Raw genomic sequence first — 55,608 nt, 5'->3', positions numbered from 1 at the left:
ACGATTTCAAGCTCGGCCAGGTCAAGGACGTGCTGATCGGCAAGCTGGCCAAGCGCAACGTCGACGTGCGCTTCCTCGACTACGGCAAGGTCGAGAAGATCGGCGGCGACAAGGTCAAGCAGATCGTCACCGTGAAGAAAGGCGTGACGGGCGACCTCGCGAAAAAGATCGTGCGCCTCGTGAAGGACAGCAAGATCAAGGTGCAGGCGAGCATCCAGGGCGACGCGGTGCGCATCTCGGGCACGAAGCGCGACGACCTGCAGAGCACGATCGCGATGCTGCGCAAGGACGTGACCGACACGCCGCTCGACTTCAACAACTTCCGCGACTGAGCGGCCGCCGGCCCGTCGCGTCATCCGGCCGGGCCCCGCACACGCGGCGCGCCCGGCGCGCGGCCAGCGCCGCGCGTTCTCAGGCCTTCCCGCCGTCCGCGGCCGCCTTCTTCTTGTCGCCGATCCGGCTCTCCTGCCCCGCGAGCAGCTTCGAAATGTTGCCGCGGTGACGCCACACGAGCAGCACGCTCATCGCGAGCACGGCCCACGCGACCGGGTTATGGCCCGGCGTGCCGAACAGGAACACGTCGAACACCGGCGCGAACACGGCCGCCACCAGCGCCGCGAGCGACGAATAGCGGAAGAAGAACGCGACGATCAGCCAGGTCAGCGCGGTCGCGAGCCCGAGCACCGGGTGCACGGCGAGCAGCACGCCGGCCGCGGTCGCCACGCCCTTGCCGCCCTGGAAGCGGAAGAACACCGGGTACAGGTGGCCGAGGAACACGGCGATCGCGACCCACGCGACCGCGACGTCGGGCAGGCCGAAGTGACGGGCGAGCCAGACGGCGATCCAGCCCTTGAACGCGTCGCCGACGAGCGTCAGGATCGCGGCCTTCTTGTTGCCGCTGCGCAGCACGTTGGTCGCGCCGGGATTCTTGGATCCGTACGAACGCGGGTCGGCCAGGCCCATCACGGAACTGACGACGACGGCGAACGACACCGAACCGATCAGGTAGGCAACGAGGGCGGCGAGCAGGATCTGCATGCGGAGGACTCTTCTTTCAACGTATCGGGAAAGGGATGGCCGTGCGCGGCAAGCCGGCAGGCCGAAACGGCGCCCATTCTACCGAACGGGCGCGGCGTGCCACGAAGGTGAAACCCTCAGTCGACGCTCGCGCACTGCACGGGCCGCGCGCCGAGCAGCGACGTGAGCACCGCCGGCGCGAGGCTGACCAGGTAGCCGCGCCGGCCGCCGTTCAGGTAGATCGTCGGCAGGTCGAGGATCGTCGCCTCGACGTAGACGGGCATCGTCTTGCGCGTGCCGAACGGCGACGTGCCGCCGACGAGATAGCCCGAATGGCGATTCGCGACCTCGGGCTTGCACGGCTCGACCCGCTTCGCGCCGATCTGCCGCGCGAGATTCTTGGTCGACACCGTGCGGTCGCCGTGCATCAGCACGATCAGCGGCTTCGCGTGTTCGTCTTCCATCACGAGCGTCTTCACGACGCTGTGCTCGTCGACGCCGAGCTGGCGCGCCGATTCGCCGGTACCGCCGTGCTCGACGTATTCGTACGGATGCTCGCCGAATGCGACGCCATGACGGCGCAGCAGTTGGGTCGCGGGGGTTTCGGACACGTGTCTGGATTTGCTCATGGCGGCATTTTAATGGCGAACGATCGACGCTCGCGCAATCGCGTGCCGGCGCCGACGGTATACTCGCGGCCCGTTTTCCGCCGGCCCGCCGCATCGCGGTCACGATCATGCCCATCATCATTGCAGACATCGTGAAGCGCTATTGCCCGATTGGCCAATTGTGGCGCGCGCGCCGTCATGGCACGATCGTTCGCAAATATCGTCGGCCCGCCGCCGGCCCCTCATCTGGAGACGCCATGTCCTCGCCCGTCCGTTCATCCGAATCGCTCGATGTCGATGCGCTGCTCGCCGCGCTGCCGCGTCGCATCGCCGACGTGCCCGCGCGCCGGGCCGCGCAGTCGCCCGCGCAGCCGGCGCTGATCGAGGATGCGCGCCGCCTGTCGTACGGCGATCTGGCGCAGGCCGTCGATGCGGCGGCCGCGCGGCTGGCGAGCCTCGGCGTGCAAGGCGGCGACCGCGTGATGATCGTCGCGGAAAACTGCGTCGCGCAGATCGTGCTGCTGTTCGCGGCCGCCCGCCTCGACGCGTGGGCGCTCGTGTCGAACGCACGGCTGTCGGCCGCCGAACTCGATGCGATCGCCGCGCATGCACGCCCTAAGCTGACCGCGTTCACGACGGACGCCTCACCCGACGCCCGCGCCCACGCCGAGCGGATCGGCGCAATGCCGGCCGGCGCGCTGCCGGTCGACATCGGCGCGTGGTCGTATCGCGTCGACGCGAGCGCGCCCGCCGAACCGGTGGCCGCCGACGGCGCCGCCCAATGCGCGGCGCTGATCTACACGACCGGTACGACCGGCACGCCGAAAGGCGTGATGCTGTCGCACCGCAACCTGCTGTTCATCGCGGCGACGTCGAGCGCGCTGCGCCGCGTGTCGCCGGATGACGTCGTCTACACGGTGCTGCCCGTGTCGCACGTGTACGGGCTCGCATCGGTGTGCCTGGGCAGCCTGTATGCAGGCGCGACGCTGCGGCTCGCGCCGCGCTTCTCGCCGGAAGCCGTCCGCGTCGCGCTCGCCGACGAAGGCGTGACGATCTTCCAAGGCGTGCCCGCGATGCACGCGAAGCTGCTCGAACACCTGCACACGCACGGCCACGCATGGCGCGCGCCGCGGCTGCGCTTCGCATATTCGGGCGGCTCGCCGCTCGATGCGAACCTGAAGGCGCGCGTCGAGCGCCTGTACGGCGTGCCGCTGCACAACGGCTACGGGATGACCGAAAGCAGCCCGACGATCACGCAGACGCCGCTCGACGCGCCGCGCACGGACAGTTCGGTCGGCGTGCCGATTCCGGGCGTCGACGTGCGGATCGTCGCGCCGGACGGCACCGACGTGCCGCCGGGCGAAGTCGGCGAGATCCGCGTGCGCGGGCCGAACGTGATGCTCGGCTACTACCGCAACGCGGATGCGACGCGCGCGGCCGTGTCGCCGGACGGCTGGCTGAGCACCGGCGATCTCGCGCGGCAGGACGCGGACGGCGCGGTGACGATCGCGGGCCGCAGCAAGGAGCTGATCATCCGCTCGGGCTTCAACGTGTATCCGGTCGAGGTCGAGCAGGTGCTGAACGCGCATCCGGACGTCGTGCAGGCGGCCGTGATCGGCCGCGCGATCGACGGCAACGAGGAAGTGCTCGCGTTCGTCGAGCGCGTGCCGGGCGCGGCGGTCGACGAGGCGGCATTGCACGCATGGTGCGCGGACCGGCTCACCGCTTACAAACGCCCTGCGCACATCCGCGTGCTCGATGCGTTGCCGGCCGCATCGACCGGCAAGGTGCTCAAGCACCGGCTGCGCGAGCTCGTCTGACGCGCCCCGCGATGCGCGGCGCAGTCCGCATCGGCGCCCCGCCCCACCACGCTGCGTCGAACGCCCGCGTCGCGCGTCAGCCGCGCGGGTGATGCTGCGCGTGCAGCGTCTTGAGCCGCTCGCGCGCGACGTGCGTATAGATCTGCGTGGTCGAGATGTCGCTGTGGCCGAGCAGCAACTGCACGACGCGCAGGTCGGCGCCGTGGTTCAGCAGGTGCGTCGCGAACGCGTGCCGCAGCGTGTGCGGCGACAGGTGCGCGCGCACGTCGGCCTGCTGCGCGTGACGCTTGATGATGTTCCAGAACTGCTGGCGCGTCATCCCGTCGCCGCGCGCGGTCACGAACAGCGCATCGGCCGCGCGTGCGCCGAGCAGCGCGGGCCGCGCGTCGCGCAGGTAGCGTTCGATCCAGCCGTGCGCGACTTCGCCGAACGGCACGAGCCGCTCCTTCGAACCCTTGCCCATCACGCGCACGACGCCTTCGTTGAGGCCGACTTCGACGGTCTTCAGCGTCACGAGCTCGCTCACGCGCAGCCCGCTCGCGTACATCAGCTCGAGCATCGTGCGATCGCGCAGGCCGAGCGGCGTGCCGATGTCCGGCGCGCCCAGCAGCGCCTCGACCTGCGCCTCCGACAATGTCGACGGGAACCGGGCCGCCTGTTTCGCGGACGTGATCCGCAGCGTCGGGTCGGCGCTCGCGCGATGCTCGCGCACGGCCCAGCCGTAATAGCGACGGAACACGGACAGTCGCCGGTTCGACGACGTCGCCTTGCCGTCGCTGCGCGCGGCGATGTAGCCGGTCACCATCGCCTCGTCGGCGCCGTCGAGCGGCGCGGCATGCGTCGCGGCCAGCCATTGGGAAAACAGCACCAGATCGCGCCGGTACGCATCGAGCGTGTTGCGCGCGAGGCCGTGTTCGAGCCACAACGCATCGCAGAACACGTCGATCGATGCGCGGCTCGCGAGCAGCGCGGGCGATGCCGCGACGGCATCGTCGTCGGTTTCGGGGATCGTCACAGGTTCGCTCATCGGTACGGCACACCCTCGTGCGTCAGCAGCCAGCGCTTCACTTGCTGGTAATAGCCGTTGTCGTCGTGGTTCGCGAACCCGCCGAGGCCACCCGCCGCGACGACGCGATGGCACGGGATCACGAGCGGGAAGTAGTTCGCGCCGCACGCCTGGCCAACCGCGCGCGGCGCGCTGCCGATCCGCTTCGCGACCTGGCCGTAGGTGAGCACCGTGCCGGGCGGGATATCGCTGATCACGTCCCACACGCGATGCTGGAATGCGCTGCCGACATCGGCGAGCGGCAGGTCGAAGCGTGCGGACGCGCGCTCGAAATAACGTTCGATCTGCTTGACCGCGCGCTTCGCGAGCGCCGAATCCGGATCGACCGACTTCATCGATTCGGGCAGATAGACGATCTCGCGCACCACCGCGGCATCCGTACGGATGCCGACCTTGCCGAACGGCGCGTCGATGACTGCGTTGAACATTGCCTTCTCCTGACCGGGGGATGCGCGCGGCCCTGCCCGCGCGCCGACGACACTTTACGCCGCCTTCACGCGGCTCGCAGCGCCCATTCGACATGCTCGCGCACGAGCGGCGACGGATCGTCGGCCCGGGCGCGCAGCGCGGCGACGATCGCGTCGCGCGCCGCCGGCGAGAGCCGGTCCGCACCCGCGCGCAGCGCATTGCCGAGCCCGACCGCGAGATTGCGCAGCCAGCTTTCGTAGCCGATGCGCCGGATCGCACTGCCCTGCATCCGCGTGTCGAACGTGTCGGCATCCCACGCGAACAGCTCGACGAGCGTCGCGCGATCGAGACCGTGCCGCACGTCGAAATCGGCGACGGGCGCGGCCTGCGCGAACTTGTTCCACGGGCACACGAGCTGACAGTCGTCGCAGCCGTACACGCGATTGCCGATCATCGGCCGCAGCGGCTCGGGAATGCTGCCTTTCAGCTCGATCGTCAGGTACGAGATGCAGCGGCGCGCATCGACGCGGTACGGCTCGACGATCGCGCCGGTCGGGCACGCGTCGATGCAGCGCGTGCAGTTGCCGCAATGCGCGCCGGGCGTCTCCGGCGCGCGGTCGGGCGCCGTATGCGCGTCGGTCGGCAGCGGCAGGTCGACGTATATCTCGCCGAGAAAGAACAGCGAGCCGGCATCGCGCTGCAACAGCAGCGTATGCTTGCCGCGCCAGCCGACCCCGGCCTTCTGCGCGAGCTCGACCTCGAGCACCGGCGCCGAATCGGTGAACACGCGGTAGCCGAACCCGCCGATCTCGTGCTCGATACGCTCCGCGAGCATCTGCAGCCGGTTGCGCAGCACCTTGTGATAGTCGCGGCCGCGTGCATAGATCGACACGACGGCCGCCTGCGGATCGTCGAGCCGTGCCCGTTCGCGGGCGCGCCAGTCGTGCGGCACGAGCGCGCCGGGCTCGCCGCCGGGCGCGCCGTCAGCGAGCGTTTGGGCCGGCAAATAAGCGAGCCGCACGGAAATCACGCGTCGCGTACCGGCCACAAGTTCGGCCGGCCGCGCGCGTTTCATCCCATGTTTCGCCATATAATCCATTTCGCCGTGGTATCCGGCTTCCAGCCAGGCGGCGAGGCCCGCTTCGGCATCCGAGAGATCGGTATCGCTGATGCCGATCGCCCCGAAACCCAATTCGCGCCCCCACGCCCTGATGCGAGCGGCGAGCGCAGTCAACGCCGCATCGTCGAGCGCGCACGGCGCCGCGCCTTCGTCACGAGTCGAAGGCCTGTCGGATGCGGCGCGTTCCGGTAGTCGGTTCATCGCACTATTTTACGAGAATGCCAGCCACGCCCAGCCAACCGCCTCACGACGCCACGTTGCCCGCCCCGCTCGCGGAGCGCGTGATCGCGCTCGCCGACGAAGCGGCAACCGAGGCCTTCGGCACCCGCTTCGCGCACGCGCTCGATGCGGCGCGCCTCGAACTCGACCGCGCGCATGTGTTCGACGGGCTGCAGATCCAGCTGGTCGGCGATCTCGGCGCGGGCAAGACGACCCTCGTGCGCGCGATCCTGCGCGGCCTCGGCCACCAGGGCCGCGTGCGCAGCCCGACCTATACGCTCGTCGAGCCGTACGCGCTCGAACGCAGCGATGGGGAACTCGAGGTCTATCACTTCGATCTGTATCGATTCAACGATCCGGCCGAATGGTCCGATGCAGGCTTTCGCGAATATTTCAATTCCAGCGCGATCTGCCTCGTCGAATGGCCGCAACAGGCGGGCGCCCTGCTCGGCGTGCCCGATCTGGTTTTCTCGCTCGACGTGGATGGCGACGGCCGTGCCCTCACCGTCCGGGCGTACAGCGCTTCAGGAAAGGCATGTCTCGAAAGATGTTGATCAAACCGTTCCGCTCGATCGAATCGGCGGCCACCGCGACGCACAACTGGCGGCGCCGCCAGATCCTGTGCGCGGGCGCGTCGACGCTGGTGCTCGGCCTCGTCGCGCCGCGGCTCGCGCACGCGTCGTCGGTGCTCGGCGTGCGCGTGTGGCCCGCACGCGATTACACGCGCGTCACGATCGAATCCGACCAGCCGCTGCAGAATAGCCAACAACTGCTGCAGGGTCCCGACCGTCTCGTCGTCGACCTGAGCGGTCTCGACCTCGACCAGGCACTGCGCGACCTCGTCTCGAAGATCGCGCCGAACGATCCGCAGATCCAGTCGGTGCGCGTCGGCCAGTATCAGCCGCACGTCGTGCGGATGGTGTTCGATCTGAAAGGCTCGGTGAAGCCGCAGGTGTTCACGCTGCCGCCCGTCGGCACGTACAAGTACCGGCTGGTGTTCGACCTGTATCCGGCCGTCGCGCCCGATCCGCTGTCCGACCTGATCGCGCAGACGGAACGCAAGGAACAGGCGCTCAACGACACCGCGCGCGCGCAGCAGATGCAGCCGCCGTCCACGCTGGCGGGCCCCGGCACCCCGCCGCCCGGCGCGGGCGACAACAGCGACGCATTCTTCCAGCGTTTCGCGCAGAACACGCCAACCACGCCGCACACGCCGCCGGCGGCCGGCACGCCGTCGACGCCCGCGAAGCCGGCCGTCAAGCCGCCGCCCGTCATCGCGCGCCGCGACGACAGCGACGACGACGGCGACACCTACAAGTTCACCGCGCCGAAATCCGGCAAGGGCGGCACCGTGCGTCTGCTGACGGTCGCGATCGACCCGGGCCACGGCGGCGAGGATCCGGGCGCGATCGGCGGCAACGGCACGTACGAGAAGCACATCGCGCTCGACATCGCGAAGAAGCTGCGCGCGAAGATCGACGCCGCGCCGAACATGCGCGCGATGATGACGCGCGACGCCGACTTCTTCGTGCCGCTGAACGTGCGCGTGCAGAAGGCGCGCCGCGTCGGCGCGGATCTCTTCGTGTCGATCCACGCGGATGCGTTCACGACGCCGTCCGCGCGCGGCTCGTCGGTGTTCGCGCTGTCCGACCACGGCGCGACGAGCGCCGCGGCGCGCTGGATGGCGAACAAGGAGAATTCGTCGGACCTGATCGGCGGCATCAACATCAAGACGGCGGACGCGGCGGTGAACCGCGCGCTGTTCGACATGTCGACGACCGCGCAGATCCGCGACTCGCTGCGCTACGGCAACTACGTGCTGAAGGAAGTGGGCGGCATCAACAAGCTGCACAAGGGCTCGGTCGAGCAGGCCGGGTTCGCGGTGCTGAAGGCGCCCGACATTCCGTCGATCCTCGTCGAGACCGCATTCATCAGCAACCCGGACGAAGAGCGCCGGCTCAACGACGACAGCTATCGCGACGAGATGGCCGACGCGATCTTCCGCGGCATCAAGCGTTATTTCGCCGCGAATCCGCCGCTCGCGAAGAGCCGGATGGCCTGAGCGCCACCGCTCCCCCCGCCGGCACGCAGCGCGTGCCGGCGCGTCACGACGCCGCGAAGCGGCTCAGCAGTTTCCCGCCGAACACGTTCACCGCGAGCCCGCCCATCACGAGTGCGGCGCCGATCAGTTGCGTTTGCGTCAGATGCTCGTCGAGCAGCAGCGCCGACGACGCGAGCCCGACGATCGGCACCAGCAGCGAGAACTGCGCGACCTGCGCGGCCGGGTAGCGCGACAGCAGGCGGCTCCACAGCCCGTAGCCGAGCAGCGTCGCGACGAATGCGAGATAGACGACCGCGAAGATCGACGCGCCGTTCAGTCCGGCGAGCGCGGTCGCGATCCGCTGCGGCCCCTCGAACCACAGCGACAGCAGAAAGAACGGCACCGGCGGCACGAGGCTCGCCCATACGACGAGCGACACGAGGTTCGCACGCCCGACCTTCTTCGTGACGATATTGCCGAAGGCCCACATCGCGGCCGAGCAGATCGTCAGCAGGAAACCCGCGAGCGTCATCGCGCGGCCGCCTTGCGCGGCGATCACGACGAGCCCGCCCGCGGCGATCGCGAGCCCGATCAGGTTCTGCACGCGCAGCCGCTCGCCGAGGAACAGCATCGCGAACACCAGCGTGAAGAACGCCTGCGACTGCAACACGAGCGACGCGAGGCCGGCGGGCATGCCGACGTACATGCCGGTGAACAGGAACACGAACTGGCCGAGCTGGATCGTCGCGCCGTACAGCACCAGCAACCGCCACGAAATCTGCGGCCGGCGCACGAAGAACACCGCGGGCACGGCCGCGAGCGTAAAGCGCAGCGCGCCGAGCAGCATCGGCGGCATGCCGTGCAGGCCGACCTTGATCACGACGAAGTTCACGCCCCACGCCAGGATCACGACCAGCGCGAGCAGCAAGTCCTTCGGGGCCATCATCGGTGTCTCCCTCGATTGTCGAATCATTGTTGTGAAGCCGGCCAGTCTACCGGGTTTCGCCGGCCGGCCCGATACCCGCACGGCCCGCATGGAATCGGCGGCGCGCGCAGCGGCTTGCGCCACGCCGCGGATGCCGCACGACGCATGCCTGCCGCGGCCGCAGCGCGCGCATTTCGTGTTCCCCGCGCTCCGCGTCGCGCGCGCGCCGCCGCGCCGCCAGTACAATGACCGGCAATCCAGCCGTTCCCCACGAGGCCCGCCATGACCGACTCGATCAAAGCCCTGCTGAAGCCGCACGTCCGCGACATCGGCAACCTGCAGGTACGCCGCACGCTGCCCGCGCTTGCCGCACGCCTCGTCGGCCCGTTCATCTTCTTCGATCACATGGGGCCCGCGACGCTGCCTGCCGGCACGGGGCTCGACGTGCGCCCGCATCCGCACATCGGACTTGCGACGGTCACCTACCTGTTCGACGGCGCGATCCTGCACCGCGACAGCCTCGGCTCGCTGCAGGAAATCGTGCCCGGCGACGTGAACTGGATGACGGCCGGCCGCGGCATCGTCCACTCCGAGCGCACGCCGGACGCGCAACGCGCCAGCGGCCACACCGTGCACGGCATCCAGACCTGGGTCGCGCTGCCGCAGGCGCACGAGACGACCGAACCGTCGTTCGAGCACCATGCGGCCGACACGCTGCCCAAGCGCGACGCCGACGGCGTGGCGCTGACGGTGATCGCCGGCGACGCGTTCGGGCTGCATTCGCCCGTGACGACGTTCTCGCGCACGCTGTACGTCGCGGCCGAATTCGCGGCCGGCGGCCGGCTCGAACTCGATGCATCGCACGAGGAGCGCGCGGTCTACGTGGTCGACGGCGAGCTCGCGATCGACGGCACGCCGGTGCCGGCCGAACAGATGGCCGTACTCGTGCCGGGCGCGACGGTCACGCTGACGAGCGCCAGCGGCGCGCGCGCGATGCTGCTCGGCGGCGACCGGATCGACGGCGAACGCTACATCGAGTGGAATTTCGTCGCGAGCAGCCGCGAGGCGATCGAGCGGGCCAAAGCGGCCTGGACGCGCCAGGAAATGGGCAAGGTGCCCGGCGAGACCGAATGGATTCCGTTGCCCGAAGCGAAACCGCGTTGAAAAAGCCGCGCGCCGCCCCCATCCTGACGATATTCGAACGGAAGAGAACGCCATGGACACCACGCTTGCCACATTCGAGAAAGACGTCATCGAGGCGTCGCTGGACACGCCCGTGCTGGTCGACTTCTGGGCGCCGTGGTGCGGCCCCTGCAAGACGCTCGGCCCGCTGCTGGAAAAGCTCGAAGCCGATTACGCAGGCCGCTGGAAGCTCGTGAAGGTCAACGTCGACGAGAACCAGGAACTCGCCGCGCACTTCCAGACGCGCAGCATCCCGCACGTGATCGCGTTCGCCGACGGGCGCCCGGTCGACCAGTTCGTCGGCGTGCTGCCCGAAGGCCAGTTGCGCGCGTTCCTCGACCGGCTGCTGCCGGCCCCCGAGGAAGCCGAGCGCCGCGCCGCGCAGTATGCGATGGCCGAACAGCGCTTCGACGAGGCGCTCGGGCACCTCGAAGCGGCGCTCGCGCTGAACCCCGGCTACGACGACGCGCGTCTCGACCTGATCGAACTGCTGCTGGCGCGCAACGAAGTCGACGCCGCGCGCGCCGAGACCGAGCGCCTGTCGCCGCAAACCGTGCAGAACGGCGACCCGCGCTACCAGGCGATCAAGACCCGTTTCGACGCACTCGAAGCCACGGCCGACCTGCCGCCGACCGATGCGCTCGAAGCGCGCATCGCGGCAAACCCGGCCGATCTCGACGCACGCTTCGACCTTGCGCAGAGCCTGATCGCGCGGCGCGCGTACGAAGGCGCGCTGGAACAGTTGCTGGAAATCGTGACGCGCGATCGCACGTACGGCGATGATCTCGGCCGCCGCACGATGATCTCGGTGTTCGAGCTGGCCGGCGATCGCCCCGACCTCGTCGCCGGGTGGCGACGCAAGCTGAGCATGGCGCTCAACTGATGCACGACGCGCCGGGCCGCGCTGGCCCGGCCGACTTGCCGTATCGCTCGCGGCGCGTTACCCGCGCCGCGGCATCCGTCTTTCCTGCCCGCGCGTCGCGCGCTCAGCCGGCCGCCTGCGCCGCGATCGCACGCAGCGCATGCGCGGCCGCCGCGAACCCGAAGCTCGCGGTCACGCACACGCTCGAACCGAAGCCCGCACAGTTGAGCCCCGCGACGTGCGCGGCCGTGGACGGCTCGGCGCCGTCCTCGATGTCGCAGGCCGCCGCTTCCGGATAGATCAGCGGCTCGTCCGAATACACGGCGCTGACCTTGAAGCGCGCCTTCGGCCCGCGCGGAAAACCATGCTGCTTGCGCAACTGCGCACGCACCTTCGACAGCAGCGGATCCTGGATCGTCAGTGCGAGATCGTCGATGCGGATGCGCGTCGGGTCGAGCTGGCCGCCCGCGCCGCCGACCACGATCAACGGCTGCCGCTTCGCGACGCACCATGCGATCAGCGCGACCTTCGTGCGCACGCTGTCGATCGCGTCGATCACGTAGTCGAAGCCGCCGCCGAGCAGCGCGTCGAAGTTGTCGGGCTCGACGAAATCCTCGATCCGGTTCACGCGGCACGCGGGATCGATCAGCGCGATCCGCTCGGCCATCGCGTCGACCTTCGGCTTGCCGAAATTGCCGTCGAGCGCATGGATCTGCCGGTTCGTGTTGCTTTCCGCGACGTTGTCGAGATCGATCAGCGTCAGCGTGCCGATCGCGTTGCGCGCGAGCGCCTCGGCCACCCACGACCCGACGCCGCCGATCCCGATCACCGCGACGTGCGCCCGCTCGAACGCGGCGGCGGCCGGCGCGCCATACAGGCGCGCGACGCCGCCGAAACGCCGCGCGCGATCCACGTCAAGCTGGATTTCCGGTGTCGGGGTAAGATCAGAAGAACTGGGCGGGGCAGCGTCGGCGGAGGACATGGCAGCAAGGAAAACGTAAGTCGTGCAGCCCTCTATTTTGCCTGAACTCCCCGTCCGCACGCGCCACTGTGCACGCACGATTCTCGCGCGTTCGCTATACTGGCCCCAGATTGAAGCGTTTGCATAACATGACGACTCTCGCCGATCTCCGCATCAACTATTCACGTGCTTCGCTCGACGAAGCCGATGCCGCCCCCGACCCCTTCGCCCAGTTCGATCGCTGGTTCAAGGAGGCGCTCGCCGCCAAGCTGCCCGAGCCGAACACGATGACGCTCGCGACCGTCGGCGCCGACGGCCGGCCGTCGGCCCGGATCGTGCTCATCAAGGGCGTCGACGAACGCGGGTTCGTCTTCTTCACCAATTACGAAAGCCGCAAGGGGCACGATCTCGCCGTGCATCCGCAGGCCGCGCTGCTGTTCTACTGGATCGAGCTCGAGCGCCAGGTGCGCATCGAAGGCCGGATCGAGAAAACCAGCGCGGAAGAAAGCGACCGCTATTTCGCGTCGCGCCCGCTCGGCTCGCGCATCGGCGCGTGGGCGTCGGAGCAGAGCGCCGTGATCGACAGCCGCGCGACGCTCGAAGCGCGCGAAAAGGCCGTCAGCGAACGCTACGGCGACAACCCGCCGCGCCCGCCGCACTGGGGCGGCTACCGGCTCGTGCCCGACTCGATCGAGTTCTGGCAGGGGCGCCCGTCGCGGCTGCACGACCGCCTGCTCTACACGCGCGACGCCGCGGCGTCGCCGGGCTGGACGATCTCGCGCCTGTCGCCCTAAGCGCGGCGCCGGCGCACGCCGGTCGTGTCTCGTGTTGCATCCGGGTGCCCGCGCCGCAAGCGGCGGGCGCCGGTCAGGATACTTGGCTGTATTCGATTCAACGAACAAACGGAGAATCCAAATGTTCTGGGAAAAGAAGCTGGCACAGTGGGCGGATGAAGTACGGGCAAAAGCGAACATACCGGCGCGCCTCGTGCTGTGGAACGGCGATCAACTCGATTTCGGCACCTTCAGCGCACCGCAGGTCACGCTGAAGGTGAACAGCGCGTCGGCATTGCCGCTGCTGCTCGAACCGAGCCTCGACAATCTCGGCGAGGCGTACGTGAAAGGCAAGATCGACATCGAAGGCAAGCTGTCGGACATCATCAACATCGGCTACTCGCTCGCGCGCAGCACCGTGACCAGCGCAAGCAAGCTCGCCCGCGTGAAGCGCTACTTCAATCACACGAAGAGCACCGACAAGAAGGCGATCCAGTACCACTACGACGTCTCGAACGAGTTCTACCAGCTGTGGCTCGACGAGAACATGGTGTACTCGTGCGCGTACTTCGAGAACGGCGACGAGGATCTCGCCACCGCGCAGATCAAGAAGATCGACCACATCCTGACGAAGATCCAGCTGCAGCCCGGCCAGCGCCTGCTCGACATCGGCTGCGGCTGGGGCGCGCTCGTGCTGCGCGCCGCACAGAAGTTCGGCGCGACGTGTCTCGGCGTGACGCTGTCGCAGAACCAGTTCGACCTCGCGACCGCCCGCGTGAAGGCCGCGGGGCTCGAAGACAGGATCGAGATTCGTCTGCAGGATTATCGCGAGATCGAAGGCCAGTTCGACCGCATCACGAGCGTCGGGATGTTCGAGCACGTCGGCCGCAAGAACCTGCCGCTCTATTTCTCGCGCATCCGCGAGCTGCTGACCGACGACGGCATCGCGATGAATCACGGGATCACGTCGACCGACGCGGAAAGCGGCGAAACGGCGCTCGGCGGCGGCGAATTCATCGATCGCTACGTGTTTCCGGACGGCGAGCTGCCGCACATCAGCCTCGCGCTCGAAGCGGCGCAGCGCGGCGGACTCGAGGCGGTTGACGTCGAAAGCCTGCGCCGGCACTATGCGCGCACGCTCGATATCTGGACGGAAAATTTCGAAGCAAAAGCCGAAGAGGCGCGAAAGCTCGTCGACGACGAAAAATTCCGCATCTGGCGCGTGTATCTGGCCGGCTGCGCGTATGCGTTCGAGCACGACGACGTGTCGATCTTCCAGATCGTGTGCCGCAAGGCCGGACGCAGCGCGAAAACGCTGCCGTGGTCGCGGCGCTACATGTACGAACACGCGCTGCCGCGCTAGGCGGCGCCTTACGCTGGGCATGCATGGGTGACGGCAGGACGCGGCGCAAGGCGCCGCCGCAACGACAGCAGCACGACGACGCCAACGAGTCGCACGCCGACGGACAGTTCGACCTGTTCGGCGTGCCGACGGACGCCGCACGCGCGTCGCCCGCGCACGACGACAACGCCGATGAATCCGTGACGCCGGACGCACCGGACCACGCACGACCACCCCCGCCCGCCCGTTCGACCTCCCGCCCCGCCGCCGACGACGACGCGCCTGCCCCGTCGTCCGGTTTGCTGTGGGACGAACCGTCCCCGCCGGCCGCCGCGCCGAAAAAAGGCCGCCGCAAGCGCGGCGTGCTGCCCGCGCCGATCCCGGCCGACGTGGCCGCCGCCGCGGCCGGCCTGCCGCCGAACGTGCGGCTCGGCACGTCGTCGTGGTATTTCCCCGGCTGGAACGGCATCGTCTACGACGGCGATTTCGCGCAGACGAAGCTGTCGCGCGAAGGGCTGCAAGCGTACGGCGCGCATCCGCTGCTGAGGAGCGTCAGCCTCGACCGCTCGTTCTACGGCCCGCTGTCGGTGGCCGACTACCTGCGCTACGCGCAGCAGGTGCCAGACGATTTCCGCTTCGTCGTGAAGGCGCCGGCCGCGGTGACCGACGCGGTGATCCGCGGCCGGCGCGGCGAGCCGTCCGGGCCGAACCCGACCTTCCTCGACGCACCGCTCGCGACCCGCGAATTCGTCCAGCCGTGCCTCGACGGGCTCGGCCGGAAAGCCGGCGTGCTCGTGTTCCAGTTCTCGCCGCTGCCCGATCAACTGCTCGCGGCGCCGGCCGCGCTGATCGACCGGCTCGCGGCGTTCTTCGCGGCGCTGCCGCCGCTGCCGCCGGATGCCGACGGCCCGCGTTACGCGATCGAGATCCGCGACGCGAGCCTGCTCACGCCGCGCTTCATCCGCGCACTGGCCGCGCTCGGCGTGCGCTACTGCGTCGGCCTGCACGCGCGGATGCCCGACCCGCTGCGCCAGGCCGCCGCGCTCGCACTGCTCGACGGCGACGCGCCGGGCCCGCTGATCGTGCGCTGGAGCCTGCACGGCGGGTTCAAGTACGAGCAGGCGAAAGCGAAATACGAGCCGTTCGACAAGCTCGTCGACGAGGATCCCGCCACCCGCTCGGCGCTCGCCGAACTGGCCGCGCGCTACGCACTGGCCGGGCAGCCGGTGATCATCACGATCAACAACAAGGCGGAAGGCTCCGCGCCGCTGTCGTGCATCGCGCTCGCGCGCGAAATCGCCGCCGCGTGCGCGCAGTGGCGCAACGAGGCGGCGTGATCGCGGCGTGCGCCGTCGACGCTCACGCGCCGCGCAGCGACTTCAGCCGGTGCGCGAACTTCTGCCGGAATTTCGCGAGCTTCGGCCCGATCACGACCGAGCAGTAGCCCTGCCCCGGATTGCGCGCGTAATAGTTCTGATGATAGTCCTCGGCCGGCCAGTAATTGCCGTCGAGCGGCACGACCTGCGTGACGATCGGCTGGCCGAACACCTGCTCGCGCTCGAGCTCGCGGATCACGTCGAGCGCGGTATCGCGCTGCGCATCCGAATGCGTGAACACGACCGACCGGTACTGCGTGCCGACGTCGTTGCCCTGCCGGTTCAGCGTGGTCGGATCGTGCGTCGCGAAGAAGATCTCGAGGATCTCGCGATAGCCGATGCGCGCCGGATCGAACGTCACGTTGACGACTTCCGCGTGGCCCGTGTCGCCTTCGCAGATGTCGCGATAGCCGGGATTGCGCGTATGGCCGCCCGCGTAACCCGACTGCACGGCCGTCACGCCGTCGACGTCGAGAAACACGGCCTCCGTGCACCAGAAACACCCGCCTCCGAGCGTCGCGGTTTCAAGCATCTCGTTCCCCATGAAATCAGTCCCTCGTGGATGACGGCAGCCGGCACGCCCGTGCCGGCGCCATCGTTTCGCGTCGCCGTTGCCCGCCCGCGAGGGGGAGGCAGCGGCACTTCGTCAAGTATCTCACTCGCGCGCGCAACTGGCAGATCGGACAGGGCGCCGCACGCGCCCCGCCGCGTGTTTCTCGTCTACACTTAGGCACGCGCAAGCGACGGCCAACCCGTCGCGCCCGCCCAGCGTCCGATGCATGCCCGACCCCGATGCCACCATCATCTGCCGGAACATCGATATGCACGCCTTAACAGACATCGCCTGCGTCGCGGGCCCGGTCGCCGCTCCGTCGATCGCACCATCGCAGTGGCACGTGCCGGTTTCGCGGAGCGCGCCGCGCGGCACCCCCTCGCCTTTTCCCGCTTTCACGACCTGATGCACGGCATCGCGCGCGTCGCCGACGCGCGCGGCCACCGCAGTCCGCGCGTCCGCAACGAACGGCCGTGCGTCCACGATCCGACACCATCCGGAGGACATCACCATGAGCATGCGGCCCGACCCGACGTTTCACGCTTCGCCCGAACTTGCGATGCAGGCGCCGGCGGAGGAGTTTGCCTATACGTTGTTGCTGAGCCCCGATTTTTCCAGACCCGACGCGCTTGCCGTGATCGACGTGAAGCCCGGTTCGTCGACGTACGGCAAGATCGTGCACACGGTGACGATGCCGAACACCGGCGACGAGTTTCACCACTTCGGCTGGAATGCGTGCTCGTCGTCGCTGTCGCCGCTGACCGGCCATGCGTTCCTCGAGCGCCGCTTCCTGATCATTCCCGGCCTGCGCTCGTCGCGCATCTACGTGATCGACACGAAGCCGCATCCGACGCAGGCGCGCATCCACAAGATCATCGAGCCCGACGAAATCTTCGCGAAGACCGGCTATTCGCGGCCGCACACCGTGCATTGCGGACCCGAGGGCATCTACGTGAGCACGCTGGGCGGCGCGGGCAAGGACGGCACCGACGGCGCGCCCGGCATCTTCATCATGGATTGCGAGACTTTCGACGTGCTCGGCCGCTGGGAGATCGACCGCGGCCCGCAGGACAAGCATTACGACTTCTGGTGGAACCTGCCGCGCGACTACATGGTGTCGAGCGAATGGGCGCTGCCGCCGCAATTCGAGAACGGGATCGTCCCGGAGGACCTGCTCGCGAACAAGTACGGGCACCGGCTGCATTTCTGGGACCTGCGCGCGCGGCGCAACGTGCAGACGATCGATCTCGGCGCGCAGCACCAGATGGCGCTCGAGGTGCGGCCCGCGCACGACCCGGTGCGCGAATACGGATTCGTCGGCGTCGTGGTCGATACGACCAATCTCGAAGGCTCGATCTGGACCTGGTGGCGCGAAGGCGGCAAGTTCCATGTGAAGAAAACCGCGACGATCCCGGCCGAACCGGCCGCGGCCGACGAGCTGCCGCCGCTGCTGCAAGGATTCGGCGCGGTGCCGCCGCTCGTGACCGACATCGACCTGTCGCTCGACGATCGCTTCCTGTACGTGTCGTGCTGGGGCACCGGCGAGATGCGCCAGTATGACGTGTCGGACCCGCACCACCCGGTGCTCGCGGGGTCGGTGCGCATCGGCGGCATCGCGCGCCGTGCACCGCACTCGAACGGCCGCACGTTCGCGGGCGGCCCGCAGATGGTCGAGATCAGTCGCGACGGCCGGCGCGTGTACTGGACCAACTCGCTCTATTCGACGTGGGACGACCAGTTCTATCCGGACGGCGTGCCGGCCGCGCAGGTGCTCGCGCACGCGGGGCCGGACGGCGGGCTGACGCTCGCCGACGACTACTGGGTCGAGTTCCCCGACGGCTACCGCGCGCACCAGATCCGGCTCGAAGGCGGCGACTGCTCGACCGACTCGTTCTGCTATCCGTCGGTCAAGCGTTGAGCACCGGCCTTCACGCGTCGTTCGCGCTGTGGGCGGCCGTGCTCGCGAGCGGCGTCTATCACGGACTCAACCCGGCGATGGGCTGGCCGCTCGCGGTGTCGAACGCGCTGATGACGCGCCGCGGCGGCGCGCTCGTCGCGGCGCTCGGCTATCTCGCGCTCGGTCATGCGCTGGCCGTTTTCGCGGTGATGCTGCCATTCGGGCTGCTCGCCGCGCTGCTCGCGTGGCAGTCGGCGATCCGGATCGGCGCGAGCGCGCTCGTGATCGGCTTCGGCGCGGTACTGCTGATCCGGCGCCGACATCCGCGGGCGCTCGCACGGATTCCGCCGGCGCGGCTCGGCCTGTGGTCGTTCGCGGTCGCGCTCGCGCACGGCGCGGGGCTGATGCTCGTGCCGATCTACCTCGGCCTGTGCGGGCTCGACCGGGATGCCGGCCACCGCGCGGCGGCGCTGCTCGTCGATGCGCACCTCGGCATGGCGCTCGTCGTCGCCGCCGTGCATGCGGCCGCGATGATCGCCGCCGGCGGCGGGCTCGCGTGGCTCGTGTACCGTTATCTCGGGCTGAAGTTCGTGTCGCGGAGCTGGTTCAATCTGGATGCGGTGTGGGCGTCGAGCCTGATCGTGACGGGAGCGTTGTCGCTCGGGCTGGCGGCGGCGCGATAGCGCGGGCAGCGATGGCTCGCTGGCGCAGCGAGGTGCCGGGCGCAACGGCCGCACCGTTAAAAAACGTGACGGAACGGCGCTGCCGGCCGCGCGCCGCAGTGTTCGCTACGCCACCCTGCCGTCGCGATGCGCCGCCCGACCGGGTCCGGCGACTTCGATTCCGTTAAAATCGGGCCATGCGCACCCCTTTCCAATCGACCGCCTCGTCGTCTTTCGTCCGCCGCGCCCGTCACGCCCGTGCCGTGTCGCGCCCGCCCGTCCCGTTCCGGATGGCTGCCCGATGAGCCACGCCAATCCGCCGGATTTCGACTCGGCCGCCTTCCGGCAGGCGCTCGGCCAGTTCGCGACGGGCGTGACGGTGATCACGACGCGCGCGCCGTCCGGCCAGCTGATCGGCATCACCGCCAGTTCGTTCAATTCGGTGTCGCTCGATCCGCCGCTCGTGCTGTGGAGCCTCGCGCACAAATCGGCGTCGACGCCGGTGTTCCGCGGCAACAGCCATTACGTGGTGAACGTGCTCGCGGCGTCGCAGTTGGACCTGTGCAAGCGCTTCTCGACCTACAAGGGCGACCGCTTCGAAGGGATCGCGCATGCGGCCGGCAACTCGGGGATGCCCGTGCTCGACGGCGCGCTCGCATGGTTCGAATGCCACAACCGCAGCCGCTACGACGAAGGCGACCACGTGATCTTCGTCGGCGAAGTGGAACGCTGCGGCGTGCGCGCCGTAACGGAAACGGCGCCGCCGCTCGTGTTCCACGGCGGCGGCTTCCACGGCCTCACACCGCTTTGATCGCCCCCGTGCGCGCCAGCCCGACCGGCGCGCCGGCTTCGTCCTTCAGCGTCTGCAGCACGATGTTCGACCGGATGTCCATCACGCCCGGCGCCTTGTAGAGGCGGTTCAGCACGAAATCCGAATAGTGCTTGAGGTTGTGCGCGAGCACGCGCAGCAGATAGTGGCTCTCGCCCGTCACGACGAACGCGCCGACCACCTCCGGCCATTCGCGCAGCGCTTCCGCGAAGCGCTCGTGCCATTGATTCTCTTCGTTGCGCATCGACACCTGCACGAACGCCTCGAGCTCGAAGCCGAGCTTCTCGCGGCTCAGGCACGCGCGATAGTGCTCGATCACGCCCTGCTCCTCGAGCAGGCGCATGCGGCGCAGGCAGGCGGATGGCGAAAGCGAGATGCGTTCGGCCAGGTCGAGATTGCTGATTCTGCCCTCCTCCTGCAGTACCGCCAGAATCCGGCAGTCGGTGGCATCGAGCGTGATCGCGTGCATTTTTGGTCCCCGTTTTCCCTCTGAGTCGAATTATCTGCCAATCCGGCGGATTGTCCATGTTTATTTCGCAAGCACTTTCTGCGAGCGTCCACCTATCATTCGAAGGATCGACTCACGCTTCGTCATGCCATGGACACACTCTGGGACATCTCACCGCCCGTCAGCCCCGCCACCCCCGTGTGGCCGGGCGATACGCCGGTTGCCGTCGAGCGCGTATGGCGGATGGAGGCCGGTTCGCCGGTCAACGTCGCGCGCCTGACGCTGTCGCCGCACACGGGCGCGCACTGCGACGCGCCGCTGCACTACGACGCCGACGGCGCGCCGATCGGCGCGGTGCCGCTCGACACCTATCTCGGCCCGTGCCGCGTGATTCATTGCATCGGCGCATCGCCGGTCGTGCGGCCGGCCGACGTGGAAGCCGCGCTCGACGGCGTACCGCCGCGCGTGCTGCTGCGCACGTATGCGCGCGCCGCGGTCGAGCAATGGGACAGCAATTTCTGCGCGGTCGCGCCCGACACCGTCGACCTGCTCGCCGCGCACGGCGTGAAGCTGATCGGCATCGATACGCCGTCGCTCGACCCGCAGGAATCGAAGACGATGGATGCGCATCGCCGCGTGCGCGCGCACCGGATGGCGATCCTCGAAGGCATCGTGCTCGACGACGTGCCGCCCGGCGACTACGAACTGATCGCACTGCCGCTCAAATTCGCGACGCTCGACGCGAGCCCCGTGCGTGCGGTGCTGCGCGCGCTGCCCGCGCACGCTTCCTGATTACCCGACCTACGACCTCACATCATGATGATCAAGACCCGTGAAGACGCGCTCGCGCTCGACCGCGACGACCCGCTGGCCCCGCTGCGCGACCAGTTCTCGCTGCCGGACGGCGTGATCTATCTCGACGGCAACTCGCTCGGCGCGCAGCCGCGTGCATCGGCCGCCCGCGCGCAGCAGGTGATCGGCGCCGAATGGGGCGAAGGCCTGATCCGCAGCTGGAACACGGCCGGCTGGTTCGCGCTGCCGCGCCGCCTCGGCGACAAGCTCGCGACGCTGATCGGCGGCGCGCCCGGCGAGACGGTCGTCACCGACACCATCTCGATCAACCTGTTCAAGCTGCTGTCGGCGATGCTGCGCCACCAGGCCGAGCGTGCGCCCGAGCGCCGGGTGATCGTGTCGGAGCGCTCGAACTTCCCGACCGACCTGTACATCGCGCAGGGGCTGATCGACCAGCTCGGCGGCGGCTACACGCTGCGCCTGATCGACGATCCGGCCGACCTGCCCGGCGCGCTCGGCGCGGACACGGCCGTCGCGATGATCACGCACGTGAACTACCGCACCGGCTACATGCATGACATGCCGGCCGTCACACAGCTGGTGCATGACGCCGGCGCGCTGATGCTGTGGGATCTCGCGCACTCGGCCGGCGCAGTGCCGGTCGACCTGAACGGCGCGCGCGCGGACGGTGCGGTCGGCTGCACGTACAAGTACCTGAACGGCGGCCCCGGCTCGCCCGCGTTCGTGTGGGTGCCGCAACGCCATCTCGCGCATTTCTCGCAGCCGCTGTCCGGCTGGTGGGGCCACCGCGCGCCGTTCGCGATGCAGCCGGGCTTCGCGCCCGATCCGGGCATCGCGCGCTTCCTGTGCGGCACGCAGCCGATCGTGTCGATGTCGATGGTCGAATGCGGGCTCGACGTGTTCCTGCAGACCGACATGGACGCGATCCGCCGCAAGTCGCTCGCGTTGACCGATGCCTTCATCGCGCTCGTCGAAGCGCGCTGCGCGGGCCTGTCGCTGAAGCTCGTCACGCCGCGTGCGCATCACCAGCGCGGCTCGCAGGCGAGCTTCGAGCATCCGCACGGCTACGAAGTGATGCAGGCGCTGATCGCGCGCGGCGTGATCGGCGACTACCGCGAGCCGTACGTGCTGCGCTTCGGCTTCACGCCGCTCTATACGCGCTTCGCCGACGTGTGGGATGCGGTCGAGACGCTGCGCGACATCCTCGCCACCGACGCGTGGAAGGCGCCCGAGTTCGCCGAACGCGGCGCGGTGACCTGACCGGTTCTGCGCGGCGCGCCGCCGTTGCATGCGGTGCGCGCGCCGCGCATTCATCATTCAAATCTGGAGAAAGTCGTGAATTCTGGTCATATGCAGCCCCCCGGCGGCGATGCGCCGGCAGGCTGCCCGTTCTCGGGCGCACGCGCCGCACAACCGGCGCAAGCCGCGCACGAAGCCCCGCACGTGCCGGGCGAGGCCGACGCTCAAGCCGGCTGGCACAACGCGCAGCTCGATTTCTCGAAGTCGATGAGCTATGGCGACTACCTGTCGCTGAATTCGATCCTCGACGCGCAGCATCCGCTGTCGCCCGATCACAACGAGATGCTGTTCATCATCCAGCATCAGACGAGCGAGCTGTGGATGAAGCTCGCGCTGTTCGAGCTGCGCGGCGCGCTCGATGCGGTGCGCACGGACGCGCTGCCGCCCGCGTTCAAGATGCTCGCGCGCGTGTCGCGCATCCTCGAGCAGCTGGTACAGGCGTGGAACGTGCTGTCGACGATGACGCCGTCCGAGTATTCGGCGATGCGGCCGTATCTCGGCCAGTCGTCGGGCTTCCAGTCGTACCAGTATCGCCAGCTCGAATTCCTGCTCGGCAACAAGAACGCGCAGATGCTGCAGCCGCATGCGCACCGGCCGGACATCCTCGAACAGGTGCGCGCGACGCTCGAGGCGCCGTCGTTCTACGACGAGGTCGTGCGCCTGCTCGCGCGGCGCGGGTTCCCGATCGCGCCCGAGCGGCTCGAGCGCGACTGGACGCAGCCGATGCGGCACGACGAGACGGTCGAAGCCGCGTGGCTCGAGGTCTATCGTCATCCGCAGCAGCACTGGGAGCTGTACGAGATGGCCGAGGAACTGGTCGATCTCGAGGATGCGTTCCGTCAGTGGCGCTTCCGTCACGTGACGACGGTCGAACGCATCATCGGCTTCAAGCAGGGCACCGGCGGCACGAGCGGCGCGCCGTACCTGCGCAAGATGCTCGACGTCGTGCTGTTCCCCGAGCTCTGGCACGTGCGCACCACGCTGTAACGCACGTCACGCGCCCGCCGTCACGACGACGGGCGGGCGAGTTCCTCCCCTTCGCGCGGCGGCGCGGGCACGCGCGACAGCCGCGGAATGTGCCGCCGCACCGCGAGCAGCGCGACGCACACCACGCCCATCGCCACGGCCAGCATCGTCAGATACGCGCCCGCGCCGCCCGCCGTGATCACGATCGCGCCCGCGAATGCGCTGAGAATCGCGCCGAGCCGGCCGAACGCGAGCGCACTCGCGGTGCCTGTCGCACGCACGGCCGTCGGATAGATGTACGCGCACAGCGCATACATCGTCGACTGCACCGCGTTGACGAATAGCCCGTGCAGGCCGAGCCCGACGATCAGCCAACCCGTATGGCGGCTCGCATCGACACCCATCAGCCACACCGCGCTCGCCGCGCCGCCGATGCTGCACAGCGCGAGCGGCCAGCGCGAGCCCGCATGCGCGATCGCCCATGCGCACAACAACGCGCCGATCACGCCGCCGAGGTTGTACGCGGTGAGCCCCGAGCCCGCGACCGACACGCTCAACCCGCTCGCCGCGAGCATCGTCGGCAGCCAGCTGAACGCCGCGTACACGGCGAGCAGGCACATGAAGAACGCGCACCACAGCGCGATCGTGTCGCGCGCCTGGCCGCTCGCGAACAGCGCGCCGAAGCCGCCGCGGCTGCCCGGCGCGCGGGCGTCCTTCGTATCGGTGAACACGGTGCCCGGCGCGACCGGCCGCTGCATCCGCGCGAGCAGCGCGCCGAGTTCCGGCCAGCGTGCGGGGCGTCGCGCGAGATAGCGCGGCGACTCGGGCAACGCGCGCACCAGCACGAAGCCGAGCACGAGCGGCAACGCGCCACCCGCGAAGAACAGCCCGCGCCAGCCGTAGCGCGGCAGCACCTCGTGCGCGAACAGGCCGGCCAGCATCCCGCCGAGCGGCACGCAGACGATCGTCGCGGTCACCATCATCGTGCGGCGCCGCGCGGGCGTGTATTCGGCGGTCATCGTCGTGGCCGTCGGCAACGCGCCGCCGATCCCGAGCCCGGCGCAAAAGCGCAGCATCGCGATCGTCGCGACGTCGGGCGCGAACCCGATCGCGCAGGTCGCGAGGCCGAACAGGAACACGCTGCCGATCACGGCCTGGCGGCGGCCGAAGCGGTCCGCGACGAGCCCCGCGCACGCGCTGCCGATGCCCATCCCGACCAGCCCCGCCGCGACGGCCGGCGCGAACGCGCCGCGCGTGATACCCCATTCGCGGATCAGCACGGGAATCGCGAAGCCGATCAGCTGGCCGTCGAACCCGTCGAGCACGATCGCGAGCGCGGCGAGCAGCACCACGCAGCGCTGCATCAGCGTGAACGGCCCGTCGTCGAGCGTCGTGCCGATGTCGATCGACGGCGGCCGCCGGCCATCCAGTGCGTCGTGCGTGCTCATGCGGCCTCCCGGGCGCCGCACGTCGGCGGCAACGTGCGCGAACGGCGCGCGGCAAGACAACGGCATTCGATGGTTTTCATGGCGTCTCCGGTTGTCCGGGCTGGCGCGCATGCGTGCCCGGATCTCGTGCTGTGCATCGACCGGCGCCCGTGCATCGGCGTCGGCGTCTTGTTCCACCCTTCACGACCCGGCGCCGTCGCCCCACGGGCGCGGCCTCCGTATCGTCATGCGGCGCGAGCCGGCCGCCGGCCTGTGGCTCAGTTCGTCCGTGCGTCGATCAACCGGACGAGCGCGAGCAGCGTCTCGGCATGCGGCACCGCGACGCCCGCTTCGCGCGCGGCCGCGACGACCTTGCCGCTGATCGCGTCGATTTCGGTGCGGCGGCCCGCGAGCACGTCCTGCAGCATCGACGGGCGATGGCCGCGATGGTCGCGGATCGCATGCTCGACGTTGCGTGCGACGCGCTCGCCGTCGACCGCAATGCCCTTCGCGCGCGCGACGGCGGCCGTCTCGGCCGCGATCGCCAGCGCGAGCCGCGGCCCGTCCTGATGATGGCCGAGCTGATCGACGGTGCAACCCGTCGTCGCGCACAGCGTGTTGAGCGCCGCGTTGAACGCGACCTTCTCCCAGATCGCGGCCCACACGTCGGCATCGAGCGTGCAGGCGAGCCCCGCGCGCGACAGCGTGTCGGCCACGGCCGTCGCGAACGGGCGTGCCGCGCCGTCGGCCGTCATCATGCGGATCGTGCCGGCGCCGTGCGAGCGCACGTGCGCGGGCCCGGCCGCATCGGCCGGCCACGTCGTCACGCCGACCAGGATGCGCTCGAGCGGCACGAACGCATTCAGCGTCTCGACGTTGCCGAGCCCGTTCTGCAACGTCAGCACGAACGTGTCCGGCGTCAGCAGCGCGCGCACGCCGTCGAGCGCGGCGCGCGTGTGCAGCGATTTGGTGAAAACGATCAGCAGATCGAACGGTGTGTCGGGCGCGGCGGCCGCGGCCGCATTCGCGGCGTCCGGCCGCACGGCCTGCAGCGTGCGAATGCGCCGTTCGCCGCGGTCGTCGTCGATGCGCAGCCCGTCGCGGCGGATCGCATCGAGATGCGCATCGTTCACGTCGATCAGCGTGACGGCTTCGCCGCTTTCGGCCAGCCGCGCGCCGAACAGCGAGCCCATCGCGCCGGCGCCCAGAATTGCAATTCTCATCGTCGGCGGCCTCGTCAGAACGGATAGTGGCGCGGCGCCGTCTGCACGGTGATCCAGCGCAGGTCGGTGAACGCGGCGATGCCTGCCTTGCCGCCGAAGTGGCCGAAGCCGCTGTCCTTCACGCCGCCGAACGGCATCTGCGCCTCGTCGTGCACGGTCGGGCCGTTCACGTGACAGATGCCCGATTCGATGCGCGCCGCGACGCGCAGCGCCCGCGCGACGTCGCGGCTGAACACGGCCGACGCCAGCCCGAACGCGTTGTCGTTCGCGCAACGGATCGCGGCCTCCTCGCCGTCGACGCGCACGATGCCCTTCACCGGGCCGAACGATTCTTCCGCGTAGATGCGCATCGCCGGCGTCACATGGTCGAGCAGCGTCGCCGGGAACAGCGTGGTGTCGGCCTTGCCGCCGCACAGCAGCGTCGCGCCGTGCGCGAGCGCATCGTCGATCAGCGCGTTGCAGCGCTCGACCGCCTTCGTGTCGATCAGCGAACCGAGCACGACGGGCCCGTTGCGCGGATCGCCGAGCGGCAGCGACGCGGCCTTGTCGGCGAGCTTCGCGACGAACGCATCGGCGATCGCCGCGTCGACGACGATGCGCTCGGTCGACATGCAGATCTGCCCGGAATTCGCGAATGCGCCGAATGCGGCCGCGGCGACCGCCGCGTCGAGATCGGCATCGTCGAGCACGACGAACGGCGCCTTGCCGCCGAGTTCCAGCACCGACGGCTTCAGGTGACGCGCGCACGCTTGCGCGACGATCCGCCCAACCCGCGTCGAGCCGGTGAAATTCACGCGGCGCACGGCCGGATGCGCGATCAGCGCATCGACGACGGCGCCCGCATCGTCGGGCGCGTTCGTCACGAAGTTGACGACGCCCGGCGGCAGTCCGGCCTCCTGCAGCGCCTCGACGATCAGCCCGTGCGTGACGGGACACAGCTCCGAGCCCTTCAGCACGACCGTGTTGCCGCACGCGAGCGGCAGCGCGAGCGCGCGCGTCGCGAGGATCACCGGCGCGTTCCACGGCGCGATGCCGAGCACGACGCCTGCCGGTTGCCGCACGCCCATCGCGAGCGAGCCCGGCACGTCCGACGGAATCAGCTCGCCGCCGACCTGCGTGGTGAGCGATGCGGCCTCGACGAGCCCGCTCGCCGCGAGGTGAACGTTGAAGCCGGCCCACAGCGCGGACGCCCCCGTCTCGGCCGCCATCGCCGCAACGAACTGGTCGTGCTTCGCTTCGAGCGCGGCGGCCGCCTTCAGCAGCAAGGCGCGCCGCGCGCCGGGCCCGAGCGCGGCCCAGTCGGGAAATGCACGGGCAGCCGCATCGGCCGCCGCGCGCGCATCGTCGACGGTGCATGCGGGCGCTTCGGACGCGACTTGGCCGTCGAGCGGGTTGCGGCGCACGAAGGTCGCGCCGCCGGACGAGTGGCGGCGTTCGCCGCCGATCAGCATCGCTACGGTTTGCATGGCATCTCCGGAAGGACGCGCGCGGCGCGTCACGCAATCTCGACTTCGACGACGACCGGCGTCGCGGCACGCAGCGCGTCGGTCAGCGTGTCGCGCAGCTTCGCCGCTTCGGCGACGCGCACGCCGCGGCAGCCCATCCCTTGCGCGAGCGCGACGAAATCCAGGTCGGGCAGCTCGGTGCCCTGCACCGGGTCGCCCGGACCAAAGCCGAACACGGGCGCGAAATCCTGCAGCGCCGCGTAACGCCGGTTGTTCAGGATCACGAACGTGATCGGCAGTTTCAGCTGCGCGGCGCTCCACAACGCCTGGATCGAATACAGGCTCGAGCCGTCGCCGATCAGCCCGATCACGCGCCGGCCCGGCTGCGCGAGCGCGACGCCGACCGCGGCCGGCATCCCGTAGCCGAGCCCGCCGCTGTCCATCGTGTAGAACGTGCCGCTGCGCGTGAACGGCAGATGCTCCTGCATCACCGGCCGCGCGCTCGGCGCCTCCTCGACGACGATGTCGGACGCGTCGCGCACGTCGGCGAGCGTCTGCAGCGCGAACGCGACCGACATGCGCTCGCCGGCGGCGGGCGCGTCGACGCGTACCCGCGGCGCGCGCGCCGCGGGCATCGGCCGCTCGGGCGGCGCCGGTCGCGCGAGCAGGTCGCGCGCGGCGAGCCGCAAATTGCCGACGACCGCATCGCCCGACGGCGTCCACGCGGCGACGCCCGGATCGTCGACGAGCTGCACGAGCGTCGCGCCCGGCGGCACGTGCGGGCCGAAGCCTTCGATGTGATAGGTGAACGCGGGCGCGCCGAACGCGAACACGAGATCGTGCCCGTCGAGCCGCGCGACGATCTTCTCGCGAATCGCGGGCAGGAAGCCGGCGAACAGCGGATGGTCTTCCGGAAAGCTGCAGCGCCCCGACATCGGCGCGACGTACACGCGCGCCCGGTGCCGCTCGGCCAGGCGCACGACGTCGTCCCATGCTCCCGCGCGATCGACGGCCGCGCCGACCACGAACGCCGGGCGCCGCGCGGCGTCGAGCGCGTCGCCGAGCCGCGCGAGCGCGTCGGGATCGGGCCGCACGATGCTGCTGACGTCGCGCCGCGGCAGCCGTTCGGCCGGCTGGTCCCAGTCGTCGACCGGGATCGACACGAACACGGGGCCGCGCGGCTCCTGCATCGCGATGCGGTACGCGCGCGCGATCGCGGCCGGCACGTCCTGCGCCCGCGCCGGCTCGATGCTCCATTTCACGTACGGCTTCGGCAGCTCGGCGGCCTGCGTCGCGCCGAGGAACGGATCGAACGGCAGAATCGCGCGCGCCTGCTGGCCCGCGGTGACGATCAGCGGGGTGCGGTTCTTGAACGCGGTAAACAGATTGCCCATTGCGTTGCCGACACCCGCCGCCGAATGCAGGTTGACGACCGCCGCATTGCCGGTGGCCTGTGCATGGCCGTCGGCCATCCCGACCACGACGGCTTCGTGCAGGCCGAGCACGTAGCAGAAATCGTCGGGGAAGTCGCGGAACATCGGCAGCTCGGTCGAACCGGGATTACCGAACACGCGGTCGATGCCGAACTGACGGAGCAGGTCGACGACCGCGTCGCGGACGGTGATCGATGCGGAAAGGGGCGGATGGCCGGACATGCTCGGGTGTCTCCTCGATGACTGGGCGGTTTCCACAGTATCGAAGTGCAAGCCATTCTCGGATACTGTATTTTCTGCAAAAAGCCATTACGATCCGGCATGACTTTCGATCTCCGACAATTACGCGCGTTCACGACGATCGTCGCGTCCGGCAGCCTCGGCCGCGCGGCCGACGCGCTGCACGTCACGCAGCCGGCGTTGAGCCGGATCCTGAAGCGGCTGGAGGAACAGGTCGGCGCGCCGCTGTTCGAGCGCCATTCGAAGGGCGTGCAGCTCACCGCGTTCGGCGAGGCGCTGCTGCCGCATGCGACGCTGCTGCAGCACGAGGCCGAGCATGCGCGCGAGGAGCTCGACGCGATGCGCGGGTTCGCGAAGGGCACGATCAAGGTCGGCGCGGTGGGCAGCATCGCGAGCCTCGTGCTGCCGATCGCGGTCGGCCGCGTGCTCGACCGCTGGCCGAACCTGCGCGTCGAGATCATCGAAGGCGTGTGGGACCGGCTCGCGGAAGGGCTGATCAAGCACGAGATCGACCTCGCGCTGTCCGCGCACGGGCCCGATACCGACGAGATCGTCGCGATTCCCGAGTGCCGCTGGGAAGATCGCAGCCATATCGTTGCGGCGCCGCACCATCCGCTGCGCGCGCTCGGCCGCCCGCCGACGCTCGCCGATACGCTGCACGCGCGCTGGGCGATTCCGCCGCGCGGCACCGCGCCGTTCGACCACATGCGCGCGACCTTCGACGCGCACGGGCTGCCGCTGCCCGACATCGCGGTCGAGACGCGCTCGGTCACGACGCTCAAAAGCCTGGTCGCGCACGCCGGTTTCCTGAGCTGGATGGCCGAGCCGATGGTCGGCGCCGAGCAGCGCGCCGGCACGATCGACACGCTGCCCGTGCGCGAAGTGGTCGCGGTGCGCACGCTCACCGCGTTCCGGCGCCGCCACGGCATCCTGCCGGGGCCGGCCGGCAAGCTGCTCGACGAACTCGTCGCGCTCACGCGCGAAGGACGCTGACGTTCGTTTCCTGCCGGCTCCGCGTCCGCCCGGCCCGCGCGCCGCCGCAGCGCACCATCGAAATGCCGCGTCCCCGCCTTGACTTTCGTTCGCCCGAATACGATCATTCGCTCACATAAAGAGCAAATGATCGTATTCGACAGGACAGACAGGCAGGAAAAGGAGACACCGGATGAGCGAATCGCCCTCCGCCCACGCGCCCGTGCTGCTGCACATCGGCGCCGGCTCGTTTCACCGCGCGCATCAGGCGTGGTATCTGCACCGCGTGAACGCCGCCGTGCCGACCAACGAGCGCTGGTCGCTGACCGTCGGCAACATCCGCGACGACATGCGCGCGACGATGGACGCGCTCGCCGCGCAGCACGGCGCGTACACGCTCGAAACCGTCACCCCGCAGGGCGAGCGCGCGTACGAGACGATCCGCGCGATCACGCGCGTGCTGCCGTGGTCGATCGACCTTGCCGCACTGATCGACGCCGGCGCCGATCCGGCCTGCCGGATCGTGTCGTTCACCGTCACCGAAGGCGGCTACTACCTCGACGAACACAACCGGCTCGACGTCGCGAACGCCGATCTCGCCGCCGACCTGCAGGGCGCGCGCACGACGCTGTACGGCGCGCTCGCGGCGCTGCTCGCCGAACGCGTGAAGCGCGGCGCGGGCCCGCTCACGCTGCAAAGCTGCGACAACCTGCGCAACAACGGCGCACGCTTTCGCGCCGGCATGCGCGAATTCCTCGAACGGCGCGGCGAAGGCGGCCTGCTCGCGTGGTTCGATGCGCACGTCGCGACGCCCAGCGCGATGGTCGACCGCATCACGCCGCGCCCGACCGCCGACGTGCGCGAGCGCGTCCTCGCGGCCACCGGCGTCGACGATGCGTGCCCGGTGATGGGCGAATCGTTCATCCAGTGGGTGATCGAGGACCGTTTCGCGGCCGGCCGGCCACGCTGGGAGCTGGCCGGCGCCGAACTCGTCGACGACGTGCATCCGTACGAGGAAGCGAAGATCCGCATCCTCAACGCGACGCACAGCTGCATCGCATGGGCCGGCACGCTGGCGGGCCATACCTACATCCACGAAGGCACGCACGACCCCGCGATCCGCCGCTTCGCGCACGACTACGTGACGCAGGACGTGATCCCGTGCCTGAGCCCGAGTCCGCTCGATCTCGTGCGCTACCGCGACGTCGTGCTGGAGCGCTTCGGCAATCCGTACGTGCTCGACACGAACCAGCGCGTCGCGGCCGACGGTTTCTCGAAGATCCCGGGCTTCATCGCGCCGACGCTCGTCGAATCGTTCGCGCGCGGCGCCGCGCCGGTCGCGACCGCCGTGCTGCCCGCACTGTTCCTGCGCTTTCTCGAACGCTGGGCGCGCGGCACGCTGCCGTATGCGTACCAGGACGGCGTGATGGACGACAGCAGCGCCCGCGCGATCGTCGGGGCCTCAGACCCCGTTGTCGCGCTCGGCGCGAACCGCGCGCTGTGGGGCTCGCTCGCCGGCAACGCGGCGCTGTTCGACGCGCTGCGCGCCGGGCTCGCGCGCGTCGACGCATGGCTCGCCGCACGCTGATGACCCGCGCGCGGCGCCCGGCCGCGCCACCGGGCGAACCCGCTTGGCACATGCCGTGCGGCACGGCTAAAGTAGCGGCTCCTCTCTGACGGAACGGATCGCTCATGTATCTCGGCATCGACCTCGGCACCTCGGAAGTGAAGGTGCTGCTGCTCGCCCCGGACGGCGCGGTCGTCGGCACCGCCGGCTCGCCGTTCAGCGTGTCGCGACCTCATCCGCGCTGGGCCGAACAGCATCCGGACGACTGGTGGCGAGGCACGCTCGCCGCGCTCGCCGCGCTGCGCGAACGGCACCCGCAGGCGTTCGCGCAGGTACGCGGCATCGGCCTGTCGGGCCAGATGCACGGCGCCGTGCTGCTCGGCCGCGACGATCGCGTGCTGCGCCCCGCGATCCTGTGGAACGACATGCGCAGCGCCGACGAATGCGCGCTGCTCACCGAACGCGCGCCCGATCTCCACGCACTGGCCGGCAACCTTGCGATGCCCGGCTTCACCGCGCCGAAACTGCTGTGGGTCGCGAAGCACGAGCCCGACGTGTTCGCGGCGACCGCGTGCGTGCTGATGCCGAAGGACTACCTGCGATTCCGGCTGACCGGCGCGAAAGTGTCCGATCCGTCGGACGCGGCCGGCACGCTGTGGCTCGACGTCGCGCGCCGCGACTGGTCCGATGCGCTGCTCGACGCGTGCCGGATGACGCGCGGGCAGATGCCGCGCATCGTCGAAGGCAACGCGCCGTCCGGCACGTTGCGCGCGGACGTCGCACGCGAACTGGGGTTGTCCGAGGCCGTCGTGGTCGCGGGCGGCGGCGGCGACAACGCGACGAGCGCGCTCGGCATCGGCGCGATCCACGCGGGCGACGGCTTCGTGTCGCTCGGTACGTCCGGCGTGCTGAGCGTGGTCGGCGACCGCTTCATGCCGAATCCCGCGTCGGCCGTGCATGCGTTCTGTCATGCGATTCCCGACCGCTGGCAACTGATGAGCGTCGTGCTGTCGGCCGCGAGTTGCCTGCGCTGGGTCTGCAAGCTGACCGGCACCGACGAGCCCGCGCTGCTCGCCGAAGTCGAGGCGCTCGACGCCGACGCACTCGCGGCGGCGCCGCTGTTCCTGCCCTACCTGTCGGGCGAGCGCACGCCGCACAACGATCCGTACGCGCAAGGCGCGTTCTTCGGCATGACGCACGCAACCGACCGCGCGCACCTCGGCTACGCGGTGCTCGAAGGCGTGACGCTCGGCCTCGCCGACGGTCTCGACGCGCTGCACGCGGCCGGCGTCGAGACCGACCAGTTGTCGCTGATCGGCGGCGGCGCGCGCAGCGCGTTCTGGGCGCAACTGATCGCGGACGCGCTGAACGTGCGCACGCGTCAGCACGGCGGCGGCGAAACCGGCGCGGCGCTCGGCGCGGCACGGCTCGGCTGGCTGGCCGTCGGCGGCGATCCGCATACGGTGCTGACCAAGCCGCCGGTACGCGCCGAATACGCGCCGGACGCCGCCCGCCATGCGCGGCTGCGCGAACGCCTCGACGCTTTCCGCACGCTGTACCGCCACGTGCGGCCGCTGTACGAACCGTCGCGCGCACGACTCGCGTAGGCGCCGCGCTCGCGCGACCGGCCGCCGGCCGCGCGCGCGACATGCGGTACAGTGGATGCCGTCATGCGGCCCGCCGGCCGGTCCGCGGGGCGGCCCCCAGATCCGAACCGAATCGCTATCGTGTCCAAGTCCTCAGAAAAACTCGATCTCGCCACGCGCGCCGCGTGGCTCTATTACGTCGCGGGCGACACGCAGAACGAAATCGCCGAAAAGCTGCAGGTGTCGCGCCCCGTCGCACAGCGCCTCGTCGCGTTCGCGGTCGAGAAGAACCTGATCCGTGTGCGCGTCGACCATCGGCTCGCCGACTGTCTCGATCTCGGCGCGCAACTGTCGAAACGCTACGGCCTCGCGATGTGCGAAGTCGTGCCGGTCGACGCCGATGCGCCCGACGCGATCGACCGCAAGCTCGCGGTCGCCGGCGCGCAGGTGATGGAGCGCTACCTGAACGAAACGCGGCCGATGGTGATCGCGGTCAGCAGCGGCCGGACGCTGAAGGCCGCGGTCGCGCAGATCGCGCAAATCGACCGCCCGCAGCACCGGCTCGTATCGATGGTCGGCGCGATCGCGGCCGACGGCTCGTCGAACCGCTACGACGTCGCGCAGTACATCTCCGAGAAAACCGGCAGCAAGCACTTCCTGCTGCCCGCGCCGCTGTTCGCGGACAGCGACGCCGAACGCGCGCAGTGGTGCAATCACCGGCTGTACCGGATCGTCGAGGCGCTGTCGGGCAAGGCCGACGTCGCGTTCGTCGGGATCGGCAACATCGGCCCGCACTGCCCGCTCTACGAAGACGGCTTCATCACCGAACAGGAGCGCGACGAGATGACCGCGCTCGGCGCGGTGGCCGAACTGCTCGGCGTGCCGATCGACGCGCAGGGCACGCAGATCACCGTGTCGACCAGCGCGCGCGTGACGAGCGTCGCGCTCGCCACGCCGCCGAAGCTGCCCACGATCGCGTTCGCCGGCGGCCCGAAGAAACACGACGCGGTGATTGCCGCGCTGCGCGGCGGCTGGCTGTCGGGGCTCGTCACCGACGAAACCTGCGCGCGCGCCGCGCTCGCCGCGAAGGCGGCCTGACGCCGACGTCGCCATCGCGCACGCCGGCTCAGGCCGCGCGCGGTGCCGGAAATGCATGGCGGCGGGCCCGCCACGCGCCGACCCACGCCAGCGCCAGCAGCACGACGAGCACCCACGGAATCGCGCCGGCGCCCGTCGCGCCGAGCAGCATCCCGCCTGCGATGCCGCCACCGGCGATCGCGAGATTCCAGACCGTCACGAGCATCGACTGCGCGACGTCGGCCGATTCCCCCGCCGCGTTCGCGGTGGCCGTCTGGAACAGCGTCGGCGCGCCGCCGAACGCGAGCCCCCACAGCACGACGCCCGCATAGACGACCGTCATCCCCGAGCCGGCGCCGAGCATCGCCGCCGCCAGCGCGAACAGCGCGATGCTGGCGAGCGTCAGGCGTCGCTGCGCGGCGCCGATCCACGCGCCCGTCAGCGCGATGCCGACCAGCGACGCGACGCCGAACACGAACAGCACCACGTCGACCTGCGCGCCCATCCGCACGCCCGCGAGGAACGGCGCGACGTACGTGTACAGCAGGTTGTGCGCGAGCACGTACGCGAACATCACCGCCAGCACCGGCCGCACGCCGGGCAGCGTCATCACGCCGAGCACCGGCTCGCGCGCGCCGGCCGCCTGCCCCGGATAGTCGGGCACACGCAGCCGGATCCAGCCGATCAGCACGAGCGCCGCGAGCGTGATGCCCGCGAACGCGATGCGCCAGCCGAACATCGCGCCGAGCGCGGTGCCCGCCGGAATGCCGATCGACATCGCCGCCGGTATGCCGAGCATCGCGATCGCGATCGCACGGCCGCGCAGCGACGGGTCGACCAGCCGGCTCGCGTAGCCCGCGAGCAGCGCCCACAGCAGCCCGGCCGACATCCCCGCGACGAAGCGCGCCGCCAATGTGAGCGCGTAATACGGCGACCCGGCCGTCAGCGCATTCGAGACGACGAAGCCGGCCAGCGCCGCGAGCAGCAGCCGGCGCCGGCGCATCGCACGGGTCGCGGCGACGAGCGGGATCGCCGCGACGATCGAGCCGAGCGCGTAGACGGTCACCAGTTGGCCGATCAGCGCCTCGGTCACGTGCAGGTCGGCGCTCATCAGCGGCAGCAGGCCGGCCGGCAGGGCTTCGGTGAGCACCGTGATGAAGCCGGCGGTGGCGAGCGCGAGCAGGTTCGCGACGGGCAAGCGTGCGCGGGCCGGCGTGGACGGATCTGCCACACGATCGATGGCGCGGTCGGAGACGGATGCGCACTCGCTCATCGCGCGCTCCGGTCGCCGACGCCATACACCGCATCGCGCACGTCGGTGACGATGCGCCCGTGCATCCCTTCGTACAACGTATTGGTCAGCGCGACGACCGTCAGCCCGGCCGCGCGGTCGACGAACCACGCATGCCCGTACGCACCGCCCCAGCGCCAGGTACCGACCGACTCCGGCGATTGCGCGGCCACCGGGTCGTGCAGCACGGAAAAGCCGAGCCCGAAGCCAAACCCCGGCGCGTCGGGCAGGTCGTGCGCACCAGGCTGCACCCGCGCCATCTCGTCGATCCAGCGCGGTGCGAGCCAGCCGTCGAGGCCCGTGCGCAGCGTATCGAGCAGCGTCAGGCAATCGTGCGCGGTGCCGACCATGCCCGCGCCACCCGACGGCCACGCGGTCGCATCGAACGCGCGCGCCGGCTCGAAGCGGATGCCCACCGTGCCGTCGAATACCGGCACGAGATCGTCGTCCGCCATCCGGCGCGGCACGTCGGGCGTACTGACGTAAGGCGTCGCCAGACGCGCCGCGTCATGCGTGAAAAATGCCGTGTCGGTCATCCCGAGCGGCGTCGTCACGAGCGCCGCCACGGCGTCCGCGAGCGGCCGGCCGTCGACCGCCTCGATCAGCGCACCGACCACGTCGGTCGCAAGCGAGTAGCCCCACGACGTGCCGGGCGCGAACTGCAGCGGCACGCCGGCGATGCGCCGGACGTTCTCGGCGAGCGACAGGCTCGCGCGGTCCATCCCGTCGGACACGCCCGCGCGCGCATACGGGCCGTCGGCGTCGGCTTCGAGAAAGCGATAGCCGAGCCCGGCCGTATGCGACAGCAGATGCCGCAGCGTGATGTTCGCCGGCGTGCCGTCCGCGAGCGTCGGCGTGAACGCGGGCAGCCAGCGCGCGACCGGCTCGTCGAGCCCGATCTTCGATGTCGCGACCAGCCGCATCGCGGCGGCCGTCACGATCGGCTTGGATACCGACGCGAGCCGGAACAGCGTGTCCTCGCGCATCGGCGTGCCGGCTTCGCGATCGGCCAGCCCGGCCGCGCGTGCATAACGCAATTCGCCGTCGCGCGCGACCAGCACGACCGCGCCGACCGCGCGCGCATCGGCCAGCGCGCGGTCGAGCACGGCATCGAGCCGGGCGCGCAGCGCGGCATCCGGTTCGGCGCGGCGGGCGGTGACAGGCAGTGATGACATGGCGTGACCTCGAACAGTGAAGGAACGCCCATCGTAGGGAGCCGGCACGAGAAGAAAAATCGGGTTAGAGTTCCGGACACTCCGGACATGGGTGTCCGTAATCGAGAACCTGCATGGAAAATCTTGGCGGCTTCGTCGTGTTCGTCCAGGTCGCGGAAACGCGCAGCTTCGTCGCGGCCGGCCGTGCGCTCGGACTGTCGGCGTCGGCGATCGGCAAGCGCATCGCGCGGCTCGAGGCACGCCTGAACGTGCGGCTCTTTCACCGCAGCACGCGCAGCATCACGCTGACGGCCGAAGGCGCGCGCTTTCTCGAACGATGCCGGCGCGTGATCGCCGAAATCGACGCGGCCGAGCGGGAACTCACGCAGAGCGTCGAGGCGCCGCGCGGGCGGCTGCGCGTGAGCCTGCCGACGATCGGCACGTTGCTGTTGCCGGTGCTCGCCGACTTCATGGCCGCGTATCCGGAGATCGAGCTCGACATCGATTTCAGCGACCGGATCGTCGACGTGATCGACGAAGGCTTCGACGTGGTACTGCGCACCGGCCATCCGACCGATTCCCGACTGTCGTCGCGGCTGCTCGGCCACTTCCGCCAGCACCTGGTCGCGTCGCCCGACTATCTCGAACGGCACGGCACGCCGCGCACGCCGGCCGACCTCGCGCAGCACCGCTGCCTGCATTACCGATTCCCGAGCAGCGGCAAGCTCGAGATCTGGCCGCTGCGCGCGCCGCGCGCCGGCACGCCGCCGGAGGTACCCGTCTCGATGGTCAGCAACAACGCCGAGACGCGCCTGTGCTTCGCGCTGCGCGGGCTCGGCATCGCGTGCCTGCCCGAGTTCTTCGTGCGCGACACGCTCGCCGACGGCAGGCTGCGCGCAGTGCTCGACGATCACGTCGCGAGCCGCACGCCGTTCTACGTGCTGTGGCCGTCCGGCCGCCATCCGCTGCCCAAGCTACGCGCGTTCGTCGACTACATGGCCGAGCATTTGCGGCTGTAACCGGCGCGCCGCCGTCACGCCGCCTTCGCGTGCGCGCTCAGCCGCCGGAACGCCTGCCCGTTTTCGTCGAACAGGTGGCAGTGCTCGGGCTGCGCATGCACGCGCAGCGCCTCGCCGGTGCGGTACGTGTCGAGCGGCGGAATCCGCGCGATCAGCCCGTCCGGCGCGACGGCCGACTCCGCATACAGGTACGCGGCATCGCCGAGCGATTCGACCGCCATCGTCCGCGCGGCGACGCCCGCCGCCGCCGCATCGACCAGCAGGTGCTCGGGCCGCACGCCGACGGTCACCGCCGCGCCGCGCTGCAGCCCCGCCGCGTTGACCGCCACGCGCTGCGTCTCGCCGCTGTCGAAGCGCACGAGCACGCCGCCCGCATCGGCCGATTCGACCGCGCCCTTCAGGAAGTTCATCTTCGGCGAGCCGATGAAGCCCGCGACGAACAGGTTCGCCGGCGCGTGATACAGCGCGTTCGGCGTGCCGACCTGCTGTACCGCGCCGCCCGACAGCACGACGATCTTGTCGGCGAGCGTCATCGCCTCGACCTGGTCGTGCGTCACGTAGATCATCGTCGTCTTCAGCTCGTCGTGCAGCCGCGCGAACTCCAGCCGCATCTTCACGCGCAGCGCGGCGTCGAGGTTCGACAGCGGTTCGTCGAACAGGAACACCTTCGGCTTGCGCGTGATCGCGCGGCCGATCGCGACGCGCTGCCGCTGGCCGCCCGACAGCTGCTTCGGCTTGCGATCGAGCAGGTGGTCGATGTGCAGGATCTTCGCGGCCTGCTTCACGGCCTGGTCGATCTCGGGCTTCTTCGCACCCGCGAGCTTCAGGCCGAACGCCATGTTGTCGTACAGCGTCATGTGCGGATACAGCGCATACGACTGGAACACCATCGCGATGCCGCGCTTCGCGCTCGGCACGTCGTTGACCTTCGCGCCGTCGATCAGCAGGTCGCCGCTCGAGATGTCCTCGAGGCCGGCGATCATCCGCATCAGCGTGGATTTGCCGCAGCCGCTCGGGCCGACGAACACGACGAATTCGCCGTCGGCGATGTCGAGGTTCACGTTGCGCAGCACTTCGGTGTCGTCGTAGCGCTTCGCGATGTTGCGCAGGAGCACGCTTGCCATGATCTGTCTCCGTTCGTTCGTGATGCGCCGCCGTGCAGGCAGCGCCTGATCGTTGCTAGTGGGGCAGCACCGCGCCCGTCGCCTGCCAGCGCGCGACGTAGCCGGGCAGCTCGTGCATGTCGTCGAATACGTGACGCGCGCCGATGCTGCGCAACGCGTCGATCTGGGCCGCCGATGCGTGCCCGCCGCCGACGAAGCCGAGCACGGTCATGCCGGCCGCCGCCGCCGCGGTGATGCCGGTCACGCTGTCCTCGACGACCAGGCAATTCGCGGGCGCCGCGCCGAGCGTGCGCGCGGCCGCCAGATACACGTCCGGCGCCGGCTTCGGCCGCGCGACCGAATCCGCGCAGAACAGCCGGTCGCCGAAAAAGCGCGCGAGGCCGGTGCGTGCGAGCGCCGCCTCGACGTACGCGCGATAGCTGTTGCTCGCGCAGGCCGTCGTCAGTCGAATCGCGGCCAGCGCCGCATCGATGCCGTCGACCATCGGCGCGTTGACGGCCGCGGCCTCCACCGCGCGGCGGATCGCGTCGACGTCGTCGGCCGACAGCGTGCGGCCGACCGCATCGGCCGCCCCGGCCAGCACGCGCTCGATGCGCAGCCCGAGCAGCGGCATCACGGCCGGCCGCGCGTCGACGCCCGGCCAGCGCGCATCGAGTTCGCGCACGATCACGTCGGCGGCCACGGCCTCGCTGTCGATCAGCACGCCGTCGCAGTCGCAGATCAGCACGTTCACGCCATGATTTGCCGCGCTCATTTGACCGCCCCGAACGTGAGCCCGCGCACGAGCTGCTTCTGCGACAGCCAGCCGACGATCAGGATCGGCGCGACCGCGAGCAGCGACGCGGCGGACAGCTTCGCCCAGAACAGCCCTTCGGGGCTCGAGTACGACGCGATGAACACGGTCAGCGGCGCGGCGTTCGAGCTCGACAGGTTGATGCTCCAGAACGCCTCGTTCCACGACAGGATCACGAGCAGCAGCGCGGTGGACGCGAGCCCCGGCAGCGCCATCGGCATCAGCAGGTAGACGATTTCCTGCCACGTCGACGCGCCGTCGATGCGCCCGGCCTCCAGGATGTCCTTCGGGATCTCGTTGAAGTACGTGAAGGTCATCCACACCGCGATCGGCAGGTTGATCAGCGTGTAGACGATCACGAGCCCCGACACCGTATCGAGCAGGCCCGCGTTCTTCCACAGCAGGTAGATCGGCACCAGCACGCCGACCGACGGCATCATCTTGGTCGACAGCATCCACAGCAGCACCTTCTGCGTGCGGTGGTTCGGGAAGAACGCCATCGCGTACGCGGCCGGCACCGCGAACAGCAGCGAGATCACCGTGACGCCGGCCGAGATCAGCACCGAATTCCACGCGAACGCGAAGTAGTTGCTGCGCGCGAACACCTCGCGGAAGCTGTCGAGCGTCGGCATGAAGAACAGCGACGACGCGTACGCCTGCTGCTCGGTCTTGAACGCGGTGATCGCCATCCAGAAGATCGGGAAGAACAGCAAGAGCGCGATCAGCCACGCGAGCGTGCCGGGCAGCGCGCGCCGCACGAGGTCGAACGCGGCCGGCGCGCGCCGGCCCGAGAAGGTCAGGTCGCTCATTTCTCGTATTCCCCTTTCAGGTTGCGCGCGAGCATCCGCACGAGGAAGAACGACACGACGTTCGCGACCACGACGGCGATGATGCCGCCCGCGGATGCGAGGCCGACGTCGAACTGCTGCAGGCCGAGCGCGTAGATCAGGTACGACAGGTTGGTCGTCGCGTCGCCGGGGCCGCCGCCGGTCGTCGTGTAGATTTCCGCGAAGATCGACAGCAGGAAGATCGTCTCCATCATCACGACGACGGCGATCGCGCGCTTCAGGTGCGGCAGCGTGATGTAGAAGAACATCGCGATCGGGCCGGCGCCGTCGATGCGCGCGGCTTCCTTCTGCTCCTGGTCGAGCGACTGGATCGCGGTGAACAGGATCAGGAACGCGAACGGCAGCCATTGCCACGCGACGATGATGATCACCGCGGTCAACGGGTAATCGGCAAACCAGTCGATCGGCGTCATCCCGAGCGCGCGCATCGCGTTCGCGACGAGCCCGTACACCGGATGCAGGATCATGTTCTTCCAGATCAGCGCGGAGACGGTCGGCATCACGAAGAACGGCGCGATCGCGAGCAGGCGCGCGACGCCCTGCCCGTAGAACTTGCGGTCGAACAGCACGGCCATCAGCACGCCGCCGACCACGGTGATCGCGAGCACCGCGCCGATCAGCACGAGCGTGTGCCAGATCGCCGGCAGGAACGACGGATCGGTCGCGAGGAAGCGGTAATTGTCGAACCCGGCGAAGCCCTTCACGTCCGGGTTCAGCAGGTTGTAGCGCGAGAACGAATACCAGATCGTCATCGCGAGCGGAATCGACATCCACAGCAGCAGCACCGCGACGGACGGCGACACGAGCCAGCTCGCGCCGCCGCGCGCGCGGCGCGGCGCGCCGGGCGGCGACGACGCGTCGCCGACCGACGGCGCGTGAGCGTGACTCAGGGGAAGACGCAGGTGACGCATGATCGGAGTCCCTCCGGTTGATGCGCGGGCGCGAACGGCCGCCCGCCTGTCCGCCTCGCCGGCCCGCGCCGTGTGCCACGGCGCACGACGCGGGCCGCGCGACGGCTTGCGCGTTACTTCTTGTAGCCGGCCTGCCGCACCGCGCGGTCGGCCGCGGCCTGGCCCGCGGCGAGCGCCTGGTCGACCGACATCTGGCCCGCGACCGCGCCCGCGATCGACTGGCCGACCACCGTGCCGAACGACTGGAATTCAGGAATCCCGACGTACTGCACGCCCGTGTACGGCACCTTCTTCAGCGACGGATCGTTCGGGTCGGCCGTCTCGATCGCCTTCAGCACGAAGTCGGAGAACGGCGCGGCGGACTTGTACTCGGCGCGCTGATACGTCGACGTGCGCGTGCCCGGCGGCACCGACGCCCAGCCTTCGTCCTTGCCGACCATCTCGATGTACTGCTTCGACGTCGCCCACGCGATGAACTTGCGCGCGGCGTCCTGCTGCTTCGACGTTTTCGGCACCGCGAGCGCCCATGCCCACAGCCAGTGCGAGCCCTTCGGCGTCGCGGCGACCGGCGCGGCCGCGAAGCCGATCTTGTCGGCCACCTGCGACTGCTGCTTGTTGTAGAGCATCCCGGCCGCGACCGTCGCGTCGATCCACATCGCGCACTTGCCGGACGCGGTCAGCGTCAGGTTCTCGTTGAAACCGTTCGAGCTCGCTCCGGGCGGGCCGTTCTTCTTCAGCAGGTTCACGTAGAAATTGATCGCCTTCTTCCATTCGGGCGACGTGAGCTGTGCGTTCCAGTTCTCGTCGAACCAGCGCCCGCCGAACGTGTTCACGACCGTCGACACGTACGCCATGTTCTCGCCCCAGCCGGCCTTGCCGCGCAGGCAGATCCCGTAGGTGCCCTTCGACTTGTCGGTGAGCTTGTCCGCGAATTCGGCGATCTGGTCGTAGGTCGGCTGGTCAGGCATCTTCAGCCCCTTCGCCGCGAACAGGTCCTTGCGGTAGAACGTCATCGAGCTTTCGACGTAGAACGGCAGCGCGTAGAGCTGGCCGTTGTACGACAGGCTGTCGCGCGCGGTCTTCACGATGTCGTTCAGGTCGTAATCGGCCGGCAGGCCCGTGATCGGCGCGAGCCAGCCGCGCTTGCCCCACTGCGGCGTTTCATAGGTGCCGATCGCCATCACGTCGAACTGGCCGCTGCCGGTCGTGATGTCGGTCGTCGCGCGCTGGCGCAGCACGTTCTCCTCGAGGATCACCCAGTTCAGCTTGATGTCGGGGTTCGCCTTCTCGAACGCCGGCGACAGCTTCTTCAGCTCGATCATGTCGGGGTTGTTCAGCGTCGCGATCGTCAGCGTGCCGGCGGACGCCGCGCAGGCCGCCGTCGCGAGCGCGGCTCCGGCGAAACAGCGGGCGGCGGCGTCGAGCATCTTTCGTTGCATGGCATGTCTCCTGTGATTGTTCGAAATGTCGTCGGTCTTGCGTCGGTGTTGCGTCGTTTCCTTCGCGGCCCGTCATGCCGGCCGCTGCATGCCGCACGCGCGCGCATAGTGCGCGATCACGTCGCGTATCCGGTGGCGCACCCACGCGCGCGGCGCCTTCGCGAGGCCGCCCGCGCGGCATGCCGCGTAGACATCCGGCAGCCACTGCGCGACGAGCGTCTCCGGCACCGGCTGCCGCGCGAGGTTGTCGAACAGCTGCTCGACCGCGGCCGCGACGGCCGGCTGCAGCCAGTAATAGCGGATGCGGTCGCTGTAGCTGAACTGGCGCGCGAGCCGCTGCGCGGTCTCGTCGCCGCGGTAGTACGGCGCCCAGTGTTCGGGCTGCGCGCGCATCGCCGCATCGACGACGTCGCGCAATCGCGAGCGCTGCGCGACGTCGTCGATCAGCGCGTCCTCGATGAACGTCAGCGCGAACAGCGCCTCGCGCAGCGCGAACGTCAGCGCGGGGCCGACCTTCAACACCGCGAAGTGGTCGCGCACCAGCGCGGCGAGCGCCGCCTCGGTCTGGTAGTCGGTCGAATGCGCTTCGAACACGAGGCGCGGTGTCTGCAGGATACTCGCGCCCAGTGACGCTGCCTTGGCACTGTCGTAATCGAGCACGTGGCGATCGTCGAAGTCGACGCCCGGCTGTGCGACGACCGCGACGACGCGCGTCCACGCATCGTCGAGCCCGGCCGCGGAGAACGCGCGGCGGTGCGCATCGAGCGTCGCCGCGATGCTGTCGCTGCGCGTGACCGCGATCCGTGCGATCGCGTCGTTACTTGCGTCGCCGCTCACCTCGCCGCCCGGCGTCGGCACCTCGGTGCCGATCACGTAGACCGGCGCGATGCCGACGCGCGCGGCCGCGTCTTCCGCGACGCGGCACAGCTCGGCCGCGCGCGCGGCGATCGTGCGATCGTCGAGCCGTGCCGGATCGTCGGCGCACGCCATGCTCGCATCGAGGTGGATCTTTTCGAAGCCGGCTTCGACGTAGGCCGCGACCATCGCGGCCGCTTCACGCATCGCGTCGGCCGCGCGACGGTGCCGCCACGGATTCGGGCCGAGATGGTCGCCGCCGAGCACGAGCGCCGACGGCGCGAGCCCGCAGCGCGCGGCGATCGCATCGACGTCGCGACGAAAATCGGCCGGCGTCATGCCCGTATAGCCGCCGAGATGGTTCACCTGATTGCAGGTCGCCTCGATCAACAGCGGCGAGCCGTCCGCGCGCGCCGCTTCGCACGCGGCCTCCAGCACCAGCCGGTGCGCGCTGCAGACCGAATAGATGCCGCGCTGCGCGTCCGCGCGGTTCGCGTCGAAGATCATCCGCAGCACGGTGTCCGCATGCGCGGTGCGCGTGCGTTCGGCAACGGTCGTCAGGCCGGACATGCGATCCCCCGTTCGGTCAGGAAGCGGTCGATCTCGGCCGCGCTGCTGTTGCCTTCCATCGGGCCGCGCCGCGTGACCGCGATCGCGCCGGCCGCGTTCGCGCGACGCAACGCGACGTCGACGGCCAAGCCCGCGACGAGGCTCGCGACCAGCGTGCCGCCGAAGCAGTCGCCGGCGCCGGTCGGATCGACTTCGTCGACCGCGAACGCCGGCGCGTCGGCCCGGTGCGCGCGCTCGAACGCGACGCTGCCTTGCGCGCCGCGTTTGAGCACGACCCGCTCGAGCAGCGGATGGGTCGCGAGCAGGCCGGCGATCGCGCGCTCGGCCGGCTGCGGCCCGCAGAAGAACGGCAGGTCGGCTTCGCTCGGCAGGAACAGGTGGCACGCGGCGAGCATCTCGTCGAGGGCCGCGCGCATCGGGCGGAAACTCAGCATTTCGGGCCGCACGTTCGGATCGAACGACACCTTGGCGCCGGCGCGCGCAGCCTCGATCACGCCGCGCTGCACCGCGGCGATCGCCGATTCGCTCGTCAGCGACGAGCCCATCACGTGGAAGTAGCGGCAGCCGTCGAACATCGCGGTGTCGACGTCGGACGCATCGACGCACGCGGCCGCGCTGGTGGAAAGCGTGAAGACGAAACTGCGCGAGCCGTCGTCGCGATACGCGACGAACGCGGTGCCGGTCGGGCGGGCGACGCGGCGGATGCGCGCGACGTCGACGCCGTCGCGGGCGAGCCGCGCGACGATCGCGTCGCCGAACGCATCGCGGCCGACGCAGCCCGCATACGCAACGCGCGCGCCGAGCCGGGCGGCCTGGTCGGCGAAGATCGCCGGCGCGCCGCTCGGGAACGGCCCGGCGAACAGGCCCGGCGTATCGAAACCCTGGCCGCGCTCGGCGGCGACGAATTCCGCCAGCAGTTCGCCGGCGACGACGATCTCGGCCATCAGGCGAGCCCTCCTCGTGCGACGGCGGCCGCGGCGTCGCGGGCCGGCCGGCGGGTGGCGCGTGCGAGCGGCGCCACGTCAGCTCATCCAGTTGCCGCCGTCGACGTTCAACGTCTGGGCGGTGATGTAGTCGGCGTCGGCCGACGCGAGGAACAGCGCGGCGCCCGTCAGGTCGCCCGGCACGCCCATGCGGCCGAGCGGCACGGCTTCGCCCACGAGCCGCTTCTTCTCGCCGAGCGGCCGGTTCTCGTAGCGCGCGAACAGCGCATCGACCTGCTCCCACATCGGCGTGTCGACGACGCCCGGCGCGATGCCGTTCACGTTGATCCGGTGCGGCGCGAGCGCGAGCGCGGCCGACTGCGTATAGCTGATCACCGCGGCCTTGGTCGCGCAGTAGTGCGAAACGAGCGCCTCGCCGCGACGGCCGGCCTGCGACGACATGTTGACGATCTTGCCGCCGCGCCCCTGCTCGACCATCCGCTGCGCGACCGCCTGCATCAGGAAGAACAGCCCTTTCACGTTGACCGAGAACAGCCGGTCGAACACGTCCCACGATTCGTCGAGGAGCGGGCGCATGTCGAACAGCGCCGCGTTGTTGAACAGGATGTCGACGCCGCCGAAGCGCTCGACCGCCGTGGCGACGATCCGCTCGATGTCGTCGCGGCGCGTGACGTCGGCCGTGACGGCCACCGCGCGGCCCGGGTTGGCCTCGATCAGCCGCGCGAGCGAGCCGCCTGCCGGCTTCACGTCGACGAGCACGCAGCGCGCGCCCTCGTCCAGATAGCGTTGCGCGACCGCCTCGCCGATGCCGCTTGCGGCGCCCGTCAGGATCGCGACCTTGTCTTCCAGTCTCACTGGCTGTCTCCGGTTCGTTCTGCTGTACGACGGTCACGAGGTGAGCGAACGCTCGCAAACCGATCAATTGCTCTGTTAGTGATCGAATGATCGGATACGCGATACGCGCTGTCAAGACGACGCGACGGCTTTCTATGACGCGCTGCGGCACGGCGGCGCATGGCGACGCCCGGTCGCGGCCGCGCGGCAAGGTGCGGCGCGCACGGTGCGGCGCAGTGGGAGCGGTCATGAAGGGGACGAAGCGACGGCGGAACGCGGAATTCGCGCTGCACGGCGCGGCGATACGTTATATCATCGCGGTACTGTGTTTCATCGCCTGCTTCACGCCATGGCTACCTCATCGCCCATTGACGCCCGGCTGTCCCGGGCCGACGCATTCGCCGCCGAACACGGGCTCGCGTGGACACCGCTGCGCCGCCAGGTCTACGAACGCGTGCTGGCCGCGCAACGCCCGATCGGCGCGTACGACCTGCTCGCCGAACTCGAACCGCAGCGCGGCCGCGTGCCGCCGACGACCGTCTATCGCGCGCTGGATTTCCTCGTCGAGCACGGCTTCATCCACCGGATCGAATCGAAGAACGCATTCTTCGCGTGCTGCGAGATCGGCGTGCCGCACGAAGGCCAGTTCCTGATCTGCGATTCGTGCGGCGACACCGTCGAGATTCCCGGCGGCGACCTCGCGAAGCAGTTGTCCGCGAGCGAGCCCGCGCACGGTTTCGAAGTCCACCACCAGGTCGTCGAGCTGAGCGGCCTGTGCGGACACTGCAAGCGCAAGCCCGCACAGCGCTGACGCCGAATCGCGGCGTACGCGCCGCCCTTCCAACGAGGAGTTCCATGTCCATTGCCCTGAAGCGCGCGCCGCGGCGCGCCCTGTCGCCTGTCCGCTGGCTGGCCGCCGCCGTCGCCGCGCTGTCGTTCGCCGCGCCCGTGGTCGCGCAGGCCGCGACCGTCAACGTCGTCGCCGCCGAGAATTTCTACGGCGACGTCGCGTCGCAGATCGGCGGCCGCCACGTCGCGGTCACCAGCATCCTCAGCAATCCGGATCAGGATCCGCACCTGTTCGAAGCGAGCCCGAAGACGGCCCGCGCGCTCCAGCACGCGCAGGTCGTGATCTACAACGGCGCCGACTACGATCCGTGGATGGGCAAGCTGCTCGGCGCGTCGAAACAGGCGAAGCGCGCGACGATCGTCGTCGCCGATCTCGTCGGCAAGAAGGCCGGCGACAACCCGCACCTGTGGTACGACCCGGCGACGATGCCGGCGGCCGCACGCGCGATCGCGGCCGAGCTCGGCCGCGCCGACCCGGCGAACAAGGCCGAATACGAGGCGAACCTGCAGAAGTTCGTCGCATCGCTGAAACCCGTCGACGACCAGGTCGCCGCACTGCGCGCGAAGTTCAAGGGGGTGCCCGTGACGGCCACCGAGCCCGTGTTCGGCTACATGTCGGACGCGATCGGCCTCGACATGCGCAACCAGCGCTTCCAGCTCGCGACGATGAACGACACGGAGGCGAGCGCGCAGGACGTCGCCGCATTCGAGAACGATCTGCGCAAGAAGCAGGTGCGCGTGCTGATCTACAACAGCCAGGCCGAGGAGCCGATGACCAAGCGCATGCTGAAGGTCGCGCGCGACGGCGGCGTGCCGACCGTCAGCGTCACCGAGACGCAGCCGGCCGGCAAGACCTTCCAGCAATGGATGAGCGGCCAGCTCGACGCGCTCGGCAACGCGCTCTCAGCCGGCAAGTAACCGACAACCGTAACGTCATGACCGCCACTCCCCACGCCCTCGCCGTCGATCGCGTCACGCTCGAACTGGGCGGCCGCACGATCCTGCGCGACGTCAGCTTCTCGATCGAGCCCGGCGAATTCGTCGGCGTGCTCGGGCCGAACGGCGCGGGCAAGACGACGCTGATGCGCGCGGTGCTCGGCCTCGTGCCCGTGTCGGCCGGCACGCTGTCGGTCGGCGGCGTGCCGGTCGTGCGCGGCAACCCGTCGATCGGCTACATGCCGCAGATCCGGAGCGGCCTCGCGAACCGCCGGATGCGCGGCTACGACTTCGTCGCGATGGCCGCCGACGGCCACCGCTGGGGCCTGCCGCACACGAACGCGGCCACGCGCCGCGACGTCGATCGCGTGCTCGACCTCGTCGGCGGCCCGTCGCTCGCGCGCCGGCCGCTGTCCGAACTGTCGGGCGGCGAGCGGCAGCGGCTGCTGCTCGCGCAATGCCTGCTCGGCAACCCGAAGCTGCTGCTGCTCGACGAGCCGCTGATCAGCCTCGACCCGAACCACCAGCGCGGCGTCGTCGAGCTCGTGCGCAACGTGCAGCGCGAACTCGGCATCACCGTGCTGTTCTCCGCGCACGAATTGAATCCGCTGCTGAACGCGCTCGACCGCGTGCTGTATCTCGGCAACGGCGTGGCGGCGCTCGGCACCGTCGACGAGGTGATCACGAAACCCGTGCTGTCGCGGCTCTACGGATCGCCGATCGACGTGATGCGCGTGAACGGCAAGATCTTCGTGATGTCGGGCGACGTCGAGATCGAGAAGCACGATCACGAACACGAGGACGACGACGGCCATTCGCACGGCGGCGGCCACGGCCACCACCACCACGGACATGCTCATCCCGGGCATTCGCACGATGTTTGAATACGACTTCATGATCAACGCCTTCGCGGCGTCGGGAATCGTCGCGGTGCTCGCGGGCATCGTCGGCTACTTCCTGGTGCTGCGCGGGCAGACCTTCGCCGGCCACGCGCTGTCGCACGTCGGCTTCACCGGCGCGACGGGCGCGGTGCTGCTCGGCGTCTCGCCGATCTGGGGGATGGTCGGCTTCACGCTCGCGGCCGGGATCGGGATGGGCGCGCTCGGCGAAAAGCTCGCGGGCCGCGACGTCGCGATCGGCGTGATCCTGTCGGGCGCACTCGGCTTCGGCCTGTTGTTCCTGCACTTCTACACGTCGTTCGCGACGCAGGTCACCGCACTGCTGTTCGGCAACGTGCTCGCGGTCAGCCACGACACGCTCGCGGTGCTCGCGGGCATCGGCGCGGTGAGCCTCGCCGCGCTCGCGCTGATCGCGCGGCCGTTGCTGTTCGCGTCGCTGCAGCCCGAACTGGCCGAAGCCAAGGGCGTGTCGCTGCGCACGGTGTCGATGCTGTTCCTCGCGGTGTGCGCGCTCGCGGTGGCCGCGGCCACGCAAATCGTCGGCGTGCTGCTCGTGTTCACGCTGCTGGTCGGGCCGGCGGCGGCCGCGCAGAATGTGTCGACGCGACTGTCGACGGGCGTGCTGCTCGCCGCGCTGTTCGCGCTGTTCGAAGCGTGGGCCGGCATCGTGCTCGCGTATCACACCGACTGGCCGACGAGCTTCTGGATCACCGCGCTGTCGGCGCTCGTGTACGGCGCGAGCCTGTTGCGACGCAACTGATCGCGGCCCGGCGCATCGCCGCCCGGTGCCGATCAAAGAAAACGCCGGCGTGCCCGAGGGCAGCGCCGGCGTTTTTTCATGCGCTCGCAATCGCGTGCGGCGCGCCGTGTGCGTTACCGGCTTGCGCCCCTGCTCACCGCGCCAGCACGCGCGCGTGATGCGCGAGGTGATCGGCGATGAACGTCGAGATGAAGTAGTAGCCGTGGTCGTAGCCCGGATGGCGGCGCAGCGTCAGCGGCTGGCCGGCCTTCGCGCACGCGGCTTCGAATACGTCGGGATTCAGCTGGTTCGCGAGGAACTGATCGGCCAGCCCCTGATCGACGAGGATGCCGTCCGCGAACTTCGGCGCATCGGCGCGCGCGACCAGCTCGCTCGCGTCGTGCGCCTTCCACGCGTCGCGATCGGCGCCGAGATAGCCGGAGAACGCCTTCTCGCCCCACGGGCAGCGCGTCGGCGCGGCGATCGGCGCGAACGCCGACACCGACCGGTACAGCCCCGGATGACGCAACGCGAGCGTCAGCGCGCCGTGCCCGCCCATCGAGTGGCCGAAGATGCCGAGCCGCGCGCCGTCGATCGGCAGTTCGGCCGCGACGAGCTCGCGCAGCTCGCCCGTCACGTACGACTCCATCCGGTAGTGCGTCGACCACGGCGCTTCGGTCGCATCGACGTAGAAGCCCGCGCCGACGCCGAAGTCCCACGCATCCGTCTCGCCCGGCACGCCCGCGCCGCGCGGGCTCGTATCGGGCATCACGAGCGCGATGCCGTGCTGCGCCGCGTATTGCTGCGCGCCGGCCTTGATCGCGAACGTCTCGTCGGTACTCGTGAGCCCGGCGAGATAGAACAGCGCCGGCACGCGGCCGTGCGCGGCCTGCGGTGGCAGGTACACCGAGAACTTCATCGGCAGGCCGATGACTGCCGAATCGTGACGGTAGAAGCGCTGCTCGCCGCCGTGGCACGCATGCGAGGAAACGAGTTCGAGCATGACGATTCGCTCCCGGTCAGTACAGCACGACCGAGCGGATCGACTCGCCGGCCTTCATCAGGTCGAAGCCTTCGTTGATCCGCTCGAGCGGCAGCGTGTGCGTGATCAGGTCGTCGATGTTGATCTTGCCTTCCATGTACCAGTCGACGATCTTCGGCACGTCGGTGCGCCCGCGTGCGCCGCCGAACGCCGAGCCCTTCCATTCGCGGCCCGTCACCAGCTGGAACGGGCGCGTGCTGATTTCCTCGCCCGCTGCCGCCACGCCGATGATGAACGACTGGCCCCAGCCCTTGTGCGTGCACTCGAGCGCCTGGCGCATCAGCTTCACGTTGCCGACGCATTCGAACGAGTAGTCGGCGCCGCCGTCGGTCAGCTGCACGATGTGGTCGACGACGTTCTCGACCTCGTTCGGGTTGATGAAGTGCGTCATCCCGAACTTCTTCGCGAGCTCGACGCGCTTCGGGTTGATGTCGACGCCGATGATCTTGTCCGCGCCGACCATCTTCGCGCCCTGGATCACGTTCAGGCCGATCCCGCCGAGGCCGAACACGACCACGTTCGCACCGGCCTCGACCTTCGCCGAGTACACGACCGCGCCGACGCCCGTCGTCACGCCGCAGCCGATGTAGCAGATCTTGTCGAACGGCGCGTCCTCGCGCACCTTCGCGACCGCGATCTCCGGCACGACGATGTAGTTCGAGAACGTCGACGTGCCCATGTAGTGGAACAGCGGCTTGCCGTCGAGCGAGAAGCGCGACGTCGCGTCCGGCATCAGGCCCTTGCCCTGCGTCGCGCGGATCTTCTGGCACAGGTTGGTCTTGCGCGACAGGCAGAACTTGCACTCGCGGCATTCGGGCGTGTAGAGCGGAATCACGTGGTCGCCCTTCCTCACGGTGCCGACGCCGGGGCCGACGTCGACCACCACGCCCGCGCCTTCATGGCCGAGGATCGCCGGGAAGATCCCTTCCGGATCGGCGCCCGACAGCGTGTAGTAGTCGGTGTGGCAGATGCCCGTCGCCTTCACTTCGATCAGCACTTCACCGGCGCGCGGCCCTTCGAGATCGACTTCCTCGATCGTGAGCGGCGCACCGGCCTTCCATGCAATCGCGGCTTTCGTCTTCATCGTGTCACTCCTGTATGTCTGTGAGATCGGCCCGGGCCGGCGGATCGGCGCCGGCCGGGGTTTCGTGCAAAGCGGTCGAAGCCGTGCCGCGGGGCACGGCGAAAGAATCTCGTGCTCGCCATGATGGCCGCTCCCGCCGCGCATCGCGTGCGGGAAACGGTCGCCGGCTTGCCAGGATGCGTCATCGCTGACGCAAAAGAACAAGTGCTCGAGTTTAAACGCCCGTCGTGAACCATGCATCCGTGCGAACGTACAGATCGACGAAGCGCGCGTGGCGGGCAGCCAGCCGGCGATCGTCGTGCGGGGTCGCGACCGGCGACGCAGTCGGCGCCAGCGCGCGCAACGCATCTTCACGCCAATGTCCGATCGCGACGCCTGCGAGCAACGCGGCGCCGCGCGTCGCGGCGTTCGGGCAATCGATCGCGTGCAGCGACGCGCCGAGCGCGTCGGCGAGCAACTGGCGCCAGCGCGGATCGACCGAGCCGCCGCCCGCGAGACGCAGCGTCGTCACGGCATCACGGCGATCGGCGTCGCGGATCGCATCGAGCCCCGCGCGCAACGCGAACGCGACGCCTTCGAACGCGGCGCGCATCATCGCGCCGCGCGTGTCGCCGAGCCCGAGGCCGAGCCAGCCGCCGCGCGCATCGGGGTTCATCCATGGCGAACGTTCGCCGGTCAGGTAAGGCAGGAAGCACAGCCGCTCCGACGCCGGCTGCGCGAACGCATCGTCATATGCATCGGCCCATCGCGCGTAGCCGAGCCAGCCGCGCACGGCTTCGAGCGCGAGCCCGACGTTCTGCATCGCGGCCATCGTGTAATAGCCGCCGCCGGCCGCCGCACGATAGCGATGCAAGCCGCGCCGCGCGGGCGGCAACGCGTCCGCGAGCACGACGATCTGCCCGCCGCTGCCGGTCGTCAGCAGCGCGTCGCCTGCGACGGCCAGCCCGCTGCCGAGCGCCGCGCACGCGGTATCGGCCGCGCCCGTCGCGAGCGGCACGCCGGCCGGCAGGCCGAGCGCGGCGGCAGCCTGCGCGCCGAGCACGCCGCAGCGCGCGGTGGACGCACGCACCGGCGCGAAGCGGTCGGTCGGCAAGCCGAGCGTGTCGATCAATGCGTTGTCCCACGCGCCGTCGGGCGTCGCGAGCGCGGTTGCGCACGCGTCGCTCGGATCGGCCGCGACATCGCCGCCGAGCGCGATGCGCAGCCAGTCCTTCGGCTGCACGGCCCAGCGCGCGGCGCGCAGCGCATCGGGTTCGTGCGCGGCCAGCCAGCGCAACAGCGGGCCGGCCATGCCAGGCGCGACGGGATTCGGGGCGACGGGTAATCCGGCGACGGGCACTCCGGCGACGGGCGATCCGGACGCCGGCCAGCTCGCTGCATCCGCCTCCCACACCGCGCGCGTGTCCGGCCACAGCAGCGCGGGCCGCACCGGCTGGCCGGCCGCGTCGATCAGCACGACGCCATGCATCTGGCCCGAAAAGCCGATCGCCGCGACCTGCGCGCGCTCGTCGGCCGGCAGCCGCGCGGCCGCGCGCACCAGCGCCTGCCACCAGGTGTCGGGCGCGATTTCCGCCCAGCCCGGCTGCGGCGACGACAACGCATAAGGTTCGCTCGCGACCGCCCGCTCGACGCCGTCGGCATCGAGCGTGACGAGTTTGACGGAGCCGGTGCCGAGGTCGATTCCGAGCAGGCGCATGACGTGAGGGGGATTCGTATGAACGGATGTCGATGATAACGGGATCGCGATGTGCGCCCCGTTTTTTGCCGTCACGTCGACGCGTCGAAACGGCGCTCGGCCGGCGGGTTTGACCGGGCTGCACCTTGCACGCAAAAGCGGCCGCTCGCGGGTTAACCCGGCACGCTTTCCGCACCCCCCCTTTTTGCCACTATGCGGCCGACCCGATACACACCATAAAGCGGCCCATATTTGACATGGGGGCCGGCGCTATTTTGAAGCGCTATAAAACCGGTGAACCTCACTCCTGCGGCAGTTTCCCGATGATCGCCCCCCTGCTCCATGCCGAAATGGCATATCGAACCAGCAAAGAACGGAATAGAACCCAGTGCTCTTGTTGCATGGATTCATTCCGAATAACTTCGTATCACCCCGAAAACAAGATCATGGAGTGAGACAGATGCAATCGAACACGGTCCATCCGTGCGATGAGGTGCTGCCAACCGGCAAGCTGGTAACGCTTGGCCTGCAACACGTCCTCGTCATGTACGCCGGCGCCGTCGCCGTGCCGCTTATCGTCGGCGCCGCGCTCAAGCTGCCGAAAGACCAGATCGCGTTCCTGATCAGCGCCGATCTGTTTTCGTGCGGCATCGCCACGCTGATCCAGACGCTCGGCCTGTGGATCTTCGGGATCCGCCTGCCCGTCATCATGGGCTGCACGTTCGCGGCCGTCGGCCCGATGATCGCGATCGGCACGAACCCCGGCCTCGGCATTCTCGACATCTTCGGCTCGACCATCGCGGCCGGCATCATCGGCATCGTGCTCGCGCCGATGATCGGCAAGCTGTTGCGGTTCTTCCCGCCGGTGGTCGTCGGCACGGTGATCGCCGTGATCGGGCTGTCGCTGATGGAAGTGGGCATCAACTGGGCAGCCGGCGGCGTCGGCAACCCCGAGTACGGCAGCCCGGTCTATCTCGGCCTGTCGCTGCTCGTGCTCACGCTGATCCTGCTGATCAACAAGTACGGCCGCGGTTTCGTCGCGAACATCTCGGTGCTGCTCGGCATCGTCGCCGGCTTCGCGATCGCCTTCGCGATCGGCCGCGTGAACACCGACGGCGTCGCGCATGCGCCGTGGGTCGGCTTCGTGATGCCGTTCCACTTCGGCCTGCCGCACTTCGATCCGCTGTCGATCGTGACGATGGTCACGGTGATGTTCGTCACGTTCATCGAATCGACCGGCATGTTCCTCGCGGTCGGCGACATGGTCGATCGCCCGGTCAATCAGGAGCGCCTCGTGCGCGGCCTGCGCGTCGACGGCCTCGGCACGCTGATCGGCGGCATCTTCAATTCGTTCCCGCATACGTCGTTCTCGCAGAACGTCGGCCTGATCGGCGTGACGGGTGTGAAGAGCCGCTTCGTGTGTGCGACGGGCGGCGTGATCCTCGTGCTGCTCGGCCTGTTCCCGAAGATGGCGCAGGTCGTCGCGTCGGTGCCGCCGTTCGTGCTCGGCGGCGCAGGCATCGTGATGTTCGGGATGGTCGCCGCGAACGGCATCAAGGTGCTGTCGAAGGTCGACTTCGTGAACAACTCGCACAACCTGTTCATCGTCGCCGTGAGCGTCGGCATGGGCCTCGTGCCGGTCGTGTCGCCGCACTTCTTCTCGAAGCTGCCGCCCGCGCTCGCACCGATCCTGCATAGCGGCATCCTGCTGGCATCGGCATCGGCCGTGATCCTGAACATCGTGTTCAACGGCGTGAAAGGCGAAAAGGATGCGCGCTGCGAGATTCGGCGCGCGGGACACGACTTCGACGGGCGGCCCGCCGATTCGCACTGACGGACACCAGGCATGCGCCGGCTCGTGACGGGCCGGCGCTTGCTGCATGGTGCGTAAAAGGCCGCTTCACACCATCGAAATGTGCAGCACTGCGCGGCAGATCGCAGCCAGGACCTCATTTCCCTTGGCAGGGGCATTCATGCGGGCAACCGGGAAGGAAGTCGATTTCTACTCGTCGGCCATTATCCGGCACACCATTCAGATGATGCGACTTATAAAGCCTGGCATCGACGTCGATAGGGGCTCGACCAAGCCCCAACGTGACTAGCAGCCCCTTGACACTTTCCGCGCGTTGCTGCGCCAGCACGCGCGGCTGCCTTTCGTCAGCTTCGGCAACGCCGCCGACAGACGTACGATCAAGATTGGGATATTTGAGTTGAAGGTCTATCGCCCAATTGGCCAGCCTTATGAGCTCGTCGCCAGGCACTTTGGCAGAATCTCGTTCAAACGAAACGTCAAGCGTATGGACTGGGGAGCAGGCGAATGTTCCGGCCGAGAAAAATGCCAGCGCGATACTGACCTGCCCCCATCAATAGGGCCAATGGGCTTCTAGCAAAGTCCCTTTAAACCAGCTCCTGGAAAGCGGCAGGAGCATCCGCGGTTGCCCGATG

Annotated in this window: 52 protein-coding genes (1 of these 52 only partly in view); 25 read left to right on the top strand and 27 right to left on the bottom strand. The window is 69.5% G+C overall.

Annotation, left to right across the window (positions count from 1 at the left end):
• Window positions 1–332, top strand: the 3' portion of a protein-coding gene (locus tag DFS13_RS13220) for a YajQ family cyclic di-GMP-binding protein (RefSeq protein WP_006482217.1). It extends 154 nt beyond the left edge of the window; only the last 332 of its 486 coding nucleotides appear in the window; its start codon lies off the left edge, out of view; it ends in the stop codon at window positions 330–332.
• Between the two features lie 79 nt (window positions 333–411).
• Here the strand turns inward: DFS13_RS13220 and plsY are convergent, their stop codons facing one another.
• Together plsY and ybaK are read right to left on the bottom strand one after the other, a co-directional pair.
• Entirely contained in the window at window positions 412–1,038 is a 627-nt protein-coding gene (plsY, locus tag DFS13_RS13215) for a glycerol-3-phosphate 1-O-acyltransferase PlsY (protein ID WP_048988975.1), read from the bottom strand.
• 116 nt (window positions 1,039–1,154) lie between these two features.
• Entirely contained in the window at window positions 1,155–1,646 is a 492-nt protein-coding gene (ybaK, locus tag DFS13_RS13210; protein ID WP_043205388.1) for a Cys-tRNA(Pro) deacylase, read from the bottom strand.
• Between the two features lie 236 nt (window positions 1,647–1,882).
• On the opposite strand from ybaK, the gene DFS13_RS13205 reads away from it, so the two are divergent.
• Window positions 1,883–3,445, top strand: a complete 1,563-nt coding sequence (locus DFS13_RS13205; RefSeq protein ID WP_048988974.1) for a class I adenylate-forming enzyme family protein — start codon at window positions 1,883–1,885, stop codon at window positions 3,443–3,445.
• A 76-nt stretch (window positions 3,446–3,521) separates the two neighbouring features.
• Here the strand turns inward: DFS13_RS13205 and xerD are convergent, their stop codons facing one another.
• From xerD to queG, 3 genes are all read right to left on the bottom strand, one after another.
• Window positions 3,522–4,472: a site-specific tyrosine recombinase XerD gene (xerD, locus tag DFS13_RS13200; RefSeq protein WP_059721404.1), complete on the bottom strand. Its 951-nt coding sequence runs from the start codon at window positions 4,470–4,472 to the stop codon at window positions 3,522–3,524.
• A complete protein-coding gene (locus DFS13_RS13195; protein ID WP_006496476.1) occupies window positions 4,469–4,939 on the bottom strand; it encodes a methylated-DNA--[protein]-cysteine S-methyltransferase in 471 nt (156 codons plus the stop codon). The genes xerD and DFS13_RS13195 overlap by 4 nt, the downstream gene beginning before the upstream one ends.
• A 65-nt stretch (window positions 4,940–5,004) precedes the next feature.
• A complete protein-coding gene (gene queG, locus DFS13_RS13190; RefSeq protein ID WP_006496477.1) occupies window positions 5,005–6,240 on the bottom strand; it encodes a tRNA epoxyqueuosine(34) reductase QueG in 1,236 nt (411 codons plus the stop codon).
• 17 nt (window positions 6,241–6,257) lie between these two features.
• Between queG and DFS13_RS13185 the strand changes: the two genes are divergently transcribed.
• Window positions 6,258–6,812, top strand: a complete 555-nt coding sequence (locus DFS13_RS13185; RefSeq protein ID WP_012492836.1) for a bifunctional tRNA (adenosine(37)-N6)-threonylcarbamoyltransferase complex ATPase subunit type 1 TsaE/phosphotransferase — start codon at window positions 6,258–6,260, stop codon at window positions 6,810–6,812.
• Window positions 6,794–8,320 (top strand): N-acetylmuramoyl-L-alanine amidase, encoded by a 1,527-nt coding sequence (locus DFS13_RS13180; RefSeq protein WP_006496479.1) that lies wholly within the window; start codon window positions 6,794–6,796, stop codon window positions 8,318–8,320. Before DFS13_RS13185 ends, DFS13_RS13180 begins: the two co-directional genes overlap by 19 nt.
• A gap of 43 nt (window positions 8,321–8,363) precedes the next feature.
• Here the strand turns inward: DFS13_RS13180 and DFS13_RS13175 are convergent, their stop codons facing one another.
• On the bottom strand, window positions 8,364–9,242 hold the full coding sequence (locus DFS13_RS13175) for an O-acetylserine/cysteine exporter (protein WP_012492837.1): 879 nt from the start codon (window positions 9,240–9,242) through the stop codon (window positions 8,364–8,366).
• Between the two features lie 264 nt (window positions 9,243–9,506).
• Between DFS13_RS13175 and DFS13_RS13170 the strand changes: the two genes are divergently transcribed.
• Both DFS13_RS13170 and trxA read left to right on the top strand, forming a co-directional pair.
• Entirely contained in the window at window positions 9,507–10,388 is an 882-nt protein-coding gene (locus DFS13_RS13170; protein ID WP_006482482.1) for a pirin family protein, read from the top strand.
• Window positions 10,389–10,440: 52 nt separating this feature from the next.
• The gene (trxA, locus tag DFS13_RS13165; RefSeq protein ID WP_111441802.1) at window positions 10,441–11,289 is read left to right on the top strand and encodes a thioredoxin; all 849 of its coding nucleotides are present in this window, start codon (window positions 10,441–10,443) and stop codon (window positions 11,287–11,289) included.
• 103 nt (window positions 11,290–11,392) lie between these two features.
• Here trxA and tcdA read toward each other — a convergent pair whose 3' ends face one another.
• The gene (gene tcdA, locus DFS13_RS13160; protein WP_034178425.1) at window positions 11,393–12,250 is read right to left on the bottom strand and encodes a tRNA cyclic N6-threonylcarbamoyladenosine(37) synthase TcdA; all 858 of its coding nucleotides are present in this window, start codon (window positions 12,248–12,250) and stop codon (window positions 11,393–11,395) included.
• Between the two features lie 128 nt (window positions 12,251–12,378).
• Here tcdA and pdxH point away from each other — a divergent pair, with 128 nt between their 5' ends.
• The 3 genes from pdxH (at window position 12,379) to DFS13_RS13145 (ending at window position 15,681) form a co-directional block, all read left to right on the top strand.
• On the top strand, window positions 12,379–13,023 hold the full coding sequence (pdxH, locus tag DFS13_RS13155) for a pyridoxamine 5'-phosphate oxidase (protein ID WP_006482475.1): 645 nt from the start codon (window positions 12,379–12,381) through the stop codon (window positions 13,021–13,023).
• A 121-nt stretch (window positions 13,024–13,144) separates the two neighbouring features.
• The gene (locus DFS13_RS13150) at window positions 13,145–14,365 is read left to right on the top strand and encodes a cyclopropane-fatty-acyl-phospholipid synthase family protein (RefSeq protein ID WP_006482480.1); all 1,221 of its coding nucleotides are present in this window, start codon (window positions 13,145–13,147) and stop codon (window positions 14,363–14,365) included.
• 23 nt (window positions 14,366–14,388) lie between these two features.
• Window positions 14,389–15,681 carry a DUF72 domain-containing protein gene (locus DFS13_RS13145; protein WP_034201426.1) on the top strand — a complete coding sequence of 431 codons (1,293 nt, stop codon included), beginning with the start codon at window positions 14,389–14,391 and terminating at the stop codon, window positions 15,679–15,681.
• Window positions 15,682–15,703: 22 nt separating this feature from the next.
• On the opposite strand, the gene msrA is transcribed toward DFS13_RS13145, so the two are convergent.
• The gene (gene msrA / locus DFS13_RS13140) at window positions 15,704–16,264 is read right to left on the bottom strand and encodes a peptide-methionine (S)-S-oxide reductase MsrA (protein WP_006482471.1); all 561 of its coding nucleotides are present in this window, start codon (window positions 16,262–16,264) and stop codon (window positions 15,704–15,706) included.
• A gap of 520 nt (window positions 16,265–16,784) precedes the next feature.
• On the opposite strand from msrA, the gene DFS13_RS13130 reads away from it, so the two are divergent.
• From DFS13_RS13130 to DFS13_RS13120, 3 genes are all read left to right on the top strand, one after another.
• Window positions 16,785–18,191 carry a selenium-binding protein SBP56-related protein gene (locus tag DFS13_RS13130; protein ID WP_059721409.1) on the top strand — a complete coding sequence of 469 codons (1,407 nt, stop codon included), beginning with the start codon at window positions 16,785–16,787 and terminating at the stop codon, window positions 18,189–18,191.
• On the top strand, window positions 18,188–18,853 hold the full coding sequence (locus tag DFS13_RS13125; RefSeq protein WP_006482477.1) for a hypothetical protein: 666 nt from the start codon (window positions 18,188–18,190) through the stop codon (window positions 18,851–18,853). The genes DFS13_RS13130 and DFS13_RS13125 overlap by 4 nt, the downstream gene beginning before the upstream one ends.
• 280 nt (window positions 18,854–19,133) lie before the next feature.
• Window positions 19,134–19,643, top strand: coding sequence for a flavin reductase family protein (locus DFS13_RS13120; protein ID WP_006482487.1), 510 nt, complete (start codon window positions 19,134–19,136; stop codon window positions 19,641–19,643).
• Here DFS13_RS13120 and DFS13_RS13115 read toward each other — a convergent pair.
• Window positions 19,630–20,130 carry an Lrp/AsnC family transcriptional regulator gene (locus tag DFS13_RS13115; protein WP_006477992.1) on the bottom strand — a complete coding sequence of 167 codons (501 nt, stop codon included), beginning with the start codon at window positions 20,128–20,130 and terminating at the stop codon, window positions 19,630–19,632. The two genes, DFS13_RS13120 and DFS13_RS13115, sit on opposite strands and share 14 nt — an antisense overlap.
• 129 nt (window positions 20,131–20,259) lie before the next feature.
• Between DFS13_RS13115 and kynB the strand changes: the two genes are divergently transcribed.
• The 3 genes from kynB (at window position 20,260) to kynA (ending at window position 23,208) form a co-directional block, all read left to right on the top strand.
• A complete protein-coding gene (kynB, locus tag DFS13_RS13110; RefSeq protein ID WP_080331962.1) occupies window positions 20,260–20,901 on the top strand; it encodes an arylformamidase in 642 nt (213 codons plus the stop codon).
• A gap of 27 nt (window positions 20,902–20,928) precedes the next feature.
• Complete coding sequence (kynU, locus tag DFS13_RS13105; RefSeq protein ID WP_012492839.1) at window positions 20,929–22,182, top strand: kynureninase; 1,254 nt, start codon at window positions 20,929–20,931, stop codon at window positions 22,180–22,182.
• A 90-nt stretch (window positions 22,183–22,272) separates the two neighbouring features.
• Window positions 22,273–23,208 (top strand): tryptophan 2,3-dioxygenase, encoded by a 936-nt coding sequence (gene kynA, locus DFS13_RS13100; RefSeq protein WP_006482479.1) that lies wholly within the window; start codon window positions 22,273–22,275, stop codon window positions 23,206–23,208.
• A gap of 20 nt (window positions 23,209–23,228) precedes the next feature.
• On the opposite strand, the gene DFS13_RS13095 is transcribed toward kynA, so the two are convergent.
• From DFS13_RS13095 to mdlC, 4 genes are all read right to left on the bottom strand, one after another.
• Window positions 23,229–24,635, bottom strand: a complete 1,407-nt coding sequence (locus tag DFS13_RS13095) for an MFS transporter (RefSeq protein WP_034201905.1) — start codon at window positions 24,633–24,635, stop codon at window positions 23,229–23,231.
• A gap of 257 nt (window positions 24,636–24,892) precedes the next feature.
• The gene (locus DFS13_RS13090; protein ID WP_006482478.1) at window positions 24,893–25,837 is read right to left on the bottom strand and encodes a ketopantoate reductase family protein; all 945 of its coding nucleotides are present in this window, start codon (window positions 25,835–25,837) and stop codon (window positions 24,893–24,895) included.
• Between the two features lie 14 nt (window positions 25,838–25,851).
• Window positions 25,852–27,303 carry an aldehyde dehydrogenase gene (locus DFS13_RS13085; protein ID WP_059721413.1) on the bottom strand — a complete coding sequence of 484 codons (1,452 nt, stop codon included), beginning with the start codon at window positions 27,301–27,303 and terminating at the stop codon, window positions 25,852–25,854.
• A 29-nt stretch (window positions 27,304–27,332) separates the two neighbouring features.
• Complete coding sequence (gene mdlC, locus DFS13_RS13080; protein ID WP_006496489.1) at window positions 27,333–28,937, bottom strand: benzoylformate decarboxylase; 1,605 nt, start codon at window positions 28,935–28,937, stop codon at window positions 27,333–27,335.
• 99 nt (window positions 28,938–29,036) lie between these two features.
• Here mdlC and DFS13_RS13075 point away from each other — a divergent pair, with 99 nt between their 5' ends.
• The 4 genes from DFS13_RS13075 (at window position 29,037) to DFS13_RS13060 (ending at window position 34,178) form a co-directional block, all read left to right on the top strand.
• A complete protein-coding gene (locus tag DFS13_RS13075; protein WP_006485519.1) occupies window positions 29,037–29,948 on the top strand; it encodes a LysR family transcriptional regulator in 912 nt (303 codons plus the stop codon).
• A 172-nt stretch (window positions 29,949–30,120) separates the two neighbouring features.
• On the top strand, window positions 30,121–31,515 hold the full coding sequence (gene dalD, locus DFS13_RS13070; RefSeq protein WP_111441801.1) for a D-arabinitol 4-dehydrogenase: 1,395 nt from the start codon (window positions 30,121–30,123) through the stop codon (window positions 31,513–31,515).
• A gap of 104 nt (window positions 31,516–31,619) precedes the next feature.
• Window positions 31,620–33,101, top strand: coding sequence for a xylulokinase (gene xylB, locus DFS13_RS13065; RefSeq protein ID WP_006485856.1), 1,482 nt, complete (start codon window positions 31,620–31,622; stop codon window positions 33,099–33,101).
• 63 nt (window positions 33,102–33,164) lie between these two features.
• The gene (locus tag DFS13_RS13060; RefSeq protein ID WP_077019627.1) at window positions 33,165–34,178 is read left to right on the top strand and encodes a sugar-binding transcriptional regulator; all 1,014 of its coding nucleotides are present in this window, start codon (window positions 33,165–33,167) and stop codon (window positions 34,176–34,178) included.
• 28 nt (window positions 34,179–34,206) lie between these two features.
• On the opposite strand, the gene DFS13_RS13055 is transcribed toward DFS13_RS13060, so the two are convergent.
• On the bottom strand, window positions 34,207–35,430 hold the full coding sequence (locus DFS13_RS13055; RefSeq protein WP_006484672.1) for an MFS transporter: 1,224 nt from the start codon (window positions 35,428–35,430) through the stop codon (window positions 34,207–34,209).
• Window positions 35,427–36,623, bottom strand: coding sequence for a serine hydrolase (locus DFS13_RS13050; RefSeq protein WP_048988961.1), 1,197 nt, complete (start codon window positions 36,621–36,623; stop codon window positions 35,427–35,429). The genes DFS13_RS13055 and DFS13_RS13050 overlap by 4 nt, the downstream gene beginning before the upstream one ends.
• Before the next feature lie 113 nt (window positions 36,624–36,736).
• On the opposite strand from DFS13_RS13050, the gene DFS13_RS13045 reads away from it, so the two are divergent.
• Window positions 36,737–37,621 carry a LysR family transcriptional regulator gene (locus tag DFS13_RS13045; RefSeq protein ID WP_006484673.1) on the top strand — a complete coding sequence of 295 codons (885 nt, stop codon included), beginning with the start codon at window positions 36,737–36,739 and terminating at the stop codon, window positions 37,619–37,621.
• A 14-nt stretch (window positions 37,622–37,635) separates the two neighbouring features.
• Here the strand turns inward: DFS13_RS13045 and DFS13_RS13040 are convergent, their stop codons facing one another.
• From DFS13_RS13040 to DFS13_RS13005, 8 genes are all read right to left on the bottom strand, one after another.
• Complete coding sequence (locus DFS13_RS13040) at window positions 37,636–38,745, bottom strand: ABC transporter ATP-binding protein (RefSeq protein ID WP_111441800.1); 1,110 nt, start codon at window positions 38,743–38,745, stop codon at window positions 37,636–37,638.
• Window positions 38,746–38,800: 55 nt separating this feature from the next.
• Entirely contained in the window at window positions 38,801–39,499 is a 699-nt protein-coding gene (locus DFS13_RS13035; RefSeq protein WP_006496495.1) for an HAD family phosphatase, read from the bottom strand.
• Complete coding sequence (locus DFS13_RS13030; protein ID WP_006484674.1) at window positions 39,496–40,347, bottom strand: carbohydrate ABC transporter permease; 852 nt, start codon at window positions 40,345–40,347, stop codon at window positions 39,496–39,498. Before DFS13_RS13030 ends, DFS13_RS13035 begins: the two co-directional genes overlap by 4 nt.
• Entirely contained in the window at window positions 40,344–41,297 is a 954-nt protein-coding gene (locus DFS13_RS13025) for a carbohydrate ABC transporter permease (protein ID WP_006496497.1), read from the bottom strand. Before DFS13_RS13025 ends, DFS13_RS13030 begins: the two co-directional genes overlap by 4 nt.
• A 113-nt stretch (window positions 41,298–41,410) precedes the next feature.
• Window positions 41,411–42,736 carry a sugar ABC transporter substrate-binding protein gene (locus DFS13_RS13020; protein WP_048988958.1) on the bottom strand — a complete coding sequence of 442 codons (1,326 nt, stop codon included), beginning with the start codon at window positions 42,734–42,736 and terminating at the stop codon, window positions 41,411–41,413.
• Between the two features lie 72 nt (window positions 42,737–42,808).
• Window positions 42,809–44,161 carry a D-tagatose-bisphosphate aldolase, class II, non-catalytic subunit gene (locus DFS13_RS13015; RefSeq protein ID WP_006496499.1) on the bottom strand — a complete coding sequence of 451 codons (1,353 nt, stop codon included), beginning with the start codon at window positions 44,159–44,161 and terminating at the stop codon, window positions 42,809–42,811.
• A complete protein-coding gene (locus tag DFS13_RS13010) occupies window positions 44,149–45,105 on the bottom strand; it encodes a sugar kinase (protein WP_006496500.1) in 957 nt (318 codons plus the stop codon). Before DFS13_RS13010 ends, DFS13_RS13015 begins: the two co-directional genes overlap by 13 nt.
• A gap of 78 nt (window positions 45,106–45,183) precedes the next feature.
• On the bottom strand, window positions 45,184–45,960 hold the full coding sequence (locus tag DFS13_RS13005; RefSeq protein WP_048988957.1) for an L-iditol 2-dehydrogenase: 777 nt from the start codon (window positions 45,958–45,960) through the stop codon (window positions 45,184–45,186).
• A 328-nt stretch (window positions 45,961–46,288) separates the two neighbouring features.
• Here DFS13_RS13005 and DFS13_RS13000 point away from each other — a divergent pair, with 328 nt between their 5' ends.
• From DFS13_RS13000 to DFS13_RS12985, 4 genes are read left to right on the top strand one after another with little or no spacing between them, the layout of a single operon-like run.
• Complete coding sequence (locus tag DFS13_RS13000) at window positions 46,289–46,750, top strand: Fur family transcriptional regulator (protein WP_006483754.1); 462 nt, start codon at window positions 46,289–46,291, stop codon at window positions 46,748–46,750.
• 44 nt (window positions 46,751–46,794) lie between these two features.
• Window positions 46,795–47,706, top strand: a complete 912-nt coding sequence (locus tag DFS13_RS12995) for a metal ABC transporter solute-binding protein (RefSeq protein WP_006496501.1) — start codon at window positions 46,795–46,797, stop codon at window positions 47,704–47,706.
• A 17-nt stretch (window positions 47,707–47,723) separates the two neighbouring features.
• Entirely contained in the window at window positions 47,724–48,608 is an 885-nt protein-coding gene (locus DFS13_RS12990) for an ABC transporter ATP-binding protein (protein ID WP_006496502.1), read from the top strand.
• Window positions 48,601–49,383 carry a metal ABC transporter permease gene (locus DFS13_RS12985; protein ID WP_006483758.1) on the top strand — a complete coding sequence of 261 codons (783 nt, stop codon included), beginning with the start codon at window positions 48,601–48,603 and terminating at the stop codon, window positions 49,381–49,383. The genes DFS13_RS12990 and DFS13_RS12985 overlap by 8 nt, the downstream gene beginning before the upstream one ends.
• Window positions 49,384–49,516: 133 nt before the next feature.
• Here DFS13_RS12985 and fghA read toward each other — a convergent pair whose 3' ends face one another.
• The 3 genes from fghA to DFS13_RS12970 form a co-directional block, all read right to left on the bottom strand.
• Window positions 49,517–50,365 carry an S-formylglutathione hydrolase gene (gene fghA / locus DFS13_RS12980; protein ID WP_006483753.1) on the bottom strand — a complete coding sequence of 283 codons (849 nt, stop codon included), beginning with the start codon at window positions 50,363–50,365 and terminating at the stop codon, window positions 49,517–49,519.
• Window positions 50,366–50,381: 16 nt separating this feature from the next.
• Complete coding sequence (locus DFS13_RS12975) at window positions 50,382–51,488, bottom strand: S-(hydroxymethyl)glutathione dehydrogenase/class III alcohol dehydrogenase (protein ID WP_006483756.1); 1,107 nt, start codon at window positions 51,486–51,488, stop codon at window positions 50,382–50,384.
• A gap of 214 nt (window positions 51,489–51,702) precedes the next feature.
• Window positions 51,703–53,184: a xylulokinase gene (locus tag DFS13_RS12970; RefSeq protein ID WP_111441799.1), complete on the bottom strand. Its 1,482-nt coding sequence runs from the start codon at window positions 53,182–53,184 to the stop codon at window positions 51,703–51,705.
• Between the two features lie 439 nt (window positions 53,185–53,623).
• Here DFS13_RS12970 and DFS13_RS12965 point away from each other — a divergent pair, with 439 nt between their 5' ends.
• The gene (locus DFS13_RS12965; RefSeq protein WP_077189699.1) at window positions 53,624–54,997 is read left to right on the top strand and encodes a nucleobase:cation symporter-2 family protein; all 1,374 of its coding nucleotides are present in this window, start codon (window positions 53,624–53,626) and stop codon (window positions 54,995–54,997) included.
• 115 nt (window positions 54,998–55,112) lie between these two features.
• Here the strand turns inward: DFS13_RS12965 and DFS13_RS39875 are convergent, their stop codons facing one another.
• Window positions 55,113–55,424 carry a hypothetical protein gene (locus DFS13_RS39875; RefSeq protein ID WP_134163182.1) on the bottom strand — a complete coding sequence of 104 codons (312 nt, stop codon included), beginning with the start codon at window positions 55,422–55,424 and terminating at the stop codon, window positions 55,113–55,115.
• Window positions 55,425–55,608 lie beyond the last annotated feature (184 nt).

The organism is Burkholderia sp. 28_3, from assembly GCF_003253915.1.
GTDB classification, from domain to species: domain Bacteria; phylum Pseudomonadota; class Gammaproteobacteria; order Burkholderiales; family Burkholderiaceae; genus Burkholderia; species Burkholderia cenocepacia.
Note: the sequence above shows the minus strand (reverse complement) of the source record. Positions and strands in the feature narration are given on the sequence as shown.

Excerpts from the sequence above, each read along its gene's own strand:
- DFS13_RS13010 (WP_006496500.1), bottom strand. The coding sequence starts at position 45,105 with ATGGCCGAGATCGTCGTCGCCGGCGAACTGCTGGCGGAATTCGTCGCC.
- kynU (WP_012492839.1), top strand. The coding sequence starts at position 20,929 with ATGATCAAGACCCGTGAAGACGCGCTCGCGCTCGACCGCGACGACCCG.
- DFS13_RS13180 (WP_006496479.1), top strand. The coding sequence starts at position 6,794 with ATGTCTCGAAAGATGTTGATCAAACCGTTCCGCTCGATCGAATCGGCG.
- DFS13_RS13115 (WP_006477992.1), bottom strand. The coding sequence starts at position 20,130 with ATGCACGCGATCACGCTCGATGCCACCGACTGCCGGATTCTGGCGGTA.
- DFS13_RS12985 (WP_006483758.1), top strand. The coding sequence starts at position 48,601 with ATGTTTGAATACGACTTCATGATCAACGCCTTCGCGGCGTCGGGAATC.
- DFS13_RS13040 (WP_111441800.1), bottom strand. The coding sequence starts at position 38,745 with ATGGCAAGCGTGCTCCTGCGCAACATCGCGAAGCGCTACGACGACACC.
- DFS13_RS13185 (WP_012492836.1), top strand. The coding sequence starts at position 6,258 with ATGCCAGCCACGCCCAGCCAACCGCCTCACGACGCCACGTTGCCCGCC.
- trxA (WP_111441802.1), top strand. The coding sequence starts at position 10,441 with ATGGACACCACGCTTGCCACATTCGAGAAAGACGTCATCGAGGCGTCG.
- DFS13_RS13095 (WP_034201905.1), bottom strand. The coding sequence starts at position 24,635 with ATGAGCACGCACGACGCACTGGATGGCCGGCGGCCGCCGTCGATCGAC.
- DFS13_RS13020 (WP_048988958.1), bottom strand. The coding sequence starts at position 42,736 with ATGCAACGAAAGATGCTCGACGCCGCCGCCCGCTGTTTCGCCGGAGCC.
- DFS13_RS13120 (WP_006482487.1), top strand. The coding sequence starts at position 19,134 with ATGAGCCACGCCAATCCGCCGGATTTCGACTCGGCCGCCTTCCGGCAG.
- DFS13_RS13075 (WP_006485519.1), top strand. The coding sequence starts at position 29,037 with ATGACTTTCGATCTCCGACAATTACGCGCGTTCACGACGATCGTCGCG.
- DFS13_RS13060 (WP_077019627.1), top strand. The coding sequence starts at position 33,165 with ATGCGGCCCGCCGGCCGGTCCGCGGGGCGGCCCCCAGATCCGAACCGA.
- kynB (WP_080331962.1), top strand. The coding sequence starts at position 20,260 with ATGGACACACTCTGGGACATCTCACCGCCCGTCAGCCCCGCCACCCCC.
- DFS13_RS13085 (WP_059721413.1), bottom strand. The coding sequence starts at position 27,303 with ATGCAAACCGTAGCGATGCTGATCGGCGGCGAACGCCGCCACTCGTCC.
- DFS13_RS13015 (WP_006496499.1), bottom strand. The coding sequence starts at position 44,161 with ATGTCCGGCCTGACGACCGTTGCCGAACGCACGCGCACCGCGCATGCG.
- DFS13_RS13055 (WP_006484672.1), bottom strand. The coding sequence starts at position 35,430 with ATGAGCGAGTGCGCATCCGTCTCCGACCGCGCCATCGATCGTGTGGCA.
- kynA (WP_006482479.1), top strand. The coding sequence starts at position 22,273 with ATGCAGCCCCCCGGCGGCGATGCGCCGGCAGGCTGCCCGTTCTCGGGC.
- DFS13_RS13130 (WP_059721409.1), top strand. The coding sequence starts at position 16,785 with ATGAGCATGCGGCCCGACCCGACGTTTCACGCTTCGCCCGAACTTGCG.
- DFS13_RS13175 (WP_012492837.1), bottom strand. The coding sequence starts at position 9,242 with ATGGCCCCGAAGGACTTGCTGCTCGCGCTGGTCGTGATCCTGGCGTGG.
- plsY (WP_048988975.1), bottom strand. The coding sequence starts at position 1,038 with ATGCAGATCCTGCTCGCCGCCCTCGTTGCCTACCTGATCGGTTCGGTG.
- DFS13_RS13025 (WP_006496497.1), bottom strand. The coding sequence starts at position 41,297 with ATGCGTCACCTGCGTCTTCCCCTGAGTCACGCTCACGCGCCGTCGGTC.
- DFS13_RS13035 (WP_006496495.1), bottom strand. The coding sequence starts at position 39,499 with ATGAGCGCGGCAAATCATGGCGTGAACGTGCTGATCTGCGACTGCGAC.
- queG (WP_006496477.1), bottom strand. The coding sequence starts at position 6,240 with ATGAACCGACTACCGGAACGCGCCGCATCCGACAGGCCTTCGACTCGT.
- DFS13_RS13030 (WP_006484674.1), bottom strand. The coding sequence starts at position 40,347 with ATGAGCGACCTGACCTTCTCGGGCCGGCGCGCGCCGGCCGCGTTCGAC.
- DFS13_RS13090 (WP_006482478.1), bottom strand. The coding sequence starts at position 25,837 with ATGAGAATTGCAATTCTGGGCGCCGGCGCGATGGGCTCGCTGTTCGGC.
- DFS13_RS12970 (WP_111441799.1), bottom strand. The coding sequence starts at position 53,184 with ATGCGCCTGCTCGGAATCGACCTCGGCACCGGCTCCGTCAAACTCGTC.
- tcdA (WP_034178425.1), bottom strand. The coding sequence starts at position 12,250 with ATGTCCTCCGCCGACGCTGCCCCGCCCAGTTCTTCTGATCTTACCCCG.
- pdxH (WP_006482475.1), top strand. The coding sequence starts at position 12,379 with ATGACGACTCTCGCCGATCTCCGCATCAACTATTCACGTGCTTCGCTC.
- DFS13_RS13050 (WP_048988961.1), bottom strand. The coding sequence starts at position 36,623 with ATGTCATCACTGCCTGTCACCGCCCGCCGCGCCGAACCGGATGCCGCG.
- DFS13_RS12990 (WP_006496502.1), top strand. The coding sequence starts at position 47,724 with ATGACCGCCACTCCCCACGCCCTCGCCGTCGATCGCGTCACGCTCGAA.
- DFS13_RS13000 (WP_006483754.1), top strand. The coding sequence starts at position 46,289 with ATGGCTACCTCATCGCCCATTGACGCCCGGCTGTCCCGGGCCGACGCA.
- DFS13_RS12975 (WP_006483756.1), bottom strand. The coding sequence starts at position 51,488 with ATGAAGACGAAAGCCGCGATTGCATGGAAGGCCGGTGCGCCGCTCACG.
- DFS13_RS13045 (WP_006484673.1), top strand. The coding sequence starts at position 36,737 with ATGGAAAATCTTGGCGGCTTCGTCGTGTTCGTCCAGGTCGCGGAAACG.
- dalD (WP_111441801.1), top strand. The coding sequence starts at position 30,121 with ATGAGCGAATCGCCCTCCGCCCACGCGCCCGTGCTGCTGCACATCGGC.
- ybaK (WP_043205388.1), bottom strand. The coding sequence starts at position 1,646 with ATGAGCAAATCCAGACACGTGTCCGAAACCCCCGCGACCCAACTGCTG.
- xerD (WP_059721404.1), bottom strand. The coding sequence starts at position 4,472 with ATGAGCGAACCTGTGACGATCCCCGAAACCGACGACGATGCCGTCGCG.
- DFS13_RS12965 (WP_077189699.1), top strand. The coding sequence starts at position 53,624 with ATGCAATCGAACACGGTCCATCCGTGCGATGAGGTGCTGCCAACCGGC.
- DFS13_RS13205 (WP_048988974.1), top strand. The coding sequence starts at position 1,883 with ATGTCCTCGCCCGTCCGTTCATCCGAATCGCTCGATGTCGATGCGCTG.
- fghA (WP_006483753.1), bottom strand. The coding sequence starts at position 50,365 with ATGCTCGAACTCGTTTCCTCGCATGCGTGCCACGGCGGCGAGCAGCGC.
- DFS13_RS12995 (WP_006496501.1), top strand. The coding sequence starts at position 46,795 with ATGTCCATTGCCCTGAAGCGCGCGCCGCGGCGCGCCCTGTCGCCTGTC.
- DFS13_RS13170 (WP_006482482.1), top strand. The coding sequence starts at position 9,507 with ATGACCGACTCGATCAAAGCCCTGCTGAAGCCGCACGTCCGCGACATC.
- msrA (WP_006482471.1), bottom strand. The coding sequence starts at position 16,264 with ATGGGGAACGAGATGCTTGAAACCGCGACGCTCGGAGGCGGGTGTTTC.
- xylB (WP_006485856.1), top strand. The coding sequence starts at position 31,620 with ATGTATCTCGGCATCGACCTCGGCACCTCGGAAGTGAAGGTGCTGCTG.
- mdlC (WP_006496489.1), bottom strand. The coding sequence starts at position 28,937 with ATGTCCGGCCATCCGCCCCTTTCCGCATCGATCACCGTCCGCGACGCG.
- DFS13_RS13150 (WP_006482480.1), top strand. The coding sequence starts at position 13,145 with ATGTTCTGGGAAAAGAAGCTGGCACAGTGGGCGGATGAAGTACGGGCA.
- DFS13_RS13195 (WP_006496476.1), bottom strand. The coding sequence starts at position 4,939 with ATGTTCAACGCAGTCATCGACGCGCCGTTCGGCAAGGTCGGCATCCGT.
- DFS13_RS13145 (WP_034201426.1), top strand. The coding sequence starts at position 14,389 with ATGGGTGACGGCAGGACGCGGCGCAAGGCGCCGCCGCAACGACAGCAG.